The organism is Vibrio sp. B1ASS3 (genome assembly GCF_905175355.1).
Lineage (GTDB): Bacteria > Pseudomonadota > Gammaproteobacteria > Enterobacterales > Vibrionaceae > Vibrio > Vibrio owensii.
On record NZ_HG992742.1, the window covers coordinates 57672 to 115342 of the forward strand.

Annotated in this window: 43 protein-coding genes, 3 tRNA genes, 3 rRNA genes and 5 pseudogenes (2 of these 54 cut by a window edge); 32 read left to right on the top strand and 22 right to left on the bottom strand. The window is 47.2% G+C overall.

Annotation, left to right across the window (positions count from 1 at the left end):
• The 6 genes in view from thiC to thiH are tightly spaced (at most 38 nt apart) and all read left to right on the top strand, a layout consistent with a single transcriptional unit that may run on beyond the window.
• Nucleotides 1-36 carry the final stretch of a phosphomethylpyrimidine synthase ThiC gene (gene thiC / locus KJB05_RS00285; RefSeq protein ID WP_050921515.1) on the top strand. 1905 nt of this gene lie to the left of the window's left edge, so only the last 36 of its 1941 coding nucleotides appear in the window; the start codon falls outside the window, past its left edge; it ends in the stop codon at nucleotides 34-36.
• On the top strand, nucleotides 36-1451 hold the full coding sequence (locus KJB05_RS00290) for a thiamine phosphate synthase (protein ID WP_208445835.1): 1416 nt from the start codon (nucleotides 36-38) through the stop codon (nucleotides 1449-1451). The genes thiC and KJB05_RS00290 overlap by 1 nt, the downstream gene beginning before the upstream one ends.
• Entirely contained in the window at nucleotides 1438-2211 is a 774-nt protein-coding gene (locus tag KJB05_RS00295) for a HesA/MoeB/ThiF family protein (RefSeq protein WP_208445834.1), read from the top strand. The genes KJB05_RS00290 and KJB05_RS00295 overlap by 14 nt, the downstream gene beginning before the upstream one ends.
• Before the next feature lie 38 nt (nucleotides 2212-2249).
• Nucleotides 2250-2504: a sulfur carrier protein ThiS gene (thiS, locus tag KJB05_RS00300; RefSeq protein ID WP_005378804.1), complete on the top strand. Its 255-nt coding sequence runs from the start codon at nucleotides 2250-2252 to the stop codon at nucleotides 2502-2504.
• 5 nt (nucleotides 2505-2509) lie between these two features.
• Nucleotides 2510-3277 (top strand): thiazole synthase, encoded by a 768-nt coding sequence (locus tag KJB05_RS00305; RefSeq protein ID WP_005397059.1) that lies wholly within the window; start codon nucleotides 2510-2512, stop codon nucleotides 3275-3277.
• Between the two features lie 34 nt (nucleotides 3278-3311).
• A complete protein-coding gene (thiH, locus tag KJB05_RS00310) occupies nucleotides 3312-4424 on the top strand; it encodes a 2-iminoacetate synthase ThiH (RefSeq protein ID WP_208445833.1) in 1113 nt (370 codons plus the stop codon).
• A gap of 149 nt (nucleotides 4425-4573) precedes the next feature.
• On the opposite strand, the gene KJB05_RS00315 is transcribed toward thiH, so the two are convergent.
• Both KJB05_RS00315 and KJB05_RS00320 read right to left on the bottom strand, forming a co-directional pair.
• Complete coding sequence (locus tag KJB05_RS00315; RefSeq protein WP_208445832.1) at nucleotides 4574-6364, bottom strand: aminopeptidase P family protein; 1791 nt, start codon at nucleotides 6362-6364, stop codon at nucleotides 4574-4576.
• A gap of 203 nt (nucleotides 6365-6567) precedes the next feature.
• The gene (locus KJB05_RS00320) at nucleotides 6568-7509 is read right to left on the bottom strand and encodes a LysR substrate-binding domain-containing protein (protein ID WP_005447244.1); all 942 of its coding nucleotides are present in this window, start codon (nucleotides 7507-7509) and stop codon (nucleotides 6568-6570) included.
• Between the two features lie 107 nt (nucleotides 7510-7616).
• Here KJB05_RS00320 and KJB05_RS00325 point away from each other — a divergent pair, with 107 nt between their 5' ends.
• A complete protein-coding gene (locus tag KJB05_RS00325; protein WP_208445831.1) occupies nucleotides 7617-8810 on the top strand; it encodes a multidrug effflux MFS transporter in 1194 nt (397 codons plus the stop codon).
• 91 nt (nucleotides 8811-8901) lie between these two features.
• The gene (locus KJB05_RS00330; RefSeq protein WP_005443411.1) at nucleotides 8902-9183 is read left to right on the top strand and encodes a hypothetical protein; all 282 of its coding nucleotides are present in this window, start codon (nucleotides 8902-8904) and stop codon (nucleotides 9181-9183) included.
• Nucleotides 9184-9214: 31 nt separating this feature from the next.
• Here the strand turns inward: KJB05_RS00330 and KJB05_RS00335 are convergent, their stop codons facing one another.
• The 4 genes from KJB05_RS00335 to KJB05_RS00350 all read right to left on the bottom strand — a co-directional run bounded on the left by KJB05_RS00335 (nucleotide 9215) and on the right by KJB05_RS00350 (nucleotide 11655).
• Nucleotides 9215-9670, bottom strand: a complete 456-nt coding sequence (locus KJB05_RS00335; protein ID WP_208445830.1) for a DoxX family protein — start codon at nucleotides 9668-9670, stop codon at nucleotides 9215-9217.
• Nucleotides 9671-9680: 10 nt separating this feature from the next.
• On the bottom strand, nucleotides 9681-10439 hold the full coding sequence (locus KJB05_RS00340; protein ID WP_208445829.1) for a DNA-binding domain-containing protein: 759 nt from the start codon (nucleotides 10437-10439) through the stop codon (nucleotides 9681-9683).
• Entirely contained in the window at nucleotides 10436-11308 is an 873-nt protein-coding gene (locus tag KJB05_RS00345) for a DUF692 domain-containing protein (protein WP_061011022.1), read from the bottom strand. The genes KJB05_RS00340 and KJB05_RS00345 overlap by 4 nt, the downstream gene beginning before the upstream one ends.
• An 86-nt stretch (nucleotides 11309-11394) precedes the next feature.
• Nucleotides 11395-11655 (bottom strand): DUF2282 domain-containing protein, encoded by a 261-nt coding sequence (locus tag KJB05_RS00350; RefSeq protein WP_005451246.1) that lies wholly within the window; start codon nucleotides 11653-11655, stop codon nucleotides 11395-11397.
• 280 nt (nucleotides 11656-11935) lie between these two features.
• On the opposite strand from KJB05_RS00350, the gene uvrD reads away from it, so the two are divergent.
• Nucleotides 11936-14110 carry a DNA helicase II gene (gene uvrD / locus KJB05_RS00355; protein WP_017817563.1) on the top strand — a complete coding sequence of 725 codons (2175 nt, stop codon included), beginning with the start codon at nucleotides 11936-11938 and terminating at the stop codon, nucleotides 14108-14110.
• A gap of 819 nt (nucleotides 14111-14929) precedes the next feature.
• On the opposite strand, the gene ggt is transcribed toward uvrD, so the two are convergent.
• The 4 genes from ggt to rarD all read right to left on the bottom strand — a co-directional run bounded on the left by ggt (nucleotide 14930) and on the right by rarD (nucleotide 19343).
• Nucleotides 14930-16696 carry a gamma-glutamyltransferase gene (ggt, locus tag KJB05_RS00360; protein ID WP_208445828.1) on the bottom strand — a complete coding sequence of 589 codons (1767 nt, stop codon included), beginning with the start codon at nucleotides 16694-16696 and terminating at the stop codon, nucleotides 14930-14932.
• Between the two features lie 111 nt (nucleotides 16697-16807).
• Nucleotides 16808-17467 carry a LysE family translocator gene (locus KJB05_RS00365; protein WP_208445827.1) on the bottom strand — a complete coding sequence of 220 codons (660 nt, stop codon included), beginning with the start codon at nucleotides 17465-17467 and terminating at the stop codon, nucleotides 16808-16810.
• A gap of 91 nt (nucleotides 17468-17558) precedes the next feature.
• Complete coding sequence (locus KJB05_RS00370) at nucleotides 17559-18356, bottom strand: AraC family transcriptional regulator (RefSeq protein WP_005451239.1); 798 nt, start codon at nucleotides 18354-18356, stop codon at nucleotides 17559-17561.
• Between the two features lie 72 nt (nucleotides 18357-18428).
• Nucleotides 18429-19343: an EamA family transporter RarD gene (gene rarD / locus KJB05_RS00375; RefSeq protein ID WP_050937618.1), complete on the bottom strand. Its 915-nt coding sequence runs from the start codon at nucleotides 19341-19343 to the stop codon at nucleotides 18429-18431.
• 176 nt (nucleotides 19344-19519) lie between these two features.
• Between rarD and recQ the strand changes: the two genes are divergently transcribed.
• The 3 genes from recQ to KJB05_RS00390 all read left to right on the top strand — a co-directional run bounded on the left by recQ (nucleotide 19520) and on the right by KJB05_RS00390 (nucleotide 22579).
• Nucleotides 19520-21355 (top strand): ATP-dependent DNA helicase RecQ, encoded by a 1836-nt coding sequence (recQ, locus tag KJB05_RS00380; RefSeq protein ID WP_208445826.1) that lies wholly within the window; start codon nucleotides 19520-19522, stop codon nucleotides 21353-21355.
• A gap of 9 nt (nucleotides 21356-21364) precedes the next feature.
• The gene (locus KJB05_RS00385; RefSeq protein ID WP_009696785.1) at nucleotides 21365-21670 is read left to right on the top strand and encodes a DUF3630 family protein; all 306 of its coding nucleotides are present in this window, start codon (nucleotides 21365-21367) and stop codon (nucleotides 21668-21670) included.
• A gap of 234 nt (nucleotides 21671-21904) precedes the next feature.
• Nucleotides 21905-22579, top strand: a complete 675-nt coding sequence (locus KJB05_RS00390; RefSeq protein WP_033907317.1) for a 7-cyano-7-deazaguanine/7-aminomethyl-7-deazaguanine transporter — start codon at nucleotides 21905-21907, stop codon at nucleotides 22577-22579.
• A 222-nt stretch (nucleotides 22580-22801) separates the two neighbouring features.
• On the opposite strand, the gene KJB05_RS00395 is transcribed toward KJB05_RS00390, so the two are convergent.
• From KJB05_RS00395 to rhlB, 3 genes are all read right to left on the bottom strand, one after another.
• Nucleotides 22802-24445: a sugar nucleotide-binding protein gene (locus KJB05_RS00395; RefSeq protein ID WP_208445825.1), complete on the bottom strand. Its 1644-nt coding sequence runs from the start codon at nucleotides 24443-24445 to the stop codon at nucleotides 22802-22804.
• 174 nt (nucleotides 24446-24619) lie between these two features.
• A complete protein-coding gene (gene gppA / locus KJB05_RS00400; protein ID WP_039843022.1) occupies nucleotides 24620-26113 on the bottom strand; it encodes a guanosine-5'-triphosphate,3'-diphosphate diphosphatase in 1494 nt (497 codons plus the stop codon).
• A 19-nt stretch (nucleotides 26114-26132) separates the two neighbouring features.
• Nucleotides 26133-27446 (bottom strand): ATP-dependent RNA helicase RhlB, encoded by a 1314-nt coding sequence (rhlB, locus tag KJB05_RS00405; protein WP_208445824.1) that lies wholly within the window; start codon nucleotides 27444-27446, stop codon nucleotides 26133-26135.
• A gap of 111 nt (nucleotides 27447-27557) precedes the next feature.
• Here rhlB and trxA point away from each other — a divergent pair, with 111 nt between their 5' ends.
• The 12 genes from trxA to KJB05_RS00465 all read left to right on the top strand — a co-directional run bounded on the left by trxA (nucleotide 27558) and on the right by KJB05_RS00465 (nucleotide 39243).
• Nucleotides 27558-27884 carry a thioredoxin TrxA gene (gene trxA / locus KJB05_RS00410; RefSeq protein WP_004745500.1) on the top strand — a complete coding sequence of 109 codons (327 nt, stop codon included), beginning with the start codon at nucleotides 27558-27560 and terminating at the stop codon, nucleotides 27882-27884.
• Nucleotides 27885-28080: 196 nt separating this feature from the next.
• Nucleotides 28081-29340, top strand: coding sequence for a transcription termination factor Rho (gene rho / locus KJB05_RS00415; RefSeq protein WP_005440042.1), 1260 nt, complete (start codon nucleotides 28081-28083; stop codon nucleotides 29338-29340).
• A 106-nt stretch (nucleotides 29341-29446) separates the two neighbouring features.
• Complete coding sequence (locus tag KJB05_RS00420; RefSeq protein ID WP_039843020.1) at nucleotides 29447-30439, top strand: hypothetical protein; 993 nt, start codon at nucleotides 29447-29449, stop codon at nucleotides 30437-30439.
• Between the two features lie 137 nt (nucleotides 30440-30576).
• Nucleotides 30577-32430 (top strand): 4-hydroxy-3-polyprenylbenzoate decarboxylase, encoded by a 1854-nt coding sequence (gene ubiD / locus KJB05_RS00425; RefSeq protein ID WP_208445823.1) that lies wholly within the window; start codon nucleotides 30577-30579, stop codon nucleotides 32428-32430.
• Nucleotides 32427-32696 carry a 2Fe-2S iron-sulfur cluster-binding protein gene (locus KJB05_RS00430; protein WP_009696789.1) on the top strand — a complete coding sequence of 90 codons (270 nt, stop codon included), beginning with the start codon at nucleotides 32427-32429 and terminating at the stop codon, nucleotides 32694-32696. The genes ubiD and KJB05_RS00430 overlap by 4 nt, the downstream gene beginning before the upstream one ends.
• 14 nt (nucleotides 32697-32710) lie before the next feature.
• Entirely contained in the window at nucleotides 32711-33424 is a 714-nt protein-coding gene (fre, locus tag KJB05_RS00435) for an NAD(P)H-flavin reductase (RefSeq protein WP_005451180.1), read from the top strand.
• Between the two features lie 472 nt (nucleotides 33425-33896).
• A 16S ribosomal RNA gene (locus KJB05_RS00440) occupies nucleotides 33897-35446 on the top strand.
• A 67-nt stretch (nucleotides 35447-35513) separates the two neighbouring features.
• Nucleotides 35514-35590 (top strand) — tRNA-Ile (locus KJB05_RS00445).
• Between the two features lie 39 nt (nucleotides 35591-35629).
• A tRNA-Ala gene (locus KJB05_RS00450) sits at nucleotides 35630-35705 on the top strand.
• 287 nt (nucleotides 35706-35992) lie between these two features.
• Nucleotides 35993-38876, top strand: a 23S ribosomal RNA gene (locus KJB05_RS00455).
• Nucleotides 38877-38965: 89 nt separating this feature from the next.
• Nucleotides 38966-39082, top strand: a 5S ribosomal RNA gene (rrf, locus tag KJB05_RS00460).
• Together the 16S, 23S and 5S rRNA genes with 3 tRNA genes alongside form the textbook arrangement of a ribosomal RNA operon.
• Before the next feature lie 70 nt (nucleotides 39083-39152).
• Nucleotides 39153-39243, top strand: a tRNA-Ser gene (locus tag KJB05_RS00465).
• A 170-nt stretch (nucleotides 39244-39413) separates the two neighbouring features.
• Here KJB05_RS00465 and KJB05_RS00470 read toward each other — a convergent pair.
• The 7 genes and pseudogenes from KJB05_RS00470 to hemC form a co-directional block, all read right to left on the bottom strand.
• Nucleotides 39414-39734 (bottom strand): annotated as a pseudogene (locus KJB05_RS00470) (IS4 family transposase); the annotation flags it as partial.
• Between the two features lie 15 nt (nucleotides 39735-39749).
• A pseudogene (locus tag KJB05_RS00475) lies at nucleotides 39750-40957 on the bottom strand (IS4-like element ISVsa5 family transposase).
• Between the two features lie 62 nt (nucleotides 40958-41019).
• Nucleotides 41020-42130 (bottom strand): annotated as a pseudogene (locus KJB05_RS00480) (IS4 family transposase); the annotation flags it as partial.
• Between the two features lie 745 nt (nucleotides 42131-42875).
• A complete protein-coding gene (locus tag KJB05_RS00485; protein ID WP_208445416.1) occupies nucleotides 42876-44057 on the bottom strand; it encodes a heme biosynthesis HemY N-terminal domain-containing protein in 1182 nt (393 codons plus the stop codon).
• Entirely contained in the window at nucleotides 44057-45268 is a 1212-nt protein-coding gene (locus KJB05_RS00490; RefSeq protein WP_208445417.1) for a uroporphyrinogen-III C-methyltransferase, read from the bottom strand. Before KJB05_RS00490 ends, KJB05_RS00485 begins: the two co-directional genes overlap by 1 nt.
• Nucleotides 45269-45285: 17 nt before the next feature.
• On the bottom strand, nucleotides 45286-46014 hold the full coding sequence (locus KJB05_RS00495) for a uroporphyrinogen-III synthase (RefSeq protein ID WP_009705176.1): 729 nt from the start codon (nucleotides 46012-46014) through the stop codon (nucleotides 45286-45288).
• Nucleotides 46015-46016: 2 nt separating this feature from the next.
• Entirely contained in the window at nucleotides 46017-46955 is a 939-nt protein-coding gene (gene hemC / locus KJB05_RS00500) for a hydroxymethylbilane synthase (protein ID WP_005438556.1), read from the bottom strand.
• A 348-nt stretch (nucleotides 46956-47303) separates the two neighbouring features.
• Between hemC and KJB05_RS00505 the strand changes: the two are divergent.
• Nucleotides 47304-49831 (top strand): annotated as a pseudogene (locus KJB05_RS00505) (class I adenylate cyclase).
• A 75-nt stretch (nucleotides 49832-49906) separates the two neighbouring features.
• Here the strand turns inward: KJB05_RS00505 and cyaY are convergent.
• A complete protein-coding gene (cyaY, locus tag KJB05_RS00510) occupies nucleotides 49907-50221 on the bottom strand; it encodes an iron donor protein CyaY (protein WP_005438551.1) in 315 nt (104 codons plus the stop codon).
• Between cyaY and KJB05_RS00515 the strand changes: the two are divergent.
• The 7 genes and pseudogenes from KJB05_RS00515 (at nucleotide 50201) to KJB05_RS00545 (ending at nucleotide 57553) form a co-directional block, all read left to right on the top strand.
• Nucleotides 50201-50412, top strand: a pseudogene (locus KJB05_RS00515) (lipoprotein). The gene cyaY and the pseudogene KJB05_RS00515 overlap by 21 nt on opposite strands.
• A 60-nt stretch (nucleotides 50413-50472) precedes the next feature.
• On the top strand, nucleotides 50473-51726 hold the full coding sequence (lysA, locus tag KJB05_RS00520) for a diaminopimelate decarboxylase (RefSeq protein WP_009705173.1): 1254 nt from the start codon (nucleotides 50473-50475) through the stop codon (nucleotides 51724-51726).
• A gap of 10 nt (nucleotides 51727-51736) precedes the next feature.
• Nucleotides 51737-52567: a diaminopimelate epimerase gene (gene dapF, locus KJB05_RS00525; protein WP_005438548.1), complete on the top strand. Its 831-nt coding sequence runs from the start codon at nucleotides 51737-51739 to the stop codon at nucleotides 52565-52567.
• Nucleotides 52561-53292, top strand: a complete 732-nt coding sequence (locus KJB05_RS00530; protein WP_208445418.1) for a DUF484 family protein — start codon at nucleotides 52561-52563, stop codon at nucleotides 53290-53292. Before dapF ends, KJB05_RS00530 begins: the two co-directional genes overlap by 7 nt.
• Nucleotides 53258-54199, top strand: coding sequence for a tyrosine recombinase XerC (gene xerC / locus KJB05_RS00535; RefSeq protein ID WP_005430404.1), 942 nt, complete (start codon nucleotides 53258-53260; stop codon nucleotides 54197-54199). Before KJB05_RS00530 ends, xerC begins: the two co-directional genes overlap by 35 nt.
• 12 nt (nucleotides 54200-54211) lie before the next feature.
• Nucleotides 54212-54928: a 5-amino-6-(5-phospho-D-ribitylamino)uracil phosphatase YigB gene (gene yigB / locus KJB05_RS00540; protein ID WP_208445419.1), complete on the top strand. Its 717-nt coding sequence runs from the start codon at nucleotides 54212-54214 to the stop codon at nucleotides 54926-54928.
• Between the two features lie 138 nt (nucleotides 54929-55066).
• On the top strand, nucleotides 55067-57553 hold the full coding sequence (locus KJB05_RS00545) for an EAL domain-containing protein (protein WP_208445420.1): 2487 nt from the start codon (nucleotides 55067-55069) through the stop codon (nucleotides 57551-57553).
• A gap of 108 nt (nucleotides 57554-57661) precedes the next feature.
• On the opposite strand, the gene KJB05_RS00550 is transcribed toward KJB05_RS00545, so the two are convergent.
• Nucleotides 57662-57671, bottom strand: partial view of a tRNA-uridine aminocarboxypropyltransferase gene (locus KJB05_RS00550; RefSeq protein WP_208445421.1) — the final stretch only. It continues 587 nt past the right edge of the window; only the last 10 of its 597 coding nucleotides appear in the window; its start codon lies off the right edge, out of view; it ends in the stop codon at nucleotides 57662-57664.

Sequence of the window (57671 nt, forward strand, 5' to 3'; positions counted from 1 at the left end):
TACCACCCAGCAGCACATGCCGAGGTAAGTGACTAATGAGCAAAATCCTTATTCCGTCATCATTGATTGAACTGACTGGTTTAGTTCAGCAATGTTTGTTGTTGGCGAAAGAACAGGGTTTTAGTATCGAAGACATTGAGTTGGGTGTAAGCCCAACTCAATCTATTCAGCTTGTTCGCGACCAACAGACCACGCGCATAACGACAGATCTTATTGATGGTTATGACTCTGAGAATGAGAGTTCATTTGTGCTCTATTACCGCTCTGCTTTATCGGTAGAAGCGTGTGCTAAGCAACCGTCGAAAGCGATTTATATTGGCATTTCTGATACGCAAGTATCCGATGAAAAGGAGAAAGTGCTTCAGCTTGATATCTGGCGTCACCCAATTAACAACGAAGTGAGAGCGCTTTCCGTTAAGTCCAAATTCAACGCAATGTTCGCTCCCAAACATCACCTTGCTTGGATAGTAACGCTGACAGTACTCGATTTTCCTATCGAAGATGCGTTAACACTTGCTCGAGGAATGTTAACTCAACAAGCGAATGTTTCACGTGAAACACTGTTGAATGACAATCTTGACGAGGGAAGATCTACTCAGTGGGCTGACCAATTTGATGATTTCCCCACACCTGTACTGGAAGATAACCGACTAGGTATTCAAGTTGGTTGGTCTGCACAAGGCGATAGCGTTAGCTTTCCAACTCTGACTAAGCAAAGTTTAGGGCTCTATCCAGTCGTTGATGATGTTGCTTGGATTGAACGTCTATTGCCACTAGGCATCAACACTATTCAACTGCGAATCAAGAACCCACAACAAGCCGATTTAGAACGACAGATCATTCGAGCAATTGAGCTAGGTCGTCAGTATCAAGCACAAGTGTTCATCAATGACTATTGGCAGTTGGCAATCAAGCATGGCGCTTATGGCGTTCACCTAGGACAAGAAGACATAGAAGAATCGAATTTGGCTCAGCTAACTAAAGCCGGTATTCGTCTTGGTCTTTCTACTCATGGTTATTATGAACTACTGCGCATCGTACAAATTCATCCTAGCTACATCGCGCTAGGGCATATTTTCCCAACCACCACAAAACAGATGCCATCGAAACCACAAGGTTTGGTGCGCTTGGAACTGTATCAAAAGCTTATTGATAGCATTCCTTATACAAATACAGAGGCTGCTTTCCGTCCTTCAAAAGACAAAGCAGTTAGTGGCAACGTGCTTGGCTTTCCGACGGTTGCGATTGGTGGTATTGACCAATCTAATGCAGCCCAAGTTTGGCAAACAGGTGTTTCTAGTTTAGCAGTTGTGCGTGCTATTACGTTGGCAGAATCACCTCAGTCCGTCATCGAGTTCTTCGCACAACTGATGAAGGAAAGACAGCTAACGTTTACTGATCAGAATAGTGAATTGGCGCATAACAAGAGAGGCGAGCATGCTCACGGATAAGCAGTTTCTTCGCTATCAGCGCCAAGTCGCTCTGCCTGAAATTGCCGAAATTGGGCAAGAGCGTTTGAGCAAATCGCATGTGCTGATCATAGGTTGTGGTGGGTTAGGGAGCGCAGCGAGTTTGTACTTGGCATCAGCGGGTGTTGGTAAATTGGTTGTGGTCGATGACGATGAAGTTGATAGCAGTAACCTGCAACGCCAGATCATTTATCGTGAACAAGACCTCCAAGTTGCGAAAACAAAAGCGACTGTAAAGCAACTCACTGAACTTAATTCTATGGTCCAAGTTCGTGCTCTCAATAAGCGATTAGACAAAGCACAGCTGCAGCTTGAGGTGATGCTAGCGGATGTGGTGCTCGACTGCACCGATAACATGCCAACGCGCCAGCTCATTAACCAAGTTTGTTTCGAGCAAAACACGCCGCTCATCTCGGCGGCGGCAATTGGTTGGCAAGGGCAATTCGCTGTCTTTGATTATCAAACGCAGATTGAACAAGAAGCAGAGAGTACAGCCTGTTACCGCTGTTTGTATCCGTTCGACGAATTACCGCAAACGCAAAAGTGTAGTGAGAGCGGTGTCGTCGGTCCGGTGGTGGGGACACTTGGTAACTACCAAGCGATAGCGGCAATTCAAAAACTGGCGACGGGAAAGTTTCATATCGAGACTGCCAAGTTACACCTGTTTGATGGGTTGAAACTGCAATGGCAAACCATGGCGATAAGTAAAGACAAACAGTGCCAAGTATGTGCTCAGATTTAGCTTAAGAGCAACGGGCAGAATTAAGAGAGTTGGAAGCAATGACGTTATCAGAACAACAAACAACACAAATGACCGCTGCTGATTTAGATGTGATCACTATTGTCATCAATGACCAGTCACATCAAGTTGCCAGTGAGTCGAATCTACAGCAAATCATTAGTCAATTTGCGCTGCCTGAAATGGGCTGTGTTTTTGCAATTAATAACAATGTTGTGCCGCGCAGTGAGTGGGCTAGCACAGTTCTTTCACAGGGAGATAGCATCTCTTTGTTTCAAGCGATCGCAGGGGGTTAAAGTCAATGCTTAAAATTGGTGATAAACAATTCGAATCAAGACTGTTCACGGGAACAGGGAAGTTTGCCAACAGCCGATTAATGGCAGAAGCGATTCAAGTATCGGGTTCTCAACTTGCGACCATGGCGTTGAAGCGTGTCGATGTGAACGACCAACAAGACGATATTTTGCTGCCGCTAGTACAAGCGGGCGTGAACTTATTGCCGAATACCTCAGGTGCAAAGAATGCTAAAGATGCTGTGTTTGCAGCACAATTGGCGAGAGAAGCGTTAGGTACAAACTGGCTAAAATTGGAGATTCACCCAGACCCGAAGTACTTGATGCCCGATCCAATCGAGACACTTGCGGCCGCTGAACAACTGGTTCGTGAAGGCTTCATTGTGCTTCCTTATTGTCATGCTGACCCAGTTCTGTGTAAACGATTGGAAGAAGTAGGCTGTGCTGCGGTCATGCCATTAGGTGCTCCGATCGGTTCTAACAAAGGGATAGTTTCCCACGATTTCCTAGAGATCATTATCGACCAAGCTAATGTTCCTGTGGTTGTTGATGCAGGTATTGGTGCTCCTTCACATGCCGCGCGTGCGATGGAAATGGGCGCGGATGCCGTGCTCGTCAATACCGCGATTGCAGCTTCGAGCGATCCCGTTGCGATGGCGAAGGCATTTAAGTTGGCGGTAGAGTCCGGGCGTATGGCTTATGAAGCCGGACTTGCTGGTAAGGTTTCTCATGCGGTTGCGTCGAGTCCACTGACGTCATTCCTAGATGAGCTTTAGTCCTAGATTGGTTTAGCTATTAAGCGAGGAAAACATGAGCTTCGTTGAACAATTTAAGCAGCTTAATTGGGATGACATTTCGATGTCGATCTACGCGAAAACGGCACAAGATGTCGAGCGGGCATTGAATAAACCCAAACGTGATTTGGAAGACTTTAAAGCGCTAATTTCACCAGCGGCTGAAGCGTATTTAGAGCAAATGGCGCAGCTGTCATACTCGGCAACTCGCAAGCGTTTTGGTAATACCATGTCGCTTTATATTCCATTGTACCTTTCTAACTTGTGCGCCAATGCTTGTACTTATTGTGGCTTCTCAATGGAGAATAGAATCAAGCGTCGTACCTTGAATCGGGACGAAGTGGCAGCAGAAGTTGAAGCCATCAAGCGCATGAAGTTTGATAGCGTATTGCTGGTGACTGGTGAACACGAAACCAAAGTGGGCATGAAATACTTTCGCGAAATGGTGCCTATGATTAAGAAGCGCTTTAACTATTTGGCGATGGAAGTGCAGCCACTTGATCAAGACGAATACGTTGAGCTCAAGACATTGGGTTTGGATGCGGTGATGGTCTATCAAGAAACGTATCAACCTTCGACCTACGCTGAGCACCATCTGCGTGGTAATAAGATGGATTTTGAATACCGATTGGATACACCCGATCGTCTTGCAAAGGCGGGCATTGATAAGATCGGTATTGGTGCTTTAATAGGGTTGGAAGAGTGGCGAACAGATTGTTTTTATGTGGCAGCGCACTTGGACTATCTTGAGCGCACGTATTGGCAAACTCGTTACTCAATTTCCTTCCCACGTTTACGTCCTTGTGAAGGGGCGCTCCAACCCAAATCAGTCATGACGGATAAGCAACTTGTTCAGCTGATTTGCGCTTATCGTTTGTTGAATCCAGAAGTGGAGTTGTCATTATCGACTCGTGAGTCACCGAAGTTTAGAGATAACGCATTGCCTTTAGGCATTACCAGTATGTCTGCAGCATCGAAAACTCAGCCGGGTGGTTATGCGATGGATGATGTTGAACTCGAGCAGTTTGAGATCAGTGATGAGCGAAGCGCAGGTTCTGTGGAAGATATGATTCGAGCCAAAGGGTTTGACCCAGTATGGCGAGATTGGCACTCGGCGTATTCTGGTTAAGTAGCAAAGAAAGGCACTGGTCATCGTTATGTTTCACGTGAAACATAAGTAAAGAAAAGAGGGTTGATGTTTTACATCAACCCTCTACTTTTTCTAGCTTCTAGCTTCTAGCTTCTAGCTTCTAGCTTCTAGCTTCTAGCTTCTAGCTTCTAGCTGTGTGCTACTGGTAGCGTTGCTTGACGAAGCCACTCTTTCACATCACCTTCAACAAGTGGGCTGATCTCATCCCATACCTTCTGATGGTAATCATTCAGCCAAGCAAGTTCTGGACGAGTTAGCATATCAACGTTGATGTTGCGCTTGTCGATTGGGCAGCGTGTTAGTGACTCAAATGATAGAACAGGGAAGTCACCGTTAGTCGGTGTTTCAACAACAAGCTCTAGGTTTTCAATACGGATACCAAACGCATCCGCACGGTAGTAGCCCGGCTCGTTGGATAGCACCATACCTTCTGTTAGAGGCACGTCGATTTGCTTCTTCGAAATGCTCGCTGGACCTTCATGAACACTTAGGAAGTGACCAACACCGTGACCAGTACCGTGGTCGTAATCGTAGCCTTCCGCCCATAGGTGCTGACGAGCTAGCGTATCGATTTGGTAACCACGTGTGCCTTTCGGGAAACGTGCACGAGCAACACCGATGTGACCTTTTAGTGCGAGAGTGAATTGTTTAATCATCTCTTGTGAAGGCTGACCGATCGCAATTGTACGCGTGATGTCTGTCGTACCATCTAGGTACTGACCGCCTGAATCCACTAGGTAAAGCGTGTTCAGTTCTAGCTTGCCAGGTTCAGGTTGGTTTTCGTGGTTGTAGTGACACATTGCTGCGTTTCCGCCCGCAGCTGAAATAGTATCGAAGCTAAGATCCATAAGTGTCGGGTCTTCGCTACGGAACGCTTCCAGTTTGTCTGCCAGCGTCGCTTCATCATGCAGGTTACCCGCAACGACTTCAGCATCTAACCAAGATAGAAACTTGCTCATCGCCACGCCATCGCGGATATGACATGCTTTCATACCTGCGATTTCAACTGCGTTCTTCGCCGCTTTTGGCATTAGGCATGGATCAGCTTTACTCACCACAGATGCGCCAGCATTTTGTAGAACCAACTTAAACCACGCGTTACTTGTCGCAGGGTCAACCAGTACATTCTTGCCAGTTAGGGTTTCTAGTCGTACTTGTAATGCTTCAGGGTGATGAACTGTTACGCCAGAACCAACATGAGCGTCAAACTCAGCAGGTAGGCGAGCAGGATCTAGGAAGTATTCCACGCTTGAATCTGAGTGCAGAATCGCGTGAGAAAGCAGAACTGGTAGACGTGATACATCTAGACCACGAACGTTGAGCAACCAACAGATAGAATCAAGTGCTGTGATCACTGCGCTGTCTGCGCCGGCTTTTTTCACGAGATCTGCGATTTCTTGGCGTTTGCTTTCACTTGATTGACCAACTGCTTCTGTTGCCATTAGACGAACATCAGAAACCACAGGAGCAGGGCGGTCGTGCCACAGTTCATCAATTGGGTTGCCGTCGAGGATCTTAAGTTCAAGTGCACCTGCAAGTTTTGCTTGTGCCATGTCTAACCAAGCAGAGTTGTGCATGCGAGGGTCGATTGCCACAGATGCGCCATTTGCAAGATGGTCTTTAATCCAATCTAGTGCAGGCTCTTCAATCAGGTGACGGTATTCGAATAGATCAGCAGGAACCTGCTTAGTGACTTGTACCGTGTAGCGACCATCAACAAAGATAGCGGCTTTGTCTTTGGTGATTACCGCAGCACCAGCAGAACCGGTAAAACCAGTTAGCCAATGTAAACGCTCGTTGTGCGCTGGTACGTATTCGCCCAAATACTCGTCTTCATGTGGGACAAGTAGGGCATCAATATTATGTTGTGCTAGCCATTCGCGAATTGCATTCACGCGGCTTTGGGTATCGTTGTGCATCTGTGTTATTCCTTCAAATTACCGCTCCTTCATGCTCAGGTGTGGGAGCTGTTTCCATCTGCTTCATGCAGTTTACGATTCCATTGAGGTTCGCAATCACTTCAATAGAGTCGGAGTACAACAGACCATAGATGAGCCAAAAAGGACTATCGACTGTTAAGCTACTCATTTTACCGTAAGAGCGCAAATCGCGTCCGGGATTTTTATCTAAGATGATCGGTTTTTTGCGTGATCATGGTACGTAGCCAAGTTAAAGCTGGGTCATTTTCTCTGTCTCGGTGCCAGAACAAAGTGTAAGCCATTGGCGGGAATTCGAGTGGCAGTGGCAGCAATGCCATGTCATGTTGTTTGGCTGCCAGCTTCACAAAGTGGCTTGGCGCGGTAAACACAAAATCAGTGTAAGAACACAAACTGGCGGCACTGTTAAAGTCTGGTACGGTGACTGCGATGTCACGCTCACGACCAATGTCGGCTAAACGATAATCGAGCAACCAACGGTCGTTGCCATCACAACGCACCTGTACATGACGCAGGGCTAGGTAAGCTTCTAAGTTCCAGTTACCACGCAAAGCCGGGTGGTCTTTACGCACGATACACATTTGGTGGTCGCGATAGATTTCTTGTTCACAAATATCATCGGGCGGTAGCATAGTCAGCTTGGCATCGTTGATGTCGATATCTCGACCTGTCATGCCTAAATCGATTTCACCGCGTTGAATCATCTTGAACGTTTGTTCCGACCAAGAGTGGGTGCTGATGGTCACGCCTGGTGCTTGTTGGAATATTGCTGGCAAGAAGTGGGGCAGAATGAGCGGGTAGACACTCTCTACCGCTGCGATTTGAAAACGGTACTCACTGCTCTGTGGCGAGAACTCTTCGGGTTGAGTCAGTACCTCAAGTTGGTTTATCAACAGATCCAGTTTCGGTTTAAGGAACAATGCGCGCGGTGTTGGCGTCAATCCGTGTGAGTTTCGAGTGAATAGGGGATCATCAAATTGGGTACGTAATTTCGCTAAGGATTTGCTCACGGCAGACTGACTCAAGCACAATCTGTGGGCGGCTCGGGTAACATTCAACTCTTCAATCAGCACTTTAAAACAGACCAGCAAATTGAGGTCGATGCGTGCCAGTTTCTCTACGTTCACAGTGATTTTCCCCATTGGAATAATGGTCATGAGTATACATCATTTCCATTCATATCATCAGATGATTAAGCTTTGCTCAAAAGTTCTTGTTCAATTTGGAGTGTTTTGTGTCTAGCCATATTACAAATAGCAAAAAACAGATGGCGCTGTTGACCATGTTAGTTCTGTTCAGTCCGCTTGCGATTGATATCTATCTACCTGCTTTGCCTCTTATCGCGTCCACTTTTCAGGTAGAAAATGCATTGGCACAAGACACCATCACTTGGTTCCTATTTGCTATGGGTGTTGGTCAGCTATTCGCTGGTCCCTTGGCAGATAAACTCGGACGTCGAACTGTTGCATTGGGAGGCATCACCATCTACGCATTGAGCGCTTTATTGGCGTGGAGTGCTCAAAATATTGAGTGGATGTTGGCGGCTCGCTTGCTACAAGGCTTAGGTGCATGTGCAACATCTGTAGCAGCCTTTGCAACAGTTCGCGATATCTTTGGTCCGGAAAAAAGCGGCAAAATGATCAGTTACCTTAACGGTGCGATCTGCTTTATCCCGGCACTGGCACCGATTCTTGGTAGTTGGTTAACCCAACAATTTGATTGGCGTGCAAACTTCAGCTTTATGGCGGGTTTCGCTGTAATTGCAGGAGCGATGATGTTCCTTGGAATGAAGGAAACCAACCCTGCAACTGAAAAGCAGGCGGTATTTAAACTAAGCCGCTACTGGGCAGTCTTGAGCACACCATCATTCATCTTCCACGCTTCACTGTGTTTGATGGCGATGGCAGTCATTCTTGCTTACGTGACTTCAGCTCCTGGCGTTCTAATGACAGGCATGGGCTTGTCGATGAATGAATTCACCTTCTGGTTTGGTCTGAATGCAGCGTTCAACATTGCAGCTTGTATGCTTGCACCTAAGTTCATGGATCGTTGGGGTACACACAATTCACTGGTTGTTGGTATCAGCTTACTGGCTATTTCTGGTGTGATCATGATGCTGATGAAAGAACACAACACGGCACTGTCTTTCATGCTGCCAATTTTTATCTCATCGGTTGGGTTCGCTTGGATTCTTGGCGCAGCAGCTGGTAAAGCGTTAGAACCGTTTGGTGATAAAGCGGGTACTGCAGCTGCACTACTTGGTTTGTTCCAAATGAGTGGCTCTGGTTTGTTGGTGGGTACGCTACAGCGTTTATCACTGGATCCACAAACTCTGATCGCGATTCATATGTGGGTATTGCTTCCAGCTTTGGTGATTCTGTTTAGCAAAGCAGGTAAGAACTGGCATGCGAAATTGGCGAATGCGTAAAACTCGGTAATTTAGTATTTTCCAATGTACCTAACGCGTGTATATTTGTCGTTCAAACTTTTCTCGACACCATAACGGAACTCATAAAGTAATGTCGTTAACCACGTATGAAATGGCTCGTATCCTAGAGCAAATGGAAGAGTCACCAGAAAAGGTGATGTTTGGTAAGTTGCTTAACGAATTAGGTAACCAAAGCTCTGAGCGCATTCGTAGCGCGGCAAAACAAGTTCCAGTGCCGGTATTACGTGATCTTGTGTATCAATTTCAGCAAGTGATTGAATCACGTAAAGGCGAGCAAGTAGAGCAGATGGCAAAAGACCTCGCGAAGCAAGGTATCTCAGCTGAAGAGCTACTGGCTTACTTGAACAAATAATAAAAAATCCCCGCATCACGCGGGGATTTTTTTAGTGAGTGATTTTCTTCTTCAGTATGTGGTCGAGGGACAATGGTCCAGGTCCCCATACAATCACTACGAGAATCATCAATCCCCAAAGTTGGTGATCATAGAAACCTTTCTCCCACAACAGTGGGTAAGAGACCACGGCGATGATGTTGAACACAAACAGAATCGCAGCTATCGGACGGGTAATCAATCCTAGTGCCAAGAACACCGGTAGAACCAATTCCGCAGCCGTACCTAGGTAAGCCGCCAATTCCCATGGCAGTATTGGCACTTGGTATTCCAGCTCAAATAAATACAGTGTGCTATCCCAAGACGAGAGTTTGATTAGCCCTGAATTGAAGAACACCCATGCAACCCACAAGCGACAAAATAGAAGTAGTAAAGGGACAAAGCCAGCTTGTAGGGTACTGATTAAATCGTCGTACCGATTCACTAAGTTTTTAACCGTATCCGTCATAGAGTGCTCCTTAGATTGATTTCAATGTAAAGCCGTCAACGAGATCGAGTGCCATGATGCTATTGAGATGAGCGAGTAAAACTTCAGGTATTTCGCTCAAACTCTGTTTCTGCTCTAAACATTGCAGCAGTTGGAACACATCGGCATCGAGTGCGTGACACAAGGCTTCTCCATTGGCTTGAATCGAGATGACACCTTGCTGTAATTGGTTGATATTAAGTTGTTCGAATTGGCCAGTTTGAATCGCGCTGAACAAATCAAATACTGCGTAGCTGGAGTCAAAGCTTCGGCAGCCTTGTTTAAGGTGCAAAACCAAAGCGGGTTGTTGCTCCTCACTCACTTCGCCAAGTAACGCAAGCGGTTTTAATGCTGCCGCATTGGATTGTTCATACTGTGCTTGACGAGCGAGGTCGATATGCCATTCGAAGCGTGCGACTTCAGGGCTGTAAGGTGCTTGTGCGATCACCTGACTAAACTGCATGATGGTGTCTTGAAAGCCGTCGCCATAATGCACCACATTTCCTTCTTCTAATGGATAAGTAAGAACATGCTGGCGAGCCATCTGTTTAAAGCATTCTTCACCAAGCAGCACTTCAACCATCGGGTAAGTCGCGGATAACACCTCGCTTAAGCTGACGATAAAGTTATTGCGGTAAATCTGCATGCGTTCATCAGCGGTAAACTCATCACTGGCAATATCGCAATCTTCACCGAGTGCTTGATAGTGTAGGGCTTTAGCAAACTGGCTTTGTAAGGTGGCTAGATTCATGATGCCTTCCTTGGTTCGCTTTGTTCACTTGGAAGTGTGCCTTGCAACAGCAGCTGCGATGCTTTCTGTGCTTCTCCCAGTAAGATTTCTGGCGCGGGGATATCCAAATCCCATTCAATCAATGCATGACGTGGACCATGTTTTTTTGTCCACTGCGCGAACAGTTGCCAAACTTCATCGCTAACTGGGCGGCTATGGGTATCAATCCATATCTCACCTTTGTCGAGTTGTTTGATGGTAAAACCTGCCAAGTGAATCTCATCCACTTTGTCGGCTGGAATTGCATCTAGGTATGTGTCGCAATCAAAACCGTGGTTGAATGCCGAAACATAAACATTGTTTAAATCGAGCAATAAACGACAGTCAGTGCGCTTTTGCACTTCGGTAAGGAACTCCCATTCGCTGATGGTCGAATGTTGAAACTTCACATAACTAGATGGGTTCTCTATCAAGATCTCGCGTTGCAAATAATCCTGCACTTCATTCACGTTACGAGTGAACACTTTGAGCGCTTCTTCCGTATACGGAAGTGGAAGCAGGTCATTAAAGTAGTGACCGCCGTTTTCACTCCAACTCAAATGGTCAGAAACAAGAATCGGATCAATTGAGTCAATTAGCGCTTTAAGTTGAGCAAGGTGCTTTTGATTCACACGTTCCACCGAACCTAGTGACAGACCAATGCCGTGACAGCTAATTTGATATTGCTCGCGTAATGCTTGTAATTGATTGCGCTCTGCAGCGTTGGGTTGAAAATAGTTTTCACTGTGGATTTCTAACCAAGATAACTCGGGTTTGTTTTGGCTAAAGTAATCGAGATGAGGGGTTCTCAATCCAACTCCAACAAGGTCGTGGAAGGTGTGGTGTTTCACGTGAAACTCCTTTTCAAAGCGGGCGGGAAGAGAAGGATGCGCTGGTTGAGCGTCAACGCATCCTTGCAGTAGCTAGCGATAAAAGATTATGAAGAAGAAGTGCTACCGCCAACGAGTTTGTCACATAGACCTTTTGGTACGACTACGAATGCGTCTTTTTGGTTATCTTCTTTAGAAGTACCAGCACATGAGCTGCTTTTCGTTGCACAGTCGTTTTTACCTGCTTTAGAAACGCCGTAGCACTTTTCTTTATCAGCAGCGACAGCTGGAGCTGCAGTTAGCATTGTGCCACCAAGAGCTAGAAGACCAGTAACAGCAGCAGTAACAGCTAGATTCGACTTTTTCATAATAAATTCCTCTGAATGATTTCCTTTACTTTAAGTTGGCAAGATGAATCGCCTGTTTTGGCGTTTTTGTTATCAACTTGCTTAACTTAAAAGATAGGAAACTGGCTAAAAAACTTTCAGAAAAATTTTCGAAACAAATGGTTTTAAAGAATGGAATTTATATAACTTATTGATGTGTCGAGTAAAAAAACGACGAATTTTTTATGAATTTTTGTCTAATCTGAAGAGGTTGTTTAGGTTATAATCTATTTTTATGTATAAATAACCAGTAGCTCTCATCATGATGGATCCATCTCTATTACTCGACGGTTTGAACGACAAACAACGTGAAGCCGTTGCAGCACCTCTAGAAAACTTGCTCGTCCTTGCTGGTGCAGGGAGTGGTAAGACACGCGTTCTTGTTCACCGTATCGCTTGGTTGATGTCGGTCGAGCAATCATCTCCGTTCTCAATCATGTCGGTAACCTTTACCAATAAGGCGGCGGCAGAGATGCGTGGACGTATCGAAGAGCTAATGATGGGCAGTGCAGGCGGTATGTGGAATGGTACTTTCCACGGCATTTGTCACCGTATTCTGCGCGCGCACTATCTTGATGCCAAGCTACCGGAAGATTTCCAAATCATCGACAGTGACGACCAACAGCGTCTACTAAAGCGTTTGATCAAAGCGCAAAACCTCGATGAGAAGCAGTGGCCAGCGCGCCAAGTTGCATGGTGGATTAACGGCAAGAAAGACGAAGGTCTGCGCCCGTCGCACATTGATGCGTACCATGATCCAGTGACCAAGACATATCTGCAGCTATACACCGCTTACCAAGAAGCGTGTGATCGTGCTGGTTTAGTCGATTTTGCGGAAATCTTGCTGCGCGCACATGAGCTACTGCGTGATAACAAGTTCGTCCGTGAACACTACCAAGCACGCTTTAAGCATATCTTGGTGGACGAGTTCCAAGATACCAACAACATTCAATATGCTTGGCTACGTATGATGGCGGGTCCTGAGTGTCATGTGATGATCGTAGGTGATGACGATCAGTCGATTTACGGCTGGCGTGGTGCAAAAGTCGAGAACATTGAGAAGTTTACGCTGGAATTCCCAAGCGTGAATACCATTCGTCTTGAGCAAAACTACCGTTCAACCAAGACCATTCTGGAAGCGTCCAACGCCCTGATCGCGAATAATACCGAGCGTATGGGTAAAGAGCTTTGGACAGATGGTGTTGTCGGTGAGCCTATCTCGGTATATAGCGCTTACAACGAACTAGACGAAGCCCGTTTTGCGGTAAACAAAATCAAAGAGTGGCAAGATAAGGGCGGTGCTCTGAATGACGCTGCAATGCTTTACCGTAATAACGCCCAGTCGCGTGTACTCGAAGAAGCATTAATCCAAGCTGGTCTGCCTTACCGTATCTACGGCGGCATGCGATTCTTCGAACGTCAGGAAATCAAAGATGCCTTGAGCTACATGCGTCTGATTGCCAACCGTAATGATGATGCGGCATTTGAACGTGTAGTGAATACGCCAACGCGAGGCTTGGGCGATAAGACGCTTGAAACCATCCGTTTTGCGGCTCGTGACCGTGGTTGCACCATGTGGGAAGCGAGTGTGGCGATGTTGGATGAGAAGGTGCTTGCTGGTCGTGCTGCTGGTGCTCTGAGTCGTTTTATCGAGCTTGTCACAGCACTAGAAGACGACACCATTGAGATGCCGCTGCATCACCAAACTGACCATGTGATTAAATACTCGGGCTTGTTCGCGATGTACGAGCAAGAGAAGGGCGAAAAGTCTAAGGCGCGTATTGAGAACTTGGAGGAATTGGTGACCGCAACTCGCCAATTCGAGAAACCAGAAGAAGCCGAAGACATGTCACTGCTGACGGCATTCCTAACTCACGCAGCATTAGAAGCGGGTGAAGGACAAGCAGATGAGTTTGAAGACGCGGTTCAGCTCATGACATTGCACAGTGCGAAAGGTCTAGAGTTCCCATTGGTATTTATGGTCGGTGTGGAAGAAGGCATGTTCCCAAGCCAAATGTCGGCAGAAGAAGCAGGGCGTTTGGAAGAAGAACGTCGTCTGTGTTATGTAGGCATGACCCGTGCGATGCAGAAACTGTACATCACTTATGCTGAAATGCGTCGTTTGTACGGTCAGGATAAGTACCATAAACCGTCTCGCTTTATCCGTGAACTGCCAGAAACTTGTTTAGATGAAGTACGCATGAAGGCGCAAGTTAGCCGTCCTGCAAGCAGTGGTCGATTTAGCCAAACTGCGGTGAAAGAGAGCTTCAATGAAACTGGCTTTACGCTAGGTTCTCGTGTGATGCACCCTAAGTTTGGTGAAGGCACCATCATCAACTTCGAAGGCAGTGGTCCACAGAGCCGCGTACAGATTGCCTTTAACGGTGAGGGCATTAAATGGTTAGTAACTGCTTATGCACGACTAGAGAAACTGTAAGGCTTTACCAAAACTGATCAACTTAAGAGCTGCTTCGGCGGCTCTTTTTGTTTGTGTTGCTTTCATGTCGCTAACGCAGTAAAAAATGGAACAATAAATGGAGTGCGATAGCGTGATTTAACGATGCCATTTGAAGTGAAAGGTGGGCGTTGTGGGTGAATGTCAGCTTTCCGTAGAGCTGCTGAGAAAAATTTTAGGCAAAGAAAAACCCCGAGGGCTTGCGCCCATCGGGGTTATAGTCTTACTCGCAGCAATCCGGCTACTAAGAGTGCTCCATGCATCTAATCCATGATAGTGTGCTGAATCCGTCAGCTTAATCCTTACGTCGCCTTCCTAGCGGTGTCCTTAATGACCTTATCCTGGTCTGCTAACCGTCCTCGTTAGCTCTCATCACTTGTTCCCTGAGCGGTGTCCCTGACATCATCCTGATGTTCAAATCCTTGCCTCGTCCAGAGGTGTCCATATCCCGTCCTTAGTAGCAACCATCCTAGTCACTATTGATTCCGTTCAATGTCCAATTTTGCAATCCATGCCCGACTATTCATCCTGAATAACCGTTTCTTCTTCCTGAAGTTCACCAAGTCCGTGGTGTTTCCTGTTCCGTGTCAGCATCCTTCCGACAGGTTTAATATTACGTGTTTAACGATTTCCAACAACGGGCTAATCTCACATTTTTTCACTCTCTTTGCGTTCAAAAAAGATACATAAATATTAAATTCAATAACTTATGCTCTTTGTTGTACGGTTTTTCCATTAAAAAAGAGAGGTTTGCTCAACCCTTTGTGAGAGATCTCGCACAAAGGGTCGAGCGAAAGACTCTTACTGCCCGATAGCGGCACCTTCACGTCTTGGATCGGCAGCGCCCTCAAGACCGTCTTTTGTTATACGTATTGCATGCAGTCCAGAGTTCAAATCACGAACATCAGTTTTAAAACCCATCTTCTCCAACTCAGGCTGTAAGCCTTCTGCGGCGGTACCTTGCTCAATATCTAGGGTGCCAAAACGGTTCAGTAATCGTGGCTGATTAATCGCGCTTTGGATGTCCATATCCCATTGCGTGTGGGCGATAATGGCTTGTGCGACGTAACCAATGATACGGCTGCCACCCGGTGAACCAATTGCCATGTAAGGTTTGTCATCCTTCATCATAATGGTTGGTGCCATGGATGAGCGTGGGCGTTTACCCGGTTCTAAGCGGTTCGCGATTGGCACACCATTTTGATGCGTGCGGAAGGAGAAGTCGGTCAGTTCGTTGTTGAGCAAGAAGCCGCGCACCATCAAGCGTGAGCCAAAAGCGTTTTCAATGGTTGTTGTCATTGAAACAACATTGCCTTGCTTATCGACGATATTGAAATGGCTGGTGGAAGGCAGCTCGATTGATTGGTCCATGCTTAGGTTCATGGCGTGCGACCAAGGAGGATTGCCGGCTTCAATCTTACTCAACGCCTTACCGACTTGAATGAGCTCAGCACGTTGTTTGAGATAATCTTTATCAAGCAAGCCTTCGGTTGGCATTGGTACATAATCTTGGTCAGCCATGTATTTACCGCGATCCGCGAACGCAAGGCGAGACGCGTCGGCGATCACTTGCCATGATTTCGCGCTTTCGGCTCCCCAGCCTTTAAGATCGTATTGCTCGGTGATCGCGAGAATCTGTCCAACCGTCAATGCGCCAGAGCTTGGTGGTCCCATACCGCAGATGTCATAGCTTTGGTAAGCCGCACAAACCGGTTCACGTTGCTTGATTTGGAACGCATCAAAGTCAGGTTGTGCCAATACGCCAGGATTGCCCGGTGCATTCTGTACTGTCTTGATGATGTCTGTGGCGATATCGCCTTGATAGAAAGCTTTTGCTCCTTGCTCTGCAATTGCCGTCAGAGTTTGCGCGTATTCAGGGTTCTTCAACAACGTGCCTTCGGCTTTTGGTGAGCCATCTGGATTAAAGAAGTAAGCCTTAGTCGCAGGGAAGCGTGATAGACGCTTGGCATCTTTCTCAATCAGACTCGCGAGACGAGGACTGACCTCGAAACCTTGCTCAGCCAAGGTAATCACAGGTTGGATGATCTTTTTCCATTCCAACTTGCCGTATTTCTGGTGCGTGTCCCAAAGTAGTTTCACTGTGCCAGGAGTAGCAACGGAGCGCCCTCCGACAACCGCATCGTAAAATTGCAGTGGTTGTCCTTTGTCATCTAGGAAGAGTTTCGGCGTCGCGGCAAGCGGTGCGGTTTCGCGCCCATCATACGTAGTCAGTTTTTGTTTCTCACTGTCCCAATACACTAAGAAGGCGCCGCCACCAATGCCTGAAGATTGCGGTTCCACCAAGCCCAGCATCAGTTGCACGGCAACCATAGCATCAATAGCATTACCGCCTTGTGCAAGAACATCTGCCCCGGCTTGGGTGGCAAGTGGGTTGGCTGCTGTGACCATATAATCTTTGGCTTTGACCAATTGCTTTTTCTCGAAGCCAGTACTCTGCTCCGGCGCAACGGCATCTGCCGCTTGGTTAGCAAAGGCTGAGGTAGATAAGACGAGTGGGGAAGTAAGAAAAAGACCCGTGGTCACGAGTCGGTTGAACGTCCAATGCATGATGACTCTCCATGTTGCCAGTTTTGTGCTTTCAGCTTGGCAGTCATGAAGAGTCACGTCGAGTCAGCAATCTTAGAAATGTCGATTGTGCTACGCTTTTAAATCAGTACTTTATCCGATAAAAGTGCTGATGGTTTGGTACAAAATACTGCCGCCCACTAGGGTAAATACCACGCCACACAGACCGTCGATGTAGATGCCTGCTTGTTGCAATTTGCGTTGTAAGCGCTGTGTCGACAGCATCCATGCAAGGCTAGAGAACCAGAATAGCGACAAGCCAAACAAGATGACTAAAGCAATACCTTTGCCAGTGATCGACATACCAGCAGGGACTAAGCTCGACATCAAACTGATAAAGAACACCAAGGCTTTCGGGTTAAGAATGTTGGTCGCAAATCCTTTAGCAAATGCCTGACGCTTATTGCTGATCACTAGGTTGTTTTGCTTCTTAGGTTGATCCGCCAGCGGATTTTTGATCATCGAGATCACTGCGCTCAATGCACCAATACCTAAATAGAGCAGGTAACTACCACCGAGCAGTTGCACCACCGAGTACAACACTGGGTGCTGGTGGACGATATAACTCACGCCTGTCAGGCTGAACAAAGAGTGCAGCAAAATACCGACAGACAATCCCAACGCAATGTACAAGCCAGTTTGACGACCATGACGCGTCGCGTTTTGTACGACCAACGCAAAGTCGGGACCTGGACTCATTAGGGCAATAAAGTGAATGCTGGCGAGCGTCAGCAATATGGTGGATTCATTCATAACACATCTCAAGTATAACTAATGCGGCTATTGTCGTGGCAAGTCACCTGTAGCGCTTGTAAAAAACTGACAGCTTTCTCGGTAAATGAAATTAACGAGTCACTTGAGAAGGGGAAACGCCGTAGGTCTGCTTAAACGCTTTGCTGAAATGCGCTTGATCGTAGAAACCGATCTGATGGGCGACGTCGGTACCACATTGACCAGCTTGCAGTAACTTCATGCCTTGTTCGAGGCGCAGGCGTGCGAACCATGCATAAGGCGTCATGCCTGTTTGCGCTTTAAAGTGGCGCTGGAACTGAGTGGGGCTCAGTTGGCACAGCTCTGATAGCGAATCCAAACGCACCGCTTGGTCAAGGTTCGCCATTAGATAATCTTTTAACGTTCCAAGCGATTGGTTTCCTAGCGGCACCACTTTTTGTCGCTCAAGCGATCCGTAGCGATCAAAAAGTTGGTTAAATCCTTCAAAAGGAAGGCAATCTTTGGTGAGTTGGCTGAGGTTTTCACGACGAAGTAGCCCGTGTAAGTTACTAAGTTGTGAAAATATCTGTGGATCCGAGATGATCAGCTCGTTGAAGTGTATTATTTGACCGTTCTGCTTAAGATCAGCCAGATCGCTCAATAGGTGAGGTTCGATCGCAAATACATTTACTTCATAGCCACTTTCGAGCTTAGATTGCCCGTCGTGCAGCTCATCTGGCGGCATAATCACAATTTGCCCGTGACCAACTTGGTGGCTGTTACCTTGGTATTGGAACTTCTGTGCGCCATGCGTGATCAGACCGAGATGAAAATCCAGATGGTAATGCCTTTGAAAAGCAAATTTCTGGTATTTCGCCTCTATCAGACTCAGGTTGTCATGGTCGGTTGCGTAGTACTGAATATGTTCCATTAAATAAAAAAAGCTTGGTCACATTATGACCAAGCTTATCCATCAATTTCTTAAATGTCTTGTAAAAAACGATCAGGCAGCTTGAGCCGCTTTGCGTGACTTGCGGTTATTACGCAGGCCATCAAAGCTAAACACCACCAAGGCGCCCCAAATAAAGGCGAAGGTGATGGCTTTATCGCTGGTGAACGGTTCGCCGTAGATCAGCACCGCAAGCAAGAACATCAAACTTGGACCAATGTATTGGAAGAAGCCCAACGTCGATAGCTTTAGACGGGTTGCTGCGCCAGTAAAACACAGTAGCGGCAGGGTAGTGATCACGCCTGCGGCAATTAACAAGGTATTCAGCTGCATTGGGTTATCTAGCATGTTGGACGTTGGTGAACTTGCAATAAACAGCAGATAAATCGCTGCAGCAGGTAACATCACCAAGGTTTCAATAAACAGTCCGGTTTGTGCTTCCACACTGACTTTCTTACGCAGCAAGCCATAAAAGCCGAAACTCATTGCCAGCGCTATCGCGACCACAGGCACCGAGCCAAAGACGATCAGCTGAACTAATACGCCACAAGCAGCAAGGACAACCGCGAACCACTGAAGCTTACGTAGACGCTCGCCAAGGAAGACCATCCCGAGTAAGACGTTGATCAGTGGGTTAATGTAATAACCCAAGCTGGCATCGAGCATGTGATTCGAGTTCACCGCCCAAATGAAGATCAACCAGTTTGCACCGACCAAAATGGCAGTAGAAACCAGAAACATCATCTTGGTTTTGTTTTTAATGATGTCGCGAACCGAGCGCCAATGGCGACCAAAATGGAGGAGTGCGGCTAGCAAAAAGAAAGACCAAATCACTCGGTGGCTTAAGATCTCTAGTGGCGAGACTTCCGCAATCGATTTGAAGTAAATGGGTGCGATGCCCCACATGGTGTACGCGCCAATAGCAAGCAAGACGCCTTGCCGTGAGCGTTGTTGTTCTTCTGGTGTCATGGGATGTCACCTAATTGAGTTTTTATAGAGCAGAAAATCAGTATACGAGTCGTGAGCTGAATCACCTAACAATTTGCGGTTTTATTCACCATGAAACCCCATTACAATGTGCCCTCACTTTGCGTGCTAGTGGCATGCATAAGCACCTCTTTTTAAGACCCAATCTGAGATTTTTCATGACCTCTACCTTGTTAGCCGAACAATCAGACTCGCCTGTAACGCCTCGACGTGTGTTGGAGGATGTGTTTGGTTACCAAGAGTTCCGTGATGGTCAGCAGTTGGTGATTGACGCCGCGGTAGAAGGTCGCGACAGCTTAGTTATCCTGCCTACTGGTGGCGGTAAGTCGCTGTGTTATCAAATTCCTGCTTTGGTTCGCTCTGGCATTACTTTGGTGATCTCTCCGCTTATCTCGTTGATGAAGGACCAAGTGGACCAGCTTAAAGCCAACGGCGTGGCGGCTGAATGCATTAACTCGACCATGCCTCGCGAAGAGCTGCTTAGCGTGTATAACCGCATGCACACTGGTCATCTTAAGTTGGTGTACGTCTCGCCAGAACGCGTATTGATGCGTGATTTCATTGAGCGCTTGGAAAACTTGCCGCTATCGATGATTGCTGTCGATGAAGCGCACTGTATTTCCCAGTGGGGACACGACTTCCGTCCAGAATACGCCGCGCTTGGTCAACTTAAGCAGCAGTTTTCCCATGTGCCATTTATGGCGCTGACGGCGACGGCGGATGATGCAACGCGTCGAGATATTCTTGAGCGTCTGCAACTGAATAATCCAGAGGTTTACCTAGGCAGCTTCGACCGTCCCAACATCCGCTACAACTTAGTTGAGAAGCACAAGCCGGTTTCGCAAATCGTTCGTTATCTTGAGACCCAGAAGGGTAATTGCGGCATCATCTATTGTGGTAGCCGTAAGAAAGTTGAGATGGTGACTGAGAAGTTGTGTAACAACCACATTCGTGCTGCTGGTTATCATGCAGGTATGGATGCTGATGAGCGTGCTTACGTTCAAGAAGCTTTCCAACGTGATGACATCCAAATCGTAGTGGCGACTGTGGCATTCGGTATGGGCATCAACAAACCAAACGTGCGCTTTGTGGTTCACTTTGATATCCCGCGCAATATCGAGTCCTACTATCAGGAAACGGGTCGTGCAGGGCGTGATGGTTTGCCTGCGGAAGCCATGATGTTGTATGACCCAGCGGACATCAGTTGGCTGCGCCGTATGTTAGATGAGAAAGACGATGGTCCGCAGAAGCAGGTGGAAACCCATAAACTGAATGCGATGAGTGCCTTTGCTGAGGCGCAAACTTGTCGTCGTCAGGTCCTATTGAATTACTTTGGTGAGTATCGAGAGAAGCCATGTGGCAACTGCGATATTTGCTTAGATCCACCGAAACACTTTGATGCCACGGAAGAAGCGCGTAAGGCGTTGTCTTGTGTGTACCGTGTTAATCAGAGCTTTGGTATGGGCTACGTAGTGGAAGTGCTACGTGGCATGCAAAATATTCGTGTACGTGAAAACGGGCACGATAAGATTTCTACCTACGCGATAGGGCGCGATCACAGCCATGATTACTGGGTGAGTATCTTCCGTCAGTTAATCCACAAAGGGCTGCTGTTCCAAAACATCACGCGTAACTCAACGCTGCAACTTACTGAAGAGGCGCGTCCGCTGCTACGTGGCGATGTGACTCTGGAGTTAGCGGTTCCGCGTTTAGACACTGCAGCACGTGCGGCGAAGTCGGACAAACTGACCAGCAAGAACTACGACAAAAAGCTGTTTGCTAAGTTACGTAAGCTGCGTAAGTCGATTGCTGATGAAGATGGTTTACCACCATACGTGGTCTTCAGTGACGCGACTCTGATTGATATGGCGGAAATTCTGCCAACGTCTTACGGCGAAATGCTGGCAGTTAGCGGCGTTGGTCAGCGCAAACTGGAGAAGTACGCCGATCCATTCCTCGATTTGATTCAAGAACATATTACTCACCACGGATAAGGAACCAAGATGCACAAGGAATTTGGCTTAGCGGATTACATGGCACAAGAAGGGCGCTTAATCATTACCGCGCCGAGCTTTGACCTTGATAGCTTTCCTGCCTTAGGTGAGCGTTTAGTCGGCTTGCTTTCTGCAACTGTGGTGGAAAAGCAATGGGATGCGGACATTCACTCTTGGCTGATCGACTTTGAAGGTTGCCGACTGTTTATGAAAGCAGAGCATTACAGCGAAGCGATTTGGTTTGAAGCGTTAGCGATTGAAGAGAGCAGGGAAGAGTTGGATTATCTCGCAGGATTGTTCCAGCGCGGTTTCTAAAAATAGAGTTTTTCTAGAGAGGGTGTTTCACATGAAACACCCTTTTTTATGCTCAAACGTTTGCGTAAAACAGACGACTTGCGGCGAAAAGTGGTTAATGTATAATCGCCCACCGCTTCGCTCAGAATGAGCCAAGCCAGTTTATTTTTCATTTTACATTGTTGGTAAGAGCCACTTTATTCAGTGACTCGATTTGGGTTCCCTCACCCCCAAACCAAACTAAAAAGGTATCGCATGAGTAACTTTACCCCTGCGCAGCAGCGCAACGCCCTTATCTATCTGGTTCTATTCCACCTAGTCATTATTGCATCTAGCAATTACCTAGTTCAGCTACCGTTTACTATCTTCGGTTTCCATACCACTTGGGGTGCATTCACTTTCCCATTTATCTTCTTAGCGACTGATTTAACCGTACGTATTTTCGGTGCTCAGTTGGCGCGTAAGATCATCTTCTTAGTGATGTTGCCTGCGTTGGCAGTGTCTTACTTCTTATCGGTGGTGTTCTTCGAAGGTCAATTCCAAGGTTTTGGTCACCTAGGAGAATTTAACTTATTCGTTGCTCGTATCGCGATTGCTAGCTTTATGGCGTACCTACTTGGTCAGATCATGGATGTGCATGTGTTCAACCGCTTACGTCAAATGAAGCAATGGTGGGTGGCACCAACGTGTTCTACGCTTTTCGGTAATGCACTTGATACCATCGCTTTCTTCGCCATTGCGTTCTACCAAAGCCCAGATCCATTTATGGCAGAGCATTGGACGGAAATCGCGCTGGTGGATTACGGCTTCAAACTGATTATCAGTCTTGGTCTGTTCGTTCCTATGTACGGCGTATTACTGAATTACCTAATTAAGAAGCTGACTGAGGTGAACCCTGACTTTAAGGTGACGACAAGCGTTCAGTCTTAATATCAGTGGGAACCCCGAAAGCCGCTTGCTCAAATCAAGCGGCTTTTTTGTGCCTGTTTACTTGGGTTTAGAGCGTTTTGTACAGTGTGGGGAGTAATTAGATCATGGGTGTCCAAAAGCTCACTAAGCTGTACGAAGGTAAAAATGAGCAATAAAAAAGGTCCCGAGTGAGACCTTTTAATCGAAGATACGGAACGTAGAGGAAGCTAGCGGGTGAAATGACTAGCAGAGCATCTTCTCAATCAAAATGGCTTTTTGCGCATCGAAGGCGCCAAGTTGCAGGCCGTTCTCCCAATTGATGCTTTGATTGAACATCGCCAACATCAAACCGACACTGCGCTGATTGGCGTCCTGCCAGCAATCAGACTCGCTGTACTCTCCATCATTTATCGCGTTGCCATTAACGAGAATGGGCTCAAAACGCCATTTTTCGCCGACACGGTAGTAGCCTTTGCTGGTTAAGGTCTGGTTGGATTGAATCGTTAGATTGTGCTCGATGCCCGGCTCACCTGTTAATTCAAATACAAACCTTAGCTGGTGGTCGCCGCATTGCAACTCAACGATCAGTTGGCCGTTTTCCTCAATCAGTGTTGACAGAGAGTAGTCTCCGAAGCAGTGCAGCAACCAAGAAATAGGGTGGCTGGCCGTTTCGAGAAACCACTCTTTGAGTGTGAAGGTGCCCGGTAGGTTAACTTGGGTGACTAGATTGACCACACAAGGTTGGGTTTGCGAGGTGAGCCATTTCTCTATCGTCTTGGCGGTATTTAGCTGAGCAAAGGCGTAATTAACCAATAGGTTGGCGTTCGGTTGCTGCCAGTGAGTGATGTCAGAATTCAATCCCACCAATGGCTTTTCACAAATCAGCTTGGTTGAGCCTAACGTCTTTATGATCTCCGCATGAGTATGCGCAGGTGTCGCGATGGTCACGATATCAAGTTGTTTGAGTGCGCTGATGCTTGTTTCTGCCTTTGGGATTGCTTCTTCACTGCACGCTTGTTGAAGCGGTTCTATTTGGTTGGCGCATAACGTCGTGACCGATACACCATTGTTTCGATAGTGGGGAATGTGCGTGCGTCCCCAGTTGATTCCTATGATGCCAGCTTGTTGGATTTGCTCTGGCTTGTTGAAACGTTCACTCAATGGCGGCAAGGCAATTCGTTCATCGGTTAGACGTTGGTCATGGTGATAGTCACTGCTTGGCAACACTTGCCATGGCTTGTTGTAATGCTGCTTGAGTGCACAAACGAGTTCGTAGAAATTCCACTTATCCTTTAAATTGCTATCAAGGTGATATAAACCGGCTTCGTTCCGCTCAATAAGCTGCAAAAAGGCGAGTGCAGTATCGTCCATATGAGAAGTCGCGGGATACCAAGCCGTGCTAGCGGTAATAACTCCGTTCTCTTCATGTTGGCGGTCGAGATGCGCCAACATGTTATTGCCTTCTGCTTGATGATGGAGTTGCCAACCGATTCGAGCAATCATCGCATCCGGGTTTGCTTGCCAGATTGCATCTTCACAACGAACTTTGTATTTGCCGTAGTCATCTTGGGTGTTTCTTTCTTCAAAGATGCCATAAGGCCCATTTTTTGTGGCATCAAATACCATTGCTGTGCTGACAAAGAGGTAAGGAATGTTGCGCTGTTTGCAGTGCTCACCAAGCCACGCTGCCCACGCTTCACTCCCCATCGCCATATGGCACACCGCATCAATATGGTGCTGTTGCCAAAATTGCTCACTTTGCTGTAGATCATCCGGCGGGATTTGATGGTGATTCCATTCCAATACATTCCAGCCGCGGAGGTGGAACTGATGAGCAACTTTAGGGGCGAGGGTGCCAGTTAAGCCAGTCATTAAAACGGTTTTCATGATGGTGTGTCTTGGTTGGCTAAATCGTGTTTATCAATAAAGCATGGCTGTTTTTCGATGTAGAGCGGAGAAGCTGAGATTTTTGCTGAGCAGCACGTTTTGTTGGGGTAAAAGTTCGATACAAAAAGCCCAAGCGAGTGCTTGGGCTTAATACGTTATGACAGAAGTGGTCGATTATATTGCTACGACGCTTAACGGCCAGCCGATGTCTGTTTGACGGTTGGATTCAATTTCCAATTCAGCTGCAGTCAGTGGGTTTGCCTCTAGCCACTGCGCATCAATGTTGAGCGTCAGTTTGTCACCTTCTGCCGTTAGAGTCACATTTGGCTCCAGATCAGGGTTGCGACGATGGCTGAGTAGAACCGCAAGGCGCAATAGACGCAGTACGCGTTTACCACTGGTGCCTGACAGAGCATGTTGCTCCGGCAGTGAGGTCAGCTGTTCACGGTAACGGCGAGCAATTTCACCGATAAAGAACTTCTGCGCGCGCGTGTAACCAGGCAAATCCAAGTGCTGAAGCAGATAAGCGCTGTGTGCACCACCTTTTTTGAAATCGATAGTCAGACCGATTTCATGCAGCTTCGCTGTTGTTTCTAGCAGCACTTTACCTTGAGGTTCTGTAACCCACGCTTCACCGCCAACTTGCTCAAGCAGTTTGCCCGCAAGTTTTGCGACTTGTTCACCGTAATGGCAATCAAGTTGGTAACGGCTTTGTACGCTACAAATAGTGCGTGCACGGATGTCGTTTTGACGAAGCTCGTCAACCATCTCGTACACCAAGCCTTCACGTAGTGCGCCGCCAGCCAGTGTCATAGCATCGATTTCTAGTAGCTCAAAGATCGCAATTAAAATGGATAAGCCACTTGGGAATACCAAAGCACGTTCTAGGGTAAGGCCTTCAATATCGAGCTCTTCCAAGTGATCAGCAAGCATCGCCTGCTTTTGCAGACGCTTAAGTTTGGAGTGAGTAATTACTTCGTCCATACCTTGCGCTAGCATTATCTCTTGTAGTGCTTGAACGGTACCCGATGCGCCAACACACACATCCCAACCTAGGTCGGTGTACTGTTCTAAGATTGGCATCAGAGTTTGCTTCGCACCTTCAATTGCGGCTTCGAAGTTACGTGCATTTAATTGGCGGTCTTTGAAGAAGTTCTCTAACCAAGTGACACAGCCCATTTTTAGACTGGTCAGTGCTTTGGCTTCGAAACCTTCACCGATAATCAGTTCGGTACTCGCACCGCCGATATCGACCACAAGGCGACGACCGCTGCCACCGGAGGTGTGAGCAACACCTTTATATATAGTGGCGGCTTCTTCTTCGCCGGTAATCACTTCGATAGGCTGACCTAAGATTTGGTTCGCCTTCTCTAGAAAAACATCCACATTGGTCGCGGTACGCAATGTCGCGGTACCCACAATGCGGATGTTCTGTTTAGGAATATCCTGCAAGCGTTCTGCAAATAGACTTAAGCAGTCCCATCCTCGCTGCATAGCTTCCATACTAAGAGAGTTATGTTCATCTAAGCCCGCGGCTAGACGAACTTTGCGCTTAATTTTAGCCATAGTTTGAACGCTGCCATCGATGTGACGCACAACGAGCATGTGAAAACTGTTCGACCCGAGGTCGATGGCGGCGTATAGCGGTGATGATCCTGCTTGACTCATAAACGACTTCAGTTTCCTTTTATGATTGTTTTGGCGCTGATTGACGCGGCTGACGAGGACGACGTCCTTGCGGCTTTCGGTTACCAGAGCGAGTGCCACCTGTATTGGTGCGACGTTGCTGAGTACGAGGTGCGCGCATACGAAGTGGTGCAGGCAAGTCTTGGATTAGAGCCGAAGCATCGTAATCAGAAACTGGAATTGCGTGCTCAATGTATTCTTCGATTGGTGGCAGGTTGATTGCGTAATCTTCACAAGCAAAGCTAATAGAGTGACCACTTGCGCCAGCACGACCAGTACGACCGATACGGTGAACGTAATCTTCACAATCATCTGGTAGGTCGAAGTTGAATACGTGTGTTACTTGAGGAATATGAAGACCACGAGCTGCCACGTCGGTTGCTACGAGTAGGTCAACTTCACCACGAGTGAATTGCTCAAGAATCTTTTCACGCTTCTTCTGTGGTACATCGCCAGTTAGTAGACCAACACGGTGACCATCTGCTGCTAGGTGACCCCAAATCGATTCACACTTGTGTTTAGTGTTAGCAAAAACGATCGCGCGGTCTGGCCATTCTTCTTCAATAAGAGTTTGAAGCAGTGCCATTTTGTCTTCATTAGAAGGGTAGAAAAGCTCTTCTTGGATGCGGTGACCGGTTTTTTGCTCTGGCTCAACCACAACATGCTCAGGGTTGTGCATGTGTTCGAATGCCAATTCTTGTACGCGGTAAGACAGCGTTGCTGAGAACAGCATGTTCAAACGCTCTTTTGGCTCAGGCATACGACGGAACAAGAAGCGAATGTCTTTAATAAAGCCAAGATCGAACATGCGGTCTGCTTCATCCAGAACAACCGCTTGAATGTTGTTTAGGTTGAATACGCGTTGCTTGTAGAAATCGATGATACGGCCTGTGGTGCCGATAAGAACATCTACGCCGTCTTGCAGTTTGGCAAGTTGCTTGTCGTAGCTTTCGCCACCGTAAGCTAATGCTGCTTTAAGACCAGTGCTCGCAATCAAAGGTTCAGCATCGTTAAAGATCTGAATCGCTAGCTCACGCGTTGGTGCCATAATGATCGCGCGCGGCTGAGTTGGCTTGCGCCCTTCGTGCTCTGGTGTCGTTAGAAGGTGGTTGAAGGTAGCAGTAAGAAACGCGAGGGTTTTACCAGTACCCGTTTGGGCCTGGCCTGCAATGTCTTGGCCGGTGAGCAGTACCGGCAACGCCAAGGCTTGGATAGGGGTACAATATTCGAACCCTTTTTTTTCCAATCCTTCAATAACTTGGGGCTTTAAATCCAAATCGGCGAACTTTTGCTCTGTGATATGCGTCTTTTTCATAGCGATAGAATATCAGCTAAAGCTTGCAATAAGAAAGTAAATACATTCCAATAGGGCATCTATTTACTGGTTATCATCCAACCAGTTTCGAAAAACACATTGGAGTGGAAGATGAGTGATAAGATTTTGCAGCTTACTGATGACGGTTTTGAAAACGATGTAATCAACGCTGCAGGCCCGGTTCTAGTTGATTTTTGGGCAGAATGGTGTGGTCCTTGTAAAATGATCGCTCCTATCCTGGACGAAATCGCTGACGAGTACGAAGGCAAACTCACTATCGGTAAACTAAACATTGACCATAACGCAGGTACACCACCTAAGTTTGGCATTCGCGGTATTCCAACGCTACTGTTATTCAAAGACGGTAACGTAGCGGCAACGAAAGTTGGTGCTTTGTCTAAGACTCAACTAAAAGAGTTCCTAGACGCAAACCTATAATCACCAAGTGATTACAAACAAAACCGTGCAATATGACAATGCGCGGTTTTGTTTTTCTAACTCTGGACTAGAATATTAATTAGTGCTAACTTATCGCGCGTTAATTGAACAAATTTCTCTTCTTGGTCGATCCTGAGACCAAATCCATCTTAACTAGAAAACAGATCTTATTTTGACTAAACAAGCATCCACCACCATGAATCTTACTGAACTGAAGAACAGACCTGTGTCTGACCTTGTAAAGCTTGGCGAAAGCCTGGGTCTTGAGAACCTAGCTCGTCTAAGAAAACAAGACATCATCTTCGCAATTCTTAAAGCGCACGCAAAAGGCGGCGAAGACATCTTTGGCGATGGGGTTCTGGAGATTCTGCAAGACGGCTTTGGTTTCCTACGTAGCGCGGACAGCTCATACCTTGCTGGTCCAGACGATATCTACGTTTCGCCAAGTCAGATTCGTCGCTTCAACCTACGTACTGGTGACTCAATTGCAGGTAAAATTCGCCCACCAAAAGACGGTGAGCGCTACTTTGCCCTACTAAAAGTCAACACAGTTAACGACGACAAACCAGACAACGCTCGTAACAAGATCCTATTCGAGAACTTAACGCCTCTACACGCTAACGAGCGTATGGTAATGGAGCGCGGTAACGGTTCTACAGAAGACATCACAGCACGTGTTTTAGACTTGGCATCGCCAATTGGTAAAGGTCAACGTGGTCTGATTGTTGCTCCGCCTAAAGCGGGTAAGACAATGCTTCTGCAAAACATCGCTCAAAGCATCGCATACAACCACCCAGAGTGTGAGTTGATGGTACTTCTTATCGACGAACGTCCAGAAGAAGTAACAGAGATGCAGCGTCTAGTTAAAGGTGAAGTAGTAGCGTCTACGTTCGATGAGCCAGCTTCTCGCCACGTACAAGTAGCGGAAATGGTAATCGAGAAAGCAAAACGTCTTGTTGAACACAAGAAAGACGTGGTTATCCTGCTTGACTCTATCACTCGTCTAGCTCGTGCATACAACACCGTAGTGCCTTCATCAGGTAAAGTACTAACCGGTGGTGTGGATGCAAACGCACTACACCGCCCTAAGCGTTTCTTCGGTGCAGCACGTAACGTAGAAGAAGGTGGCAGCCTAACTATCCTTGCTACTGCTCTAGTTGATACTGGTTCGAAGATGGACGAAGTTATCTACGAAGAGTTCAAGGGTACAGGTAACATGGAAATCCACTTGAACCGTAAGATCGCAGAGAAGCGTGTATTCCCAGCGATTGACTTCAACCGCAGTGGCACACGTCGTGAAGAGCTTCTAACTAAGAACGAAGAGCTTCAGAAGATGTGGATTCTACGTAAGATTGTTCACCCAATGGGCGAAATCGATGCAATGGAATTCCTAATCGACAAGCTAGCGATGACGAAGACCAACGACGAATTCTTTGATGCAATGCGTCGTCAGTAGTCTCAGATAAGTAATTCTGCGAAGGGCCACCGTATATCGGTGGCTTTTTTATTGCTTTCTCCCGATAGAAGTATCAGAATGAAGAAAATGTTATCGGGAGGTTAACATGCAACAAGGAATGTTGTCGTCATTACTCCTGAGCTTGTCACTTATCACACTACCCGCGACGTTATCTGCCAAGGAAATGCAGGAAACCGTAGTAGAACAGTGGCTTCAGGATACCCATATACAGACCAAAGTATCTGAATTGCTCGATTATGCAGTCAGAGACGAAGTCGACTCTCTCAAATTCGCCCTCGACCGATTGGCTTTTCCTCAACAAGAAGTCGTACGCTTCCTATTGCTCGAAAAACTAGAGCAGCAAGAAATCATCCTCACGCCGAGAATGGCTATTTTTGTCGAATCTCAGATCAGCATAACGCCGACTTACCAAGTACTTGAACGTGGTGATGGTTACGAATTTAGTGTGCCTGCGTTTAATTTTCCTGCGATCGCCAGTCGCCTGATTAAGCGCTGGAAGCAAGACCAAAGTACGTTGGAGTTTGTTTTAGCGGCGGAACGACAAGAGCTTGATTTGAAAGATTGGCTTACTGGTACGTCACAGCAAGTGCAAACCAGAGAAGCGTTACTTATTCGCGAGCTAGACAGTTTGTCTCCCAACGCACTTGAAGCGCTCACCAAGCAGTTAACCCATGCAAACGTCACCAGCTGGTTGCCTTCAACAGCCGTTGTGGTGCGTTTGGCGCAAGTTAGCCAAGATGAGGCCATGTATGATCTGCTATGGCGAATGCGTGCAGATTACAATAGCCAGACAGAGCTTGAGAGACTGGCTGAGGTGAGCGATGAGTTCTCACTACAACAATTGATGAATGCCACCGTCAATCCAACCTTAAAACCTTACGCGATTGAGTTGCTCACGAGATCCAATCCACTTACTCCGAACGTAAAACAATTCCTAGTAGCCAAGATGGCGCTTTCAGAAGAAGCCACTTTGGTTGCAAGAGAGTTAGCGAAGCAGGGGCATCAATCTTGGTTGGAAGAGCTTGTTTCAAGCAATCGCCAGGTGAAGGCGCGGCAAATTCAGGAATTCTTGAAGTAATGACACTTCAAAAGACCGTTTCTTCGTGTTGTTTCTATTGAAGCAATCTAGCTCACATACCCACACAAAATAGGAGGATCTTAGCGTCCTCCTATTTGTTATACTGCAGACAGTTTAATCAGCCAGCATGAAGGCCTATGAGTTTTAAGGATTTACGCGAATTTATCGACCACCTAGAACAGAAAGGTCGACTTAAACGCATCACTCACCCCGTCGATCCCGCTTACGAAATGACAGAAATCAGTGACCGCACTTTGCGTGCTGGTGGTCCTGCATTGTTGTTTGAGAACCCAATCGGCTACGACATACCTGTTTTGACGAACCTATTTGGTACGCCAGAGCGTGTCGCAATCGGCATGGGACGCGAAGACGTTAAAGAATTAAGAGAAGTCGGTAAGCTGCTGGCTTATTTAAAAGAACCTGAGCCACCAAAAGGCTTCAAAGACGCTTTAGAAAAACTGCCTGTGTTCAAACAAGTATTGAACATGCCAGCTAAGCGTTTACGTAAAGCACCATGCCAAGACATTGTTTGGCAGGGTGATGAAGTCGACTTGGATAAGCTTCCGGTAATGAGCTGCTGGGCAGAAGATGTTGCGCCGCTGCTTACTTGGGGCTTAACCGTAACCAAAGGTCCAAACAAGAAACGCCAGAACCTAGGCATTTATCGTCAGCAGAAAATTGCCAAGAACAAAATCATCATGCGTTGGTTAGCTCACCGTGGTGGTGCGCTTGACCTGCGCGATTGGATGGAAACCAATCCAGGTAAACCTTTCCCTGTGTCAGTCGCGTTTGGTGCAGACCCAGCAACCATTCTTGGCGCAGTAACACCAGTGCCAGATACGCTATCGGAATACGCATTTGCAGGTTTGCTGCGTGGAAGCAAAACGGAAGTCGTGAAGTCAGTCAGTAATGATTTGGAAGTGCCAGCGAGCGCGGAAATCGTGATGGAAGGCTATATCGACCCGAACGAGTTTGCTGATGAAGGCCCTTACGGTGACCACACTGGCTACTATAACGAAAAAGAAAAGCACCACGTATTTACCATTACGCACATTACAATGCGTAAAGACCCTATTTATCACAGCACCTACACAGGTCGTCCGCCAGATGAACCCGCTGTATTGGGTGTGGCATTAAACGAAGTGTTTGTGCCGATTCTGCAAAAGCAATTCCCAGAGATTGAAGACTTCTATCTACCGCCAGAAGGTTGTTCGTACCGAATGGCAGTCGTCACCATGAAGAAGCAGTACCCAGGACATGCCAAGCGCGTAATGATGGGTGTGTGGTCTTTCTTGCGTCAATTCATGTATACCAAGTTTGTTATTGTGTGCGATGAATCGGTAAACGCACGAGATTGGAATGATGTCGTGAAAGCCATGTCAGAGCATATGGATCCTGTGCGTGATACTTTGATGATAGATAACACGCCAATCGACTCGCTTGACTTCGCTTCACCTGTGGTTGGGCTTGGCTCCAAAATGGGCTTAGATGCAACCATTAAGTGGGATGCCGAGCTGGCGACACGAACCGAGGTCACTGAACGAGACAGCAAAGCGATTACCGAAGCAGAGCTGAATGAGTTGAAACAGCAACGTCCTGAAATTGTCGATGTCTACCTACCAGCCACAGCAAACAACCAATTTGCTGTTGTAACAATGAAGAAAGACCAAGCCGGTCAATCTCAAGCATTGATGGAATACTTGTGGGACTTCTTTGCTCAGTACACGGATAACAAATTCATTATTTTGTGTGACGATGACGTCAATGCACAAGATTGGAATGACATCATTTGGGCTGTGACAACTCGAATGGATCCAGACAGAGATACCACTCAAGTTCGTGGTAAGGCGGGTAGCTCATCTAAACTTGGGCTCGATGCGACCAATAAGTTTGAATCTGAAGCCACACGCGAATGGGGTACGCCTATCAAAAAAGATCCTAAACTTGTGGCTAAAGTCGATGAGATTTGGGACCAGTTAGGTATTCTATGAGTCATCAAGTCCACCTTCTACCAATGGACGTTACGTTCCAAGTAAAAGAAGGGGAGACGGTGTTGGAAGCTGCGCTCAACAACAATATTCGCTTCCCGCACCGTTGCCAAGTTGGCGCTTGCGCCATGTGCATGTGTAAAAAGCTAACGGGCGAGGTGAGCTATCACCTCGAACCGATGCTAACCGAAAAAGAGCAGCAGCAAGGTTGGATATTCCCTTGCCAAGCCTATACAGAAAGTAATTTAGTGCTTACTTTTGACGAGTAAGCGAGAGGAACACCATGACCATCCAATGTAAAGTAAAGTCTATTCAGCCGTTAGCTTGTAATACTTACCAAATCCTTCTTCACCCAGAATCACCAGTGCCTTTTAAAGCAGGTCAGTACCTAATGGTCGTGATGGGTGAAAAAGACAAACGTCCTTTCTCTATTGCGAGCAGTCCTTGTCGCCATGAAGGTGAGCTTGAACTGCACATCGGTGCGGCGGAACACAATGCTTATGCACTAGAAGTCGTAGAAGCAATGCAAGCTGCCCTAGAAACAGATGGTCATATCGAGATTGATGCTCCACATGGTGATGCTTGGGTTCAAGAAGAAAGCGAACGCCCGCTATTATTGATTGCTGGTGGTACTGGCTTTAGTTACGTGCGCTCGATTCTGGATCACTGTGTTGCACAGAACAAAACCAACCCTATCTATTTATACTGGGGTGCACGAGACAACTGCCAGCTTTATGCTAAAGAAGAACTGGTCGAGATTGCCGATAAGTTTGCTAACGTTCACTTTGTTCCAGTAGTAGAAGAGGCACCTGCAGACTGGCAAGGTAAAGTTGGTAACGTGCTACAAGCAGTAGCCGAAGATTTCGAAAGCTTAGAAAACTACGATATTTATATTGCAGGCCGCTTTGAAATGGCTGGTGCAGCACGTGAACAGTTCACTCAGAACAAGAAAGCGAAGAGCGAACGTATGTTCGCAGACGCGTACGCTTTCATTTAAATACGGCTTTTAAGGCAGAAAAAGAGGGTTTTTTACCCTCTTTTTTGCTTTTTTGATGAAATAGTCATCGAACAGTCAGTTTTTTCCATTTTTTTTCAAAAAAGGGTTGCGAACGGATCTGAGTTCCCTATAATGCGCATCCACCGACACGGCAGACGCGATAAGGCTTCAGCAGAGTCGGAGAGGTGAAAAGCTTCTGAGAAAATAAATTGAAAAAAAGTGTTTGACACTCTCAATTATCTCGTTAGAATGCACCTCCGCTTTGAGAGAAAAACTTCTCGATAAGCAAGCTCTTTAAAAATATAGACCTATCAATCTGTGTGGGCACTCGTTGATGATAATCCAATTAGATACTTCGGTATCAAATTAGGTTTCAATGAAACGAAGTGACCATTGAATCGAAAGATTCAGCACAGTCAATTCAAACATTACTTATGTAATGTTCAGTATTCATTGAGCCGAACAAAATCTTAAATTGAAGAGTTTGATCATGGCTCAGATTGAACGCTGGCGGCAGGCCTAACACATGCAAGTCGAGCGGAAACGAGTTATCTGAACCTTCGGGGGACGATAACGGCGTCGAGCGGCGGACGGGTGAGTAATGCCTAGGAAATTGCCCTGATGTGGGGGATAACCATTGGAAACGATGGCTAATACCGCATAATGCCTACGGGCCAAAGAGGGGGACCTTCGGGCCTCTCGCGTCAGGATATGCCTAGGTGGGATTAGCTAGTTGGTGAGGTAATGGCTCACCAAGGCGACGATCCCTAGCTGGTCTGAGAGGATGATCAGCCACACTGGAACTGAGACACGGTCCAGACTCCTACGGGAGGCAGCAGTGGGGAATATTGCACAATGGGCGCAAGCCTGATGCAGCCATGCCGCGTGTGTGAAGAAGGCCTTCGGGTTGTAAAGCACTTTCAGTCGTGAGGAAGGTGGTAGTGTTAATAGCACTATCATTTGACGTTAGCGACAGAAGAAGCACCGGCTAACTCCGTGCCAGCAGCCGCGGTAATACGGAGGGTGCGAGCGTTAATCGGAATTACTGGGCGTAAAGCGCATGCAGGTGGTTTGTTAAGTCAGATGTGAAAGCCCGGGGCTCAACCTCGGAATAGCATTTGAAACTGGCAGACTAGAGTACTGTAGAGGGGGTAGAATTTCAGGTGTAGCGGTGAAATGCGTAGAGATCTGAAGGAATACCGGTGGCGAAGGCGGCCCCTGGACAGATACTGACACTCAGATGCGAAAGCGTGGGGAGCAAACAGGATTAGATACCCTGGTAGTCCACGCCGTAAACGATGTCTACTTGGAGGTTGTGGCCTTGAGCCGTGGCTTTCGGAGCTAACGCGTTAAGTAGACCGCCTGGGGAGTACGGTCGCAAGATTAAAACTCAAATGAATTGACGGGGGCCCGCACAAGCGGTGGAGCATGTGGTTTAATTCGATGCAACGCGAAGAACCTTACCTACTCTTGACATCCAGAGAATTTTCCAGAGATGGATTAGTGCCTTCGGGAACTCTGAGACAGGTGCTGCATGGCTGTCGTCAGCTCGTGTTGTGAAATGTTGGGTTAAGTCCCGCAACGAGCGCAACCCTTATCCTTGTTTGCCAGCGAGTAATGTCGGGAACTCCAGGGAGACTGCCGGTGATAAACCGGAGGAAGGTGGGGACGACGTCAAGTCATCATGGCCCTTACGAGTAGGGCTACACACGTGCTACAATGGCGCATACAGAGGGCAGCAAGCTAGCGATAGTGAGCGAATCCCAAAAAGTGCGTCGTAGTCCGGATTGAGTCTGCAACTCGACTCCATGAAGTCGGAATCGCTAGTAATCGTGGATCAGAATGCCACGGTGAATACGTTCCCGGGCCTTGTACACACCGCCCGTCACACCATGGGAGTGGGCTGCAAAAGAAGTAGGTAGTTTAACCTTCGGGAGGACGCTTACCACTTTGTGGTTCATGACTGGGGTGAAGTCGTAACAAGGTAGCGCTAGGGGAACCTGGCGCTGGATCACCTCCTTAAACGATGATTACTCACGATGAGTGTCCACACAGATTGATACGGTTTATAAGTAAAAGAGACGATACTGGGTCTGTAGCTCAGGTGGTTAGAGCGTTCGCCTGATAAGCGAGAGGTCGGTGGTTCGAGTCCACTCAGACCCACCAATTTCTTTTGAAGTTGGTATGCAGTATCGACACCTTGATGGGGCTATAGCTCAGCTGGGAGAGCGCCTGCCTTGCACGCAGGAGGTCTGCGGTTCGATCCCGCATAGCTCCACCATCTTTAAGCATTCTTACGAGTGTGTTTAAAAATGGTTTCATTAAGAAATCTAGCTCTTTAACAATTTGGAAAGCTGACAAATCAACAATTTATTGTTGATTGTAAAGTTCTCAATGTTTGTCTTTATGACAAACACCAAAAAACACATTCAAGTGTTCTTGGGAATATCACTTTTAAGTGATTATTCGAAATTGAGTCCGGCAAAATCGAAATGTCTCTCGCTCATTCAAATAATGAGAGACAACTTTGGTGATTTGACATCAACTCGAAACTCCTTCGGGTTGTATGGTTAAGTGACTAAGCGTACACGGTGGATGCCTTGGCAGTCAGAGGCGATGAAGGACGTATTAACTTGCGATAAGCCCAGATTAGGTAGTAAAAACCATTTGAGTCTGGGATTTCCGAATGGGGAAACCCACTAGCATAAGCTAGTATCGCTGCGTGAATACATAGCGCAGCGAGGCGAACCGGGGGAACTGAAACATCTAAGTACCCCGAGGAAAAGAAATCAACCGAGATTCCGAAAGTAGCGGCGAGCGAAATTGGACTAGCCCTTAAGCTTTTTATGCGTCAGGTGAAACTTCTGGAAAGTTGTGCGATACAGGGTGATAGCCCCGTAACCGGCAACGCATATAAAGTGAAATCGAGTAGGGCGGGACACGTGATATCCTGTCTGAATATGGGGGACCATCCTCCAAGGCTAAATACTACTGACTGACCGATAGTGAACCAGTACCGTGAGGGAAAGGCGAAAAGAACCCCTGTGAGGGGAGTGAAATAGAACCTGAAACCGTGTACGTACAAGCAGTAGGAGCACCTTCGTGGTGTGACTGCGTACCTTTTGTATAATGGGTCAGCGACTTATATTCAGTGGCAAGGTTAACCATCTAGGGAGCCGTAGCGAAAGCGAGTGTTAACTGCGCGACTCAGTCGCTGGATATAGACCCGAAACCAGGTGATCTAGCCATGGGCAGGTTGAAGATTGAGTAACATCAATTGGAGGACCGAACCGACTAATGTTGAAAAATTAGCGGATGACTTGTGGCTAGGGGTGAAAGGCCAATCAAACCTGGAGATAGCTGGTTCTCCCCGAAAGCTATTTAGGTAGCGCCTCGGACGAATACTACTGGGGGTAGAGCACTGTTAAGGCTAGGGGGTCATCCCGACTTACCAACCCTTTGCAAACTCCGAATACCAGTAAGTACTATCCGGGAGACACACGGCGGGTGCTAACGTCCGTCGTGGAGAGGGAAACAACCCAGACCGCCAGCTAAGGTCCCAAATTACTACTAAGTGGGAAACGATGTGGGAAGGCTCAGACAGCCAGGATGTTGGCTTAGAAGCAGCCATCATTTAAAGAAAGCGTAATAGCTCACTGGTCGAGTCGGCCTGCGCGGAAGATGTAACGGGGCTAAGTAGTAAACCGAAGCTGCGGCAATGCACTTTGTGCATTGGGTAGGGAGCGTTCTGTAAGCGGTTGAAGGTGTGTGGTAACGCATGCTGGACGTATCAGAAGTGCGAATGCTGACATGAGTAACGATAAAGGGGTGAAAAACCTCCTCGCCGGAAGACCAAGGGTTCCTGTCCAACGTTAATCGGGGCAGGGTAAGTCGACCCCTAAGGCGAGGCCGAAAGGCGTAGTCGATGGGAAACGGGTTAATATTCCCGTACTTCTTACAATTGCGATGGGGGACGGAGAAGGCTAGGTGGGCCTGGCGACGGTTGTCCAGGTTCAAGTGCGTAGGCTGAGAAATTAGGTAAATCCGGTTTCTCTTAAGGCTGAACACGACGTCGAGCTACTACGGTAGTGAAGTCATTGATGCCATGCTTCCAGGAAAAGCCTCTAAGCTTCAGATTGTAAGGAATCGTACCCCAAACCGACACAGGTGGTCGGGTAGAGAATACCAAGGCGCTTGAGAGAACTCGGGTGAAGGAACTAGGCAAAATGGTACCGTAACTTCGGGAGAAGGTACGCTCTTGATGGTGAAGTCCCTTGCGGATGGAGCTGACGAGAGTCGCAGATACCAGGTGGCTGCAACTGTTTATTAAAAACACAGCACTGTGCAAAATCGTAAGATGACGTATACGGTGTGACGCCTGCCCGGTGCCGGAAGGTTAATTGATGGGGTTAGACTTCGGTCGAAGCTCTTGATCGAAGCCCCGGTAAACGGCGGCCGTAACTATAACGGTCCTAAGGTAGCGAAATTCCTTGTCGGGTAAGTTCCGACCTGCACGAATGGCGTAATGATGGCCACGCTGTCTCCACCCGAGACTCAGTGAAATTGAAATCGCTGTGAAGATGCAGTGTACCCGCGGCTAGACGGAAAGACCCCGTGAACCTTTACTACAGCTTGGCACTGAACATTGACCCTACATGTGTAGGATAGGTGGGAGGCTTTGAAGCAAGTACGCCAGTATTTGTGGAGCCGTCCTTGAAATACCACCCTTGTAGTGTTGATGTTCTAACGTCGACCCCTAATCGGGGTTGCGGACAGTGCCTGGTGGGTAGTTTGACTGGGGCGGTCTCCTCCCAAAGAGTAACGGAGGAGCACGAAGGTGGGCTAATCACGGTTGGACATCGTGAGGTTAGTGCAATGGCATAAGCCCGCTTGACTGCGAGAATGACAATTCGAGCAGGTGCGAAAGCAGGTCATAGTGATCCGGTGGTTCTGAATGGAAGGGCCATCGCTCAACGGATAAAAGGTACTCCGGGGATAACAGGCTGATACCGCCCAAGAGTTCATATCGACGGCGGTGTTTGGCACCTCGATGTCGGCTCATCACATCCTGGGGCTGAAGTCGGTCCCAAGGGTATGGCTGTTCGCCATTTAAAGTGGTACGCGAGCTGGGTTTAGAACGTCGTGAGACAGTTCGGTCCCTATCTGCCGTGGGCGTTGGAAGATTGAAGGGGGCTGCTCCTAGTACGAGAGGACCGGAGTGGACGAACCTCTGGTGTTCGGGTTGTGTCGCCAGACGCATTGCCCGGTAGCTAAGTTCGGAATCGATAACCGCTGAAAGCATCTAAGCGGGAAGCGAGCCCTGAGATGAGTCTTCCCTGATACTTTAAGTATCCTAAAGGGTTGTTCGAGACTAGAACGTTGATAGGCAGGGTGTGTAAGCGTTGTGAGGCGTTGAGCTAACCTGTACTAATTGCCCGTGAGGCTTAACCATACAACACCCAAGGGGTTTTGATGGACTCAATGTAAGAACATTGAATGTGTAAATAGAACTTAAAACAGCTTTCCGAATTAAAGAATTTGCTTGGCGACCATAGCGATTTGGACCCACCTGATTTCCATTCCGAACTCAGAAGTGAAACGAATTAGCGCCGATGGTAGTGTGGGGCTTCCCCATGTGAGAGTAGGACATCGCCAGGCTTTAAATATCGTTACCTGTATAGACAAGTAACAACATCATCAGTGTACTAATCTGTTGATGACAATTTGTGGAGAGATGGCTGAGTGGTTGAAAGCACCGGTCTTGAAAACCGGCATACGTTAATAGCGTATCTAGGGTTCAAATCCCTATCTCTCCGCCACTATTAAGAAGCCTCGCTAGAAATAGCGAGGCTTTTTTCATTTCTGACGTTTGAGAATTAGACGGGATTTGCATCAAGTCCCAAGTCAGTCGCGACTTAGGATTAATCGTCCTCGAACTCAGTCACTACAAAGAAAGCCCGCTGATAAATCCTGTCTCTTGATCACAAGTCTAGTGATCAAGAGACATTGCGAGTTCGTAGCCTTCAAGGATGGTTTGTAGTTTAAACCATCCTTCCCAAAGTGCCTTTATTGAAGCTCTGCCCGTCCTCTTGGTATCTTTCCAACCGCCTAATTTAGCGAGACTCTTGTACGCCCAGCCCATATCCGGCGTTTCTTTAGGTAACGTCTTACTTTCTAGTTTCAACCACAGCAGCTTCCAAGCTTTTTTGCCCAAGACCTTTTCACAACTTTCTGTTGATAGCTCATCAACCTCTTTAATGAAGCGTAACGCCAATAAACGTGTCGCAACAAAGGCATAGATGACACTTAACCCTGAGAGATCCCCTCATAATTTCCCCAAAACGTAACCATGTGTGAATAGATTTTGAGTAAGCAGGGTTGCAGCCACGAGTGAGTCTTCCCTTGTTATTGTGTAGCCAGAATGCCGCAAAACTTCCATGCCTAAGCGAACTGTTGAGAGTACGTTTCGATTTCTGACTGTGTTAGCCTGGAAGTGCTTGTCCCAACCTTGTTTCTGAGCATGAACGCCCGCAAGCCAACATGTTAGTTGAAGCATCAGGGCGATTAGCAGCATGATATCAAAACGCTCTGAGCTGCTCGTTCGGCTATGGCGTAGGCCTAGTCCGTAGGCAGGACTTTTCAAGTCTCGGAAGGTTTCTTCAATCTGCATTCGCTTCGAATAGATATTAACAAGTTGTTTGGGTGTTCGAATTTCAACAGGTAAGTTAGTTGCTAGAATCCATGGCTCCTTTGCCGACGCTGAGTAGATTTTAGGTGACGGGTGGTGACAATGAGTCCGTGTCGAGCGCTGATTTTTTCGGCCTTTAGAGCGAGATTTATACAATAGAATTTGGCATGAGATTGGATTGCTTTTAGTCAGCCTCTTATAGCCTAAAGTCTTTGAGTGACTAGATGACATATCATGTAAGTTGCTGATAGGTTTCCAGTTTTCCGCTCCTAGGTCTGCATATTGTACTTTTCCTCTTACTCGACTTAACCAGTACCAACCCAGCTTCTCAACGGATTTATACCATGGCACTTTAAAGCCAGCATCACTGACAATGAGCGGTGTGGTGTTACTCGGTAGAATGCTCGCAAGGTCGGCTAGAAATTGGTCATGAGCTTTCTTTGAACATTGCTCTGAAAGCGGGAACGCTTTTCATAAAGAGTAACAGAACGACCGTGTAGTGCGACTGAAGCTCGCAATACCATAAGCCGTTTTTGCTCACGGATATCAGACCAGTCAACAAGTACAATGGGCATCGTATTGCCCGAACAGATAAAGCTAGCATGCCAACGGTATACAGCGAGTCGCTCTTTGTGGAGGTGACGATTACCTAACAATCGGTCGATTCGTTTGATGTTATGTTTTGTTCTCGCTTTGGTTGGCAGGTTACGGCCAAGTTCGGTAAGAGTGAGAGTTTTACAGTCAAGTAAGGCGTGGCAAGCCAACGTTAAGCTGTTGAGTCGTTTTAAGTGTAATTCGGGGCAGAATTGGTAAAGAGAGTCGTGTAAAATATCGAGTTCGCACATTTTGTTGTCTGATTATTGATTTTTGGCGAAACCATTTGATCATATGACAAGATGTGTATCTACCTTAACTTAATGATTTTGATAAAAATCATTAGGGGATTCATCAGCACTTAACCTCTCTAAGTTACCTTTACTTTGGAGTCTTAGTGACTCCACATCCGTACCTTCACTTTTCCAGACTTTATGGAAGTCTTCAATCAGCCATCGACGCTCGTAATAACCGATAATTCTCATGGCGTCTTCAGCGTTGTTTACTGGCTCCGACGTCAAGAGGTGCCATGCTAACTTGTCTTTTGATGTCCCTTGCTCAAGGCAACCAACATAATAAACAGGTATGCCTGCGTGCTCCTTTTTGTTTGCTGGAGCCTTTAATGTCACCTGACCATATTTAACATCAAGATTTACATCTCTCGCTTTTCTTCCTCCTTTTTGGGGGATGGTAAGCTCTTTTGTCTGGACGCTTGGTAACGCTTGCGCATAGTCGTAAAGCTTTTGAGCGTGCTCTTCTAGACAGCGGCTTTGCATTGAACGAACGACAAAACGCTGCTGATGTTGACGTTTATAAGTTAAGTATTCGAATAGGTCAGCTTCTCGGTCACAGACCGAGATAACATCTAACATCTTATCCCCTAGGCGCTCAACGACACGGCGAGAAGCTTGCTCCCATTTGTAACTCTCTTTCTCCTCGTAAGGACGAGTCGCGTGTTGGTGCTTTTGCCCACGCTTAGTAATATCTCGGCTCCATCGTTGTTGCTCTATAAGACCAACAATGGTCTGACTTTGTGGTGCAAAAAGTAACGTCGAATGTACATGGAGAGCTCGAATTCTGTCGCCTTGATTCGTGTGCCCGAGTTCATCTTTTATACTTCGATGAGGAAAACAGAGCGTTGTTGTATCTTCAAGCGCGAGTAATTCCTCATGCTCGTTAGCTCGAGATACCGTTGATTGAAAACCTGCTTCAGCGATGTCTTTTGCATCGATGTTTTCATTGCGGATAAAGCGATATGCCCCTTCCATATCGGCGGGAGAAAAAGGAAGTTTAGCCACGGAGACTCCTGGTTGATTAGCAATGGAAGTCGCTAAACTGATGAGGCGTTGTGTTCTTCGAGGGTCTTTAAGTTGTGCTTGTCCAAATTGTTCTTGTGCCCAAAGTTTAGCGTCTGAGTGTGTCATCTTAGTGTTTCAGTAAGGATTCTTAAGTGATCAGAGCGCACACACGTTAAAGAGTTCAAAAAAAATCCCCAAGCTATAAGCTTGGGGATTTGTGTATAAGAGACAGGCTGATAAATCAGGGGGCTTTTGTCGTTTCTGGTGCTGGCAAATAGGTGAAGTGACTTCCTAACCGAGTGCAGCGCTTCTGCTCTCAACGTAATAAGTAGTTCTGTGCTAAGCCGTACATTGAGGCGTTCTGTTATCTTCACCTTGAAGGGTTATAGAAGCTGCCGTCTAGCGAAAAGTGATTGAGCATTCTCCTTGCCATTCCTATCTCTATTGCCTCAACAAAAGAGCGTTTCTACTCGCTGCAGTATTCAATGTGTATCAGCTCGTCTGAGCACCTTTTAATACTTACAACCGATTTGCTTTAGCTTTTATAACAAACGTTCTCCAAGCGCTGTATGGGGCCTGTTACTTCTTTGGCCATCACTACGCTTTACTGTGCTCTTGAAGGTGAGTTTCCCTCCTAACCATTAAGAACCAATCGCTCTGTCTTGCAGGAAGTGATCGCGGTTCTTCATGTCATGAATAAAAGCAGATTGGAATGAACATCAGAAGCTTTGATGATTATTTCTAATCAGGTATAGGCAGTAGAGGACTCTCTGCTCTTGAGGAAGTCACTCGGTTAGACGATAGGGCGTGAGGAATTGCAGGCAATAAAAAAGCCGACAGTAAACTGTCGGCTTTTTACTTTCTGAATCGCTTAGTTGTTTTGAACTAGCGTTAGCGCTTTACGAGAGACCTCGTGAGCCGCTTTTGTTAGGTTTTGCTTCTCTAGTGTGTCTGCCAGGTAAGCATAGTCAGAAACGTCTGAGCGAAGTTTTAGCGCAACCTCGAAGTGCTCTTGCGCTTCTTGCCATTTTTCTTGGCGGAAGAAGAAGTGCGCTAATGCACTTTGTGCCGCTGCGTTTTCTGGTTCACGCTTCAAGACACCTTCCAAGAATACGATTACTGGGTGACTATCCGGTAGGTTTAGCTCAGGCAGTAATTGGTACAGCTCCGGTGTTGGGCTTTTCTTCAGCGCTTCTTTGATTACTGTGAATGCTTCGTTATCTGCTTTACGTGAGATGAGCTCGTGAGCAAAACAACCGATCAAATGAGCGTCTTGTTTTATCTTACGTGGCAAACCGTTCCAGTGTGAGATAAGACCTTCGCTGCCTTGCTGCTGAGCCACTTCGTGTAGCAAGCCGCATTGTGCTTTCTGAACCAGCTCCGCTTGCTCCTCTTCCGTAACCAGTTTGGCTTTGCTTAGTTGAGGCATCAGATCGATCAGCGGTTGCCACAGCTTAAGCTGCATGTAAGTGGTCTTTAACAGGTTAAGAACAATTGAGTTATTAGCGTACTGACCTTTCAGTGCTTGCAGTGTATCGAATGCAGACTCGAATTCGTTATCACGAATAAACTGTTTTGCACGAGTCAGTTCTACTGCTAGGTGCGCATTTTCTTGCTGGCTTGCTAGCTCTAGATACTGGTCACGCTTCGCTTTGTCACCTTGACCTTGTGCTGCTTCTGAAGCCACTAGGTAACACAGAAGAGGCATGTCGTGATAATTTGCCCAACGTGTCACTTTCTTCTCTGCACCTTTCCAGTCACCTTCAAGTAGCTTGATGATGCCTTCGTTGGTGTAACGACGAGAGCGACGCATTTTGCGCACACTAAAGTAGTTCCAAGTGCTTGAACTTGCGTACACCAACTTCTTGACTAGGTACTCTAAGAAGAACAACGCTGCTAACGCGGCAATCACAAAGATCACTAGAGTAGTGACACTCATCTCTATCGTTGTATTCGCGATTGAGATCAGGACATAACCTTGCTGACCTGAGAATTGAGTGCCAACGAACAGGCCGGCACCAAGAACAACAAATAGGAAAATAAGACGAACCATTACTTATCCTCCGTACCTGTCATAGTGGTCACTTCACGACGTAGACGTTCACGAATCACATCAGAGAGTTGGTTTTGGCTTTCTAGCTTCGCAGGGTATTCAACTTGAATGTCTTGCTTGCTCAGTTGGCTCAGTGTTTTGTTGAATTCTTTCACCGAGTTGTCGTCTTGGTTGAAGAATGCCATTGCCCATTTGTCTGCTGTCTCTAGAGAGGTGGTGTAGATTTCACCTTGCTCTTGGTAAACCGCTTTGATTGCCGTCTCTAACTTCGCTTTGATGTTTTCTTTCAAGTAGAAGTGTTGTTGTGGTGACAATAGAGGGATTACGTTGCCGTCACGAGTGCGGAAGGTGATGAAGTTTTCTGAGAAGTCTTTTAATGACGTCATCAGGTTATCTTGCCAGTTTGCAATGTCTTCAGACACTTGTTGTTTCTCTACCGCAGCTGCTTCTGGTAGCAAAGCATTCGCAAGTGGCAGTTTGTCGACTTGCTGTTGTAACGCGGTTAGACGCAACACCAAGCCATCACGGTCTACCAAAGGAACAACACGCAACTTAGTAATATCGTTTGCCATGGCTTTACGCAGACCAACTAAGCTTGGATCGTTCAGCGCGGCGATACGTTGATCCGCGCTTTCCATCAATTGAGTCGCACTTTCTACATCGTGCTCTAAGAACAATTTACGACCTGCCAGTTTTACTAGGTAGTCAGCTTCTGCCAGTAGCCAGTCGTTTGGACGACGACCTTTCACATCAGCAACAGCCAGTTGTAGGCTTTCGATGCTCTTTTGTTGCTGACCCAGTACCACTTCTGCTTTGTGAGTGACAGTGGTCGTTTTTTCAATGGTTTCTTCTTTTACTTGGCTAAGCTCTTGCTTCATTGCTGATTGAGCTTGTTCCAGTTGGCTTTGCAGTTGAGCGATCTGAGTTTGGTATTCAGATTGCTGCTCAAGCATTTTGTAAGTGAGACCGCCACCAAAAATCAGTGATAAGACGATAGCAACAGTACCCAGCTTGACGCCGCGTTTGCCTTGCTTCTCTTCAAATTCAACTTTGTTTGGTTGTTCTGGTTTGCTTGGCTCAGCAGGCTTTGATTCTGCCTTGTTTGGTTCAGATTCCTTCTTAGGCGTGTCTTTTTCAGCTAGCGGTGCCGATGTGGTTTCTTCGGAAAGGTTTTTATCGTTATTCTTTTGGTCGTTATTTTTACTTGTCATGCCTATATCCTGTGTAGCTAGGGCTGGAGAGCAGCCAGTAATTCTTGGTTGGATGCGCTTCCTGTGCACCTGACCTGAGTGAAGCCCCGTTGAATTGCGATGTCAGCGATTCGCTGACTGGGGATATACAACTCTTGTTGATTAAGCCAAGTCAATTGCTCTGACGTCAATTGGCTGCACAAATAATCCAGTTGTTCACCACTGGTGACGATAATCTGGTCGATTTGTTGGGTTTTCCATAGTGAGACACAGCTTACTGGATCGAATGGGATAAATTCTCTCTTATAAGTCTCACTATAGTGAACTTTTGCTCCACGTCTCACCAATGCATCTTTTATCAGCTCTCGACCACCGTTGCCACGAAGGATCAGAACTGTTTGTTTTTCTACATTGTTTAGCTCGGGAAGCTGCAACAAGTGCTCACTATCACTGACTTGTGGATAGTGTACTTTCTGTTGGGTACATTTGCTCAAATAGTGTGCTGTTTTTTGACCAACGGCAAGGTATATAGCCTGCTTAGACCATGATTTAGCGTGGTTCTGCAAGATTTGCTCTGCGCATTGCACCGCATGTTGGCTAACAGCAATGATGATTTGAGCGGTTTCAATGTATTTGGAGAGTTGTGTGTCGCTGAGATCGGCGACGATGTCGATCAGAGGATGATGAATTGCAGTTTTGCCGTGCCTTTCGAGCAGAGAGCAAAGCGCCATGCCTTGCTCTCCCGGACGAGTGACCAACACTGCCATGATTATTCGTGGTCTGCGTACAGTTTGGTTAGGATGTCGCGCGCACCGTTTTCAAGTAGCTCGTTAGCCAGTTGAACACCGAGTGCTTCGGCATCGTTGCGGTGACCACGAATTTCACCACGCACAATTAGGCTGCCGTCTGGTTCACCAACCAGTGCGCGTAGCCAAATGTTGTCACCATCAAGCAGTGAGTAACTGCCGATAGGCACCTGACATCCGCCTTCAAGGGTGAGGTTCATTGCGCGCTCACAGCGTACACGATCTGCTGTATCTTGGTGGTTTAGTGGCTCAAGCAGTTTAAGTAGACGCTCGTCATCCACACGACACTCAATACCCACCGCACCTTGACCTACTGCTGGTAGTGATTGCTCTGGCTCGATAAAGCTACGGATGCGTTCTTCTAGCTCAAGGCGTTTCAGACCTGCCGCTGCAAGAATGATCGCGTCGTATTCACCTGCATCTAGCTTACCTAGACGAGTCCCTACGTTGCCACGCAGCTCTTTGATAACTAGGTCTGGGCGGTATTCTTTTAACTGACACTGGCGACGCAGACTACAAGTACCTACAACTGCGCCTTGTGGCAGTTCATCAATGTTGTTGTAAGTGTTAGAAACGAATGCATCACGTGGGTCTTCACGCTCACAAATCGTCACCAAACCAAGACCTTCAGGGAAGTCTACTGGTACATCTTTCATTGAGTGCACTGCAAGGTCTGCGCGACCTTCAAGCATTGCCACTTCTAGCTCTTTCACAAATAAGCCTTTACCACCGACTTTGGCTAGCGGTGTATCCAAAATGATGTCGCCTTTGGTCACCATAGTAACCAGCTCAACTTCCAGACCTGGATGAGCGGCTTGAAGTGCGTCTTTTACATAGTGAGCTTGCCATAGGGCAAGAGGGCTTTTTCGAGTTGCAATGCGAATTGGCGTAGATTGTGTCATGGTCTTCTCAATGCTGTTTTAGTTTTGCCTAATCCTACCACTCAACGCGTGAAAGTCTTAATGTTAGTTAGGCTTCTCTTGGTGTCATGAATCGAATTACATGACGTTATGAAAATAGTGTGACTGGATTCTCATTTAGGCTAAGGACTATTATTAGTTATAGGTGAATACAAGCGACACTACTGCGCTATCGATTTTTGCGACTAGTGTGGGGTTTTCAGACCACAACTATTTGCGGGTGGAAATCTTTACCAACTCTGATGAAAGTGTTAAATTGATCACGTTTTTACGCCGTTTTGGTTTAAAACATCAGCAGATTTTCGTGATTGTTCAACCAAGGAACTTCCCTTGCAGGCTTACACCCAAAAACTTATTCAGCGATTAGATAACCTGAACCAGCAACGGATCGACCGTGCGCTAGCGCTTATGGATTCGCAAAGCCAGCAAGTCTTCCACTTGATTCCTGCCTTGTTGAACTACAACCATCCTGTTATTCCCGGCTACTACGATGCAGACGTACCTTATGGTGTGTTTGGTCTAGAGCTGAACGAGCTCCAACAACAATTCCTTGATGATACCCAACTGACAATCGGTCAAGCGCTTAAGACGGCAGAACAACCTGCGATCTTAGGTTTGTATACCATGGGCAGTACGTCTTCTATTGGTCAAAGTACTTCAAGTGATTTGGATATTTGGGTGTGTATCTCACCGGAGATGGATAACGACCAACGTGAACTGCTGACCAACAAATGCTTGCTGATCACCGATTGGGCACAAAGCCAAGGTGTAGAAGCGAACTTCTTCTTAATGGATGAAGAGCGTTTTCGTAGCAACCGTTCTGAAGAGATGACTGGCGATAACTGTGGTTCTTCTCAGCATCTATTACTGCTGGATGAATTCTACCGTTCTGCGGTTCGTCTGGCAGGGCAGCGTTTGTTGTGGCAAATCGTGCCACCAGAAATGGAAGAGTGTTACGACGAGTACGTTGCACAGCTTTGTAAAGATGGCTACATCAACTGTGATGAGTGGATCAACTTTGGTCAGCTTAACCGCATTCCTGCTGAAGAGTACTTCGGTTCGAACTTGTGGCAGCTGTACAAGAGTATCGATTCCCCTTACAAGTCCGTGTTGAAAGCGATCTTGCTTGAAGCTTACTCGTGGGAATACCCGCACACACAACTTCTCAGTATCGACACCAAGCGTCGCTTCTTTGCCCACGAGCCTGACTTGTACGGCATGGATGCGTACTACTTGATGCTAGAGAAAGTAACGCGTTACCTAGAGCGAATCCAAGACGACACACGTTTGGATTTAGTTCGCCGCTGTTTCTACCTTAAAACCCATGAAAAACTGTCTCGCGAACCTGATGTAGGTTCTGTAGCTTGGCGTCGTGAAGCCTTGAGCGACATGATTGCGAAATGGGATTGGGATGAAGCGGTATTGGCAGAGCTTGACGATCGCCGTAACTGGAAAGTAGAACAAGTGAAAGTGGTGCACCATGCATTGTTGGATGCTTTGATGCAAAGCTACCGTAACTTGATTCAGTTTGCGCGTCGTAACGACATTACTTCGGCGATCAGCCCGCAAGACATCAGTATTCTTGCTCGTAAGCTGTACGCGGCATTCGAAGTGCTGCCGGGTAAAGTGACCTTGCTTAACCCTCAGATCTCGCCAGATTTGCACGAACCCGACTTAAGCTTCATTGAAGTAAAAGAGGGTGGGGTGAACAAATCAGGTTGGTACTTGTACAAGCAACCACTGATTGCGCACCGTATTCTTGGTCAACCTTGTCTTGAGCACCATGAGTACTTAAGTAAGTTGGTTTCTTGGGCGTTCTTCAACGGTTTGATTACCGAGTCGACGCGTTTGCACGCCGTGGTGCGTGAGGCGCAGTTAGACATCGATAAGTTCTACCAAATGGTGAGCGACCTACGTAACACCTTCTCGTTACGTAAACGTCGCCCAACCATGCAAGCGCTGGGTAGCCCGTGTGAAATTAGTCAGATGGCGATGTTCATCAACTTTGAAAATGACCCGACGGCAGAGTTGTCAGGTCGCTCACTCAAAGTAGATGTGAAAAACACCGATATCTTCAGCTTTGGCCCTGAGCAAATTAACTTGGTCGGCAGTGTCGATTTGGTTTATCGCAACTCATGGCATGAAGTGCGTACCCTGCACTTCAAAGGTGAAACCGCGATGTTGGATGCATTGAAGACCATTCTTGGCAAAATGCACCAAGATGCGATTCCGCCAGAGTCGGTGGATGTATTCTGCTACGCGAAGAACATGCGTGGCGTGATGCGCAATATGGTGTATCAGCTATTGGCAGAGTGTATCGACTTACGTTTGAAGCCGGTTGAGCAAGAGAAACGCCGTCGCTTTAAAGCCATGCGTCTCGCTAACCAAACTTACGGTCTGTTCTTTGAGCGTCGTGGTGTATCGGTTCAGAAACTGGAAAACTCGGTCGATTTCTACCGCAGCATTTCAACCAACAAGCTGAAAGGCTCGCCGTTGTTGATGCTGGATCGTGAGCAAGAGTACCAATACCAGAGGTAGTGGATGGCTTCGCCAGTGAAGGTTTGGTGCAGTTCTTCTTTGAAGACACTGACGATGGTTTCAATATCTACGTACTGGATGAGTCAAACCAAGTTGAGGTTTATCATCAATTCAGTGGTTCGAAAGATGAAATGATTGCGTCAGTGAACAGCTTCTACACCTCGGTGAAAGATGATAACCGCGTATCGTCGAAGTTTATTAACTTTAACTTGCCGCAGTACTACCAAATTATTCATCCGGAAGAAGGGAACACCTACATTATCCCTTACCGTAATGATGGCTGTACGCCGACTCGCCCAACCAAAGCGGTGAACGCGTAAATCGAACAACAAAAAAGAGCACCTCGGTGCTCTTTTGTCGTTTAGGTGACTGGTCGTCACGAAGACCTACTTGGCTTATGCCCAATCGATCGTTTCACCAGCGTGTTTTTCACACTCTTCTTTCACCATTTCAAATAGTTCCATGCCCGTTTTAGAGCAAGTCCATTTGTTATCGACTAGCTTGAAGTGGAAGCCACCAGACTTCGATGCCAACCAGATCTCATGCATTGGCTCTTGGCGGTTAATGATGATTTGGCTGCGGTCTTCAAACTCTAATGTCATTACGTTGCCAGTGACTTCGTAATCAATGTCTGCACCTGAATCATCGATGGATTCTTCGATGAGTTGCATCTGCGCATCCACGAGTTGATGAAATTCAGTATCGTTCATCCGTCTATCCTATTGCTTTTCCTGAGTGTGGTGCGATTATAGGGGGCATTGGTTTAATAATCACGATATGCAAAATGAAAAAATTACTTACTGTGTTGTTTGTGATGGTTGCAGCGACACTTGCTGGTTGCGGTCAATCAGGTTCACTTTACATCCCAGATGACGCTCAGCAGAACGAGCAGTCACAATAATTAGCCACCCTTAGGGTGAAATCAGGGTTTAGCAGTCGAATTAATTAAGGGAAGCAAATTTTGGATTACTTCAACTATCAGGATGATGGCCAGCTTTGGGCCGAAGACGTCTCACTTCAAGCTCTTGCCGAGCAGCATGGCACTCCTCTTTATGTTTACTCACGCGCGACGTTAGAGCGCCACTGGAATGCGTTCGATAGCGCTGTGGGTCAGCATCCTCATCTTGTTTGTTACGCAGTAAAAGCAAACTCAAACCTTGGCGTATTGAATGCACTGGCTCGTTTGGGCTCAGGCTTTGATATCGTATCTGGTGGTGAGCTTGAGCGTGTTATCGCGGCTGGCGGTGATGCGAAGAAGGTGGTGTTCTCAGGTGTTGGTAAAACGCCTGCAGAGATGAAACGCGCACTGGAACTGGGCATTAAATGCTTCAACGTGGAATCCGAACCTGAGCTTGAGCGCTTGAACAAAGTCGCGGGCGAGCTAGGTGTGGTTGCTCCGATTTCTCTACGAATTAACCCTGACGTAGACGCAAAGACTCACCCTTACATTTCGACTGGCCTGCGTGACAACAAATTTGGTATCGCGTTTGACCGTGCGCCTGCTGTATATAAATTTGCTCAGAGCCTACCAAACCTAAACGTTCAAGGTATCGACTGCCACATCGGTTCTCAGCTGACTGAGATTGAACCTTTCATCGATGCAACAGATCGTCTATTAGCGTTGATTGATGACTTGAAAGCACAAGGCATCAACATCCGTCACTTGGACGTTGGTGGTGGCCTGGGCGTGGTATATCGTGATGAATTGCCACCACAGCCTTCTGATTACGCGAAAGCACTGTTAGGCCGTCTTGAGAACCATCAAGATCTTGAACTGATTTTCGAACCAGGCCGTGCGATTGCAGCTAACGCTGGTATCTTGCTGACGCGTGTGGAATTCCTAAAGCACACAGAGCATAAAAACTTTGCGATTATCGATGCGGCGATGAACGATTTAATGCGTCCTGCGCTGTACCAAGCGTGGCAAGATATTGTTCCTGTAGCACCACGTGAAGGTGAAGCACAGACTTACGATTTGGTCGGTCCTATCTGTGAAACGGGCGATTTCTTGGGCAAAGATCGAGCACTAGTGCTGCAAGAAGGTGATCTACTCGCGGTTCGCTCTGCTGGCGCCTATGGTTTTGTGATGTCTTCGAACTACAATACTCGTACCCGAGCGGCGGAAGTGATGGTGGATGGTAACCAAAGCCACCTTGTTCGCCAGCGTGAGGAGCTGACCAGTTTGTGGCAGCTGGAACAGATTCTACCGGAGTAACACACAACAAATGCATTTCCACTTTTCCAAAATGCACGGTTTGGGCAACGACTTTATGGTCGTCGACTGCATTACCCAGAACGTGTTTTTCTCGCAAGATTTGATCCGTCGTTTGGCGGATCGTCACACGGGCGTTGGTTTTGATCAATTGCTCGTGGTTGAAGCGCCTTATGATCCTGAAAGCGACTTCCATTATCGCATTTTTAATGCCGATGGCAGTGAAGTTGAGCAGTGTGGTAATGGCGCTCGCTGTTTCGCACGTTTCGTCCGTTTGAAAGGCTTGACTAACAAATACAGCATCAGCGTGAGCACCAAGAAAGGTAAGATGATTCTTGATGTTGAAGACGATGGTGAAGTTACGGTGAACATGGGTGTACCTGAGTTCGAGCCGAACAAGATCCCTTTCAAAGCGAAGCAGAAAGAGAAAACCTACATCATGCGTGCAGGCGATAAGACCCTGTTCTGTGGCGCAGTGAGCATGGGGAACCCGCACGTGGTGACCGTGGTTGACGATGTGGATACGGCAGAAGTGGAAACACTTGGCCCGCTACTAGAATCACATGAGCGCTTCCCTGAGCGTGTGAATGCGGGCTTTATGCAAGTTGTGAATCGCAATCACATTCGTCTGCGCGTGTATGAGCGTGGCGCGGGTGAAACGCAAGCTTGCGGCAGCGGTGCCTGTGGCGCTGTTGCGGTGGGCATCCTGCAAGGTCTACTGGATGAGAACGTGAAAGTTTCACTTCCTGGTGGTGACCTACGCATCTCTTGGCAAGGTCCAGGCAAACCGCTGTTTATGACTGGTCCTGCAACTCACGTATTTGATGGTCAATTGTCGTGCTAGTTGAAGAGCAAGAAAACCAAATCTCAGAAGTTGAAGCGGATGCGCTGACTGCAGAAGTGGTGGCGCAATATTTAAAAGACCACCCAGACTTCTTTGTTCAGCGTCCAGAGTTGGTCGATCGCCTATCTTTGCCACACACAGATTTAGGTACGGTTTCTTTGGTTCACATTCAAATGAACCGCCAGCGCCAGCGTATAGAAGAGCTAGAAGAAGAAATCACTACTCTAATGTCTTTGGCAGCGAATAACGATCGCACCTTCTACGAGTTCATGGATCTGCAAGGGCAAATTCTTAAGTGTGGTGACTTCAAGCAAGTCATCAACGCCATTGAACTCAAAGCCAAAGACCTTGGTTTGACGGCGTATGTGCGTCTATTGAGTCAGTGTGATGCTGCGACTCAATTGAGTAAGGAAAGCTACCAACGTTTTGCTACCAACCACTTAAACGGTAAAGAGGCGTACTTAGGTCGTCTGCGTAAAGTGGATCGCGAAGCGTTGTTTGGGAATATGGACGTTCCAGAAATGGGTTCCTATGTGGTGTTACCGCTTGTGAAAAAACAGACGCTTGGCGTACTGGCATTTTCTAGCGAGGATGGCGGTCATTTCCAACCAGATATGGATACCTTGTTTTTGCGTCACCTATCCTTAGTAGTGGCACATCTCGCTCAAACATTGGTATGGCAAAGTCACGATGACGACAACTCCCAACACTCCTCTGCCAAATAGTCTTCAAAAGCCTCTTGAACGCTTCTACGAATTCCTGCGAAGCGAAAAGGGGCTTAGCCTGCACACCCAACGCAACTACAAACAACAATTGGAAACCATGGCTCACCACTTGGCTGAGATGGGTTTGAAAGATTGGTCGCAAGTCGATGCGGGTTGGGTACGTCAATTGGCAGGTAAAGGCATGCGTGAAGGCATGAAAGCCAGCAGCTTAGCGACGCGCTTATCTTCTCTACGCAGCTTTTTCGATTTCCTGATCCTACGTGGAGAAATGTCAGCAAACCCTGCCAAAGGGGTTTCGGCGCCACGTAAGAAACGCCCACTGCCGAAAAACCTCGATGTGGATGAAGTAAACCAATTGCTCGAAGTGAACGAGGACGACCCGTTAGCGGTGCGCGATCGTGCCATGATGGAGCTAATGTACGGCGCTGGTCTGCGTTTGGCAGAACTGGTGAGCGTCGATGTGCGTGATGTTCAGCTACGCAGTGGCGAATTACGAGTGATTGGTAAAGGTGACAAAGAACGTAAAGTGCCGTTCTCTGGTATGGCAACTGAATGGGTTGGTAAATGGTTGCGTGTGCGTGGTGATTTAGCCGCGCCGGGTGAACCTGCACTGTTTGTTTCCAAGCTGGGTACACGAATCTCACACCGCAGTGTGCAAAAGCGCATGGCGGAGTGGGGGCAGAAACAGTCGGTCGCGAGTCACATTAGCCCGCACAAACTGCGTCACTCGTTTGCAACGCACATGCTGGAATCGAGCAATAACTTACGTGCGGTACAAGAGCTATTGGGGCATGAAAACATCTCCACCACCCAAATCTATACCCACTTGGATTTCCAACATTTAGCGCAAGCTTATGATCAGGCGCATCCAAGAGCGCGTAAGAGAAACGACGACAAGTCGGATTAACCAAGGAATACCATGAAATTCTACCGCCGTATTGCGCCTGTAAAAGCGATGACGTTTGACCTTGATGACACCCTCTATGACAACTACCCAGTGATAGTTCGTATGGAGCGTGAGTTGTTATCTTGGCTTAAACACCATCATCCGGCGGTCGCTCACATGGATAAAACCGATTGGTTTGCACTCAAGCAGCGTGTCGTGCAGCAACAACCTGAGCTGAAGAGCGATGTCACTTTGTGGCGTTTAGTGCAGCTCAAGCAAGCCTTCTCTCAAGTTGGGTACGATAACGAAGCGGCGCATACCGCTGCGCAAGCCGCAGTAGAGGTTGCTTTAGATTGGCGTAACCGTTTTGAAGTACCACAGCAAAGCCTCGATGTACTTGCTGAACTCGGGCAAGAAATCCCGCTGGTAGCAATCACCAACGGCAATGTGGATTTAGATAGAATTGGTCTTACGCCTTATTTCCAGCAAGTACTGAAAGCAGGGCCCGATGGCAGCGCGAAACCTGCGCCGGATATGTTCACCAAAGCGCAGCAGTTTCTGGATTTGCCTAGTGAGCACATTCTTCATGTCGGTGACCACTTAGTAACAGACGTTCAAGGCGCGAAAATCGCGGGTTTTGCCGCATGCTGGTTCAATGATATGAATAAAAATGTCATTACTCAGGCAAAAACGCGAACGTTACCTGACATTGAAATCAATAACTTGCAGTCGTTACTCGCGCTTTTGTAATCGCTTCCGCATTAATCCATGCAATCTTAATTCTGACCCTAGAAAAGCCGCCTAAAGCCACGTAAATTACTCTCATCAAAGTAAAATAATAAGACCACTTTCATGTGGTGTGGCTTGATGACGGCAGTGGTAGGGTAAATGCGAGCATTCTCTCAACTGGTTCAAAATGTGGATCAGCTTAATGACTTTTTAGTCACTTCTCAGTGTTGTGCAGATAAACGTTATCTGGTGCAACTCTTATCCACCCAATCACGCGACTCCGCCGTCTCGCTCGCTCGGGCAATACTCGAAAGATTACCCAACACGCACATCATCGGTCACAGCACCCGTCACGTTATCTTGGAAGGTGAAATCATCAACCATGGCTGCTTAGTGTGTGTGATGGAGTTTGAACAAACCACGCTCACGTCTGCGGTTCAGCATTATTCCTTCTCGCCAGATATCGATGGCTACGATCTCAAGCAAGCGTTACAACTGCAAGATAACTCCAAAGCCATTATTAGCTTTTCTGTCCAAATCGAACGTCGTGATTATCCGGTGTATCGCGTATTCGATGCCGACGGTCCGAAGGTTTCTGGCGGTTTGGCTCAAACCATCGATGACGGTTGTTGGGTTCTGCATCAAGACCAAGTTTATGACGAAGCGGTTGTCGCGGTTGCCTTGCACAGCAATACTTTGAAAACATGGACGAGTGCGTATTCTGAGTGGAACCCAATCGGCATGCCACATAAGGTTACTCACGCCAAAGGGACGCGCTTGTATCGCTTAGGAGAGCGTAAAGCGGTGGAAGTCTACAAGCACTATCTTGCTGACGGGCACGACCTGACGCTTAATCAATTGTTGAACTTCCCACTTTATCGCGAATCCATTGGGCGCAAAGAGGTGTGTACCGTGACGGAAATCCATCCCGACGGCAGCATGAGCTTCGACCGCCCTTGGTGCTTGGGTGATGAAGTGCAGTTCTGTTACAACCATCCCTCGTTAACGCTTGAGCAAGTTCGCCATGGGGTGGTGGAGCTTTCCATGCATCAGCCTGAAGCGGTGATGATTTATAACTGCGCATCGCGACTTGATTTTATTGATAGCAGCGATGAAGTTCGTGCCTTCACGGACATTTCTCACACGTCGGGCAGTTACTGCATGGGCGAGTTGTACGGCGAGAATCACCAACAAGAAATTCTGCACCATAGCCTGACTTACTTGGCGATGCGTGAAGGGGATGAAGTTACTGCGCTTAACATGCCACAGCAAGAAGTGAGCACTTCTATCTCTCCCTTATTTAGTCTGATCCGCAATGCGATTGGCGATCTCAACAACATGAATGCTCATATGGGCTATCAACTCGATCGCCAAGCGAAAAAGCTAGAACAGAGCTTCCGCCGAGATAGTCGTACAGGATTACAGAATCGCGTTGCGCTGCAAGAGCGCTTGATCAGCATTGATACCGATGAACATTTATTGACACTTAAACTGCTTAACTTTAGCCATATCAACGAAAAGTACGGCTATCGCGTTGGCGACCAACTGTTGAAAGACTTGTCGATGCACTTTAGCAATCGCCTGCGTAAACGCCTTGGTAAACCAGCCGCGCTGCAACTTTATAGCATTGGTGTTGGTGAGTGGGCGTTCTTATTTAAAGCTGACATCAGCAGTGAAGCAATCAAGCAACACTTTACTCGCTTTGCTGATGCGGTTGAGCAAACCAACTTTGAGCCAAGTGGCTTACGGGACATTGATTACCTTTCGATTTCGCTGTGCGGTGGCTTAGTTAGCCGTCGTGATTTCCCAACGGCATCGCCGGATGAATTGCTCCTCAAAGGCATTGAGGCACGAAGAGCAGGTGTGCGAAGTAATACTCACATCTGCAATGCCAAAGACATTGAGGTTAATGAAGATGTGCGAAAAGAGCAGTTGGGTTGGCTAAGTTGTGTGAGTCGCGCCATCCTCAAGCAGAACATCATTACCTACAGTCAGCCAATTGTGCACGCTTATAACCATCGTCCCGCGAGCCAAGAGTGTTTGGTGCGTATTATGGAAGAGGATGGCAGCATCATAGCGCCGGGGCGTTTCTTACCCATCATTTCTGATACGCATTTGTACACGCGTTTGAGTCGTCACATGATTCGCTCGACGCTCAACTACATGAAGGACAAACAAGGTGACTCCTCAATTAACTTGTCACCTCAGGATTTACTCAGTGATAAAACCTTGATGTTGCTTGAACATGCCATTACTCAACTTAACGACCCAAGACGGATTGGTTTAGAAGTGTTGGAATCAGAGCAAATCAAAGATTACGGAAGGATGATTGAGGTGTGCAGCCACTTTAGAAGCCTAGGCGCACGCATCATTGTTGACGACTTTGGCTCGGGTTACTCCAATATTGATGAGATCCTCAAGTTGGAGCCGGAAGTCATTAAGCTCGATGGCAGTTTGATTCGCTACATCGACAAAGACCAAAAGCAGCGCAAGATTGCTTCGCAGTTAGTGCGTTTGTGTCAGGTGTTTAACGCCAAGACTGTCGCTGAGTTCGTGCACAACAAAGAGGTGTGTGATATTGCTCAGGACATGGGTGTGGACTATCTGCAAGGTTATTACTTAGGTGAACCGACACGTTTGTTTTAATGTGCTTTGCTCTAATTGTGCTTAAGTGCTCTAACGTTTTGTTTCACGTGAAACAGCATCCAATAAAAAACGCAGCGTTAGAGCTGCGTTTTTTGATTCTTAAGGGCGTTAGACTTTG

Bases quoted from the DNA above. Each gene is read 5' to 3' on its own strand.
- KJB05_RS00290 (WP_208445835.1), top strand. From the start codon at position 36: ATGAGCAAAATCCTTATTCCGTCATCATTGATTGAACTGACTGGTTTA.
- KJB05_RS00295 (WP_208445834.1), top strand. From the start codon at position 1,438: ATGCTCACGGATAAGCAGTTTCTTCGCTATCAGCGCCAAGTCGCTCTG.
- thiS (WP_005378804.1), top strand. From the start codon at position 2,250: ATGACGTTATCAGAACAACAAACAACACAAATGACCGCTGCTGATTTA.
- KJB05_RS00305 (WP_005397059.1), top strand. From the start codon at position 2,510: ATGCTTAAAATTGGTGATAAACAATTCGAATCAAGACTGTTCACGGGA.
- thiH (WP_208445833.1), top strand. From the start codon at position 3,312: ATGAGCTTCGTTGAACAATTTAAGCAGCTTAATTGGGATGACATTTCG.
- KJB05_RS00315 (WP_208445832.1), bottom strand. From the start codon at position 6,364: ATGCACAACGATACCCAAAGCCGCGTGAATGCAATTCGCGAATGGCTA.
- KJB05_RS00330 (WP_005443411.1), top strand. From the start codon at position 8,902: ATGTCGTTAACCACGTATGAAATGGCTCGTATCCTAGAGCAAATGGAA.
- KJB05_RS00335 (WP_208445830.1), bottom strand. From the start codon at position 9,670: ATGACGGATACGGTTAAAAACTTAGTGAATCGGTACGACGATTTAATC.
- KJB05_RS00340 (WP_208445829.1), bottom strand. From the start codon at position 10,439: ATGAATCTAGCCACCTTACAAAGCCAGTTTGCTAAAGCCCTACACTAT.
- KJB05_RS00350 (WP_005451246.1), bottom strand. From the start codon at position 11,655: ATGAAAAAGTCGAATCTAGCTGTTACTGCTGCTGTTACTGGTCTTCTA.
- uvrD (WP_017817563.1), top strand. From the start codon at position 11,936: ATGATGGATCCATCTCTATTACTCGACGGTTTGAACGACAAACAACGT.
- ggt (WP_208445828.1), bottom strand. From the start codon at position 16,696: ATGCATTGGACGTTCAACCGACTCGTGACCACGGGTCTTTTTCTTACT.
- KJB05_RS00365 (WP_208445827.1), bottom strand. From the start codon at position 17,467: ATGAATGAATCCACCATATTGCTGACGCTCGCCAGCATTCACTTTATT.
- KJB05_RS00370 (WP_005451239.1), bottom strand. From the start codon at position 18,356: ATGGAACATATTCAGTACTACGCAACCGACCATGACAACCTGAGTCTG.
- rarD (WP_050937618.1), bottom strand. From the start codon at position 19,343: ATGACACCAGAAGAACAACAACGCTCACGGCAAGGCGTCTTGCTTGCT.
- recQ (WP_208445826.1), top strand. From the start codon at position 19,520: ATGACCTCTACCTTGTTAGCCGAACAATCAGACTCGCCTGTAACGCCT.
- KJB05_RS00385 (WP_009696785.1), top strand. From the start codon at position 21,365: ATGCACAAGGAATTTGGCTTAGCGGATTACATGGCACAAGAAGGGCGC.
- KJB05_RS00390 (WP_033907317.1), top strand. From the start codon at position 21,905: ATGAGTAACTTTACCCCTGCGCAGCAGCGCAACGCCCTTATCTATCTG.
- KJB05_RS00395 (WP_208445825.1), bottom strand. From the start codon at position 24,445: ATGAAAACCGTTTTAATGACTGGCTTAACTGGCACCCTCGCCCCTAAA.
- gppA (WP_039843022.1), bottom strand. From the start codon at position 26,113: ATGAGTCAAGCAGGATCATCACCGCTATACGCCGCCATCGACCTCGGG.
- rhlB (WP_208445824.1), bottom strand. From the start codon at position 27,446: ATGAAAAAGACGCATATCACAGAGCAAAAGTTCGCCGATTTGGATTTA.
- trxA (WP_004745500.1), top strand. From the start codon at position 27,558: ATGAGTGATAAGATTTTGCAGCTTACTGATGACGGTTTTGAAAACGAT.
- rho (WP_005440042.1), top strand. From the start codon at position 28,081: ATGAATCTTACTGAACTGAAGAACAGACCTGTGTCTGACCTTGTAAAG.
- KJB05_RS00420 (WP_039843020.1), top strand. From the start codon at position 29,447: ATGCAACAAGGAATGTTGTCGTCATTACTCCTGAGCTTGTCACTTATC.
- ubiD (WP_208445823.1), top strand. From the start codon at position 30,577: ATGAGTTTTAAGGATTTACGCGAATTTATCGACCACCTAGAACAGAAA.
- KJB05_RS00430 (WP_009696789.1), top strand. From the start codon at position 32,427: ATGAGTCATCAAGTCCACCTTCTACCAATGGACGTTACGTTCCAAGTA.
- fre (WP_005451180.1), top strand. From the start codon at position 32,711: ATGACCATCCAATGTAAAGTAAAGTCTATTCAGCCGTTAGCTTGTAAT.
- KJB05_RS00485 (WP_208445416.1), bottom strand. From the start codon at position 44,057: ATGGTTCGTCTTATTTTCCTATTTGTTGTTCTTGGTGCCGGCCTGTTC.
- KJB05_RS00490 (WP_208445417.1), bottom strand. From the start codon at position 45,268: ATGACAAGTAAAAATAACGACCAAAAGAATAACGATAAAAACCTTTCC.
- KJB05_RS00495 (WP_009705176.1), bottom strand. From the start codon at position 46,014: ATGGCAGTGTTGGTCACTCGTCCGGGAGAGCAAGGCATGGCGCTTTGC.
- hemC (WP_005438556.1), bottom strand. From the start codon at position 46,955: ATGACACAATCTACGCCAATTCGCATTGCAACTCGAAAAAGCCCTCTT.
- cyaY (WP_005438551.1), bottom strand. From the start codon at position 50,221: ATGAACGATACTGAATTTCATCAACTCGTGGATGCGCAGATGCAACTC.
- dapF (WP_005438548.1), top strand. From the start codon at position 51,737: ATGCATTTCCACTTTTCCAAAATGCACGGTTTGGGCAACGACTTTATG.
- xerC (WP_005430404.1), top strand. From the start codon at position 53,258: ATGACGACAACTCCCAACACTCCTCTGCCAAATAGTCTTCAAAAGCCT.
- yigB (WP_208445419.1), top strand. From the start codon at position 54,212: ATGAAATTCTACCGCCGTATTGCGCCTGTAAAAGCGATGACGTTTGAC.
- KJB05_RS00545 (WP_208445420.1), top strand. From the start codon at position 55,067: ATGCGAGCATTCTCTCAACTGGTTCAAAATGTGGATCAGCTTAATGAC.